This is a genomic window from Pseudoflavonifractor phocaeensis, from assembly GCF_021531815.1.
Classification (GTDB): domain Bacteria; phylum Bacillota; class Clostridia; order Oscillospirales; family Oscillospiraceae; genus Lawsonibacter; species Lawsonibacter phocaeensis_A.
Map to the genome: position 1 here is coordinate 1 of NZ_JADYUM010000020.1, position 43,724 is coordinate 43,724.

Sequence of the window (43,724 nt, forward strand, 5' to 3'; positions counted from 1 at the left end):
GTCCGGGGGCGGCGGATCGGGCCGGCGGGGGCGGCGGTACCGGCGGATGTCCTCCTCCGGCTCCTCCTCCCGGTCGGTGCCGGGGATGAGGCGCTCCAGACGCCGGACCTCCTCCGGATCGGTACGCTCATCCTCCTCAAACATCTGGTCGGCGTAGTCGTCCGCCTTCTGGCTCACATCCTTTAAAAAGGCGGTCAGGACGCTCTCCTCCTCGGGGAACCCGATAACCCGGTCCTCCCCCAGATCCTCGTTCTCCGCCTCCCCGTCCAGCGGTTCTTCCTCCAGGAGCTCCTCCTCCAGGGGGGCGTCCTCCTCCGCCGCTTCCGGGGGTATGTTCTCTTCATGGACCGGAGCAGGCGTTCTTCCAGGAAAATCCACCACCTTGTTCTTCCCACCCCGGGTGCGGGGCGGCTCCGGCCAGGGCAGGTCGGGAGTCTCCTCCTTCTCCTCCGGGACCACGGGAGCCACAGGGACCGCGCCCCGCCCCGCAGGCCTTCCGGAGCCGAACTCCGCCAGAATATCATCCAGGGAGAAGTCGTCCCCCTTGGCGTCTCCGATGAGCGACTTGACCTCGTTCAGATCGTCGTTATTCAATTGTTTCTCCTTGCGGTCGCTCATGTGCGGTATCCTCGGCGTGTCATCAGTATGGTAATCTATCAGCGTAATTTTCAGTTTATGGAGCTGTCGAAGGTAAGCGCCAAAGCCTCCTTTCGCAAAAGGAGGTGTCATTTGCGAAGGGAGCCTTGAGACGCGGCCCCGAAACACACTGATAAACGAACTAATATTTATCCCCCGGTCCTCTGGCGCACCGCCTCGTACAGCAGCACCGCCGCGGCGGCGGAGGCGTTGAGGGAGTTGATCTTCCCGAACATAGGGATGGAAACGGTGAAGTCGCAGTTCTCCGCCACCAGGCGGCTCATGCCGTCCCCCTCGCTGCCGATGACGATGGCGGCGGGGCCCTTCAGGTCAGCCTGGTACAGGGAGGTGGTCCCCCCGGCGGCGGTGCCGAAGACCCAGATTCCCTCCTCCTTCAGCTCCTTGAGCAGGGCGGTGATATTGGGCACCCGGGCCACGGGCACGTGGGCCACAGCCCCGGCGGAGGTCTTGGCCACCACGGCGGTCAGGCCGGCGGAGCGCCGCTTGGGGATGATGACCCCGTGGGCTCCGGCGGCGTCGGCGGTACGGATGACCGCCCCCAGATTGTGGGGGTCGGACAGCTCGTCACACACCACGATCAGGGGGTTCTCCCCTTTTGCCCGGGCGGCGTTGAGGATGTCGTCCACGGTGGCGTACTCCCGGACGGCGGCCTGGGCAATGACCCCCTGGTGGGAGTGGGTGCGGCTCATGCCGTCCAGCTTCCGCCGGTCGGCGTCCACCACCACGATGCCCGCCTCCCGGGCGGTGGAGGCGATGTGGCCCAGGGTGGCGTCGGTCTCCCCCTTCATAATGAAGATCTTATCAATGGTCACGCCGGCCCGCAGGGCCTCGATCACCGCGTTGCGGCCCTCGATGATCCCGTCGTTCTCCGTCTCCACAGGGGCGGAATGCCGCAGGGGCGGTCTTTTATTCATGGAATCTCCTCCGATCCAAGGGTGTTTGACAGATAAGATTTAGTATATCATATTTTGTCCGGAGAGGGAAGCGGCAAATTGCCCCGCCCCTGATTTTGTTTTCAGGAAACTTTCAGCCCTTCACAGAAAGTTTACAGCGGAATTTCTTGTTTTTGGAGTGCGGTCGTGGTATGATACACTTTGATGTATCCTGCGGGATCACAGAAAGAACGATTATGGAGGTACTCTCCTTTGAAACCAGACAAGGGCAACAACAAAAAGAACATGGTGGGCCTCATCACCATCATCCTCTGGGCGTTGGTGGGCACCATGCTGCTGAAAAGCTGCACCTCCTCCTACGCCAGCGCCAACGAGGTCCAGGTGGAGTATTCCGTCTTCCGGCAGTGGGTGGTGGCGGACCTTGTGGAGTCCGTCAACATGGACAGCAGCAAATACGTCATCACCCTCAAGGAGGGCAAGGAAGATGAGGCAAAAACTTACCTGACCCAGGACCAGGCGCCCCAGACCGACAGTGCCCTCTTCTGGCTCCAGGCCCAGAACACCGGCGAGGTGGAATATGTGACCACCCCGCCCCCGGTCTCCGACAAGGACATCCTCAACCTGATGACGGACCACGGCGTGACCTACAACACCGACCCGGTGGATAACTCCGCCTACATCCTGTCCCTGCTCATCAGCACCGTCCTGCCCATGCTCATCATGGTGGGCCTGATGCTCTTCCTGTTCCGGGGCATCGGCGGCAAGGGGGGCATGGGCGGCCTGGGCGGCGTGGGCAAGGCCAACGCCAAGGTCTACGTGGAGAAAAAGACCGGGGTCACCTTCCGGGACGTGGCCGGACAGGACGAGGCCAAGGAGTCCCTCCAGGAGATCATCGACATCCTCCACAACCCCCAGAAATATACCGAGATCGGCGCCAAGCTGCCCAAGGGTGCCCTGCTGGTAGGCCCTCCGGGCACTGGCAAGACCCTGCTGGCCAAGGCCGTGGCCGGCGAGGCCGGAGTCCCCTTCTTCTCCATCAGCGGCTCCGACTTTGTGGAGATGTTCGTGGGCGTGGGCGCATCCCGTGTCCGCGACCTGTTCAAAGAGGCCAGTAAGATGGCCCCCTGCATCATTTTCATCGATGAGATCGACACCATCGGCAAGAGCCGTGACAACCGCATGGGCGGCAATGACGAGCGGGAACAGACCCTGAACCAGCTGCTGGCTGAGCTGGACGGCTTCGACCCCGGCAAGGGCGTCATCGTCCTGGGCGCCACCAACCGGCCCGAGGTGCTGGACAAAGCCCTGCTCCGTCCCGGCCGTTTCGACCGGCGCATCACCATCGACCGTCCCAACCTGGCCGGCCGTCTTGCCACCCTCCAGGTCCACACTCGGAAGATCAAGCTGGCTGAGGACGTGGACCTGAAGAAGATCGCCCTGGCCACCGCCGGCTGCGTGGGCGCTGACCTGGCCAACCTGGTCAACGAGGCCGCCCTCCGGGCCGTCCGCAAGGGCCGCCAGTTGGTGACCCAGGAGGACCTGCTGGCCTCCTTCGAGTTCGTCATCGCCGGCAGCGAGAAGAAAAATTCCGTCCTCACCGAGTTTGAGCGCAAGCTGGTGGCCTACCACGAGGTGGGCCACGCCATGGTGGCTTACAAGCAGAAGAACGCCGAGCCGGTGCAGAAGATCACCATCGTCCCCCATACCGAGGGCTCCCTGGGCTACACCCTGCTGATGCCCGAGGAGGATAAGACCAACCTGCGCACCAAGGAAGAGCTGATGGCCAAGATCTCCGTCTCCATGGGCGGCCGGGCCGCCGAGCAGGTGGTGCTGAACACCATGACCAACGGCGCCTCCCAGGACATCCAGGAGGCCACCAACATCGCCCGGAACATGGTGGCCATGTTCGGCATGAGCGAGGAGTTCGGCATGATGGCCCTGGGCTCCGTCCGCAGCCAGTATCTGGATGGAGGCTACGGCCTGGACTGCGCCCAGGACACCGCCGCCGTCATGGATAAGGCGGTGAAGGCCATCCTGGACGTGTGCTACCAGGACGCGGTGAAGGTCATCCAGGAGAACCTGGAGGATATGCACAAGGTGGTGGCCTACCTGCTGGACAAGGAGACCATCACCGGCGGCGAGATGGTGGCCATCATCGAGGGCCGGGACCCCGCTCTGGTGGAGGACGCCTACGCCTCCACCCGACAGAAGGTCCAGGGCTCCTTCCGCCCCTCCCAGCCCGAGGGCATCGAGGCCCCCGCCAAGCACATCCACATCGTCAGCGAGGAGATCAAGCCCCCCGCTCCGGAAGGAGCCGGGGAGGATGGGACCGGCGACGCAGGCTCCCCCGAGTCCCCGGAGGCGCCTTCTGCGGAGCCGGATCAGCCCCAGCCGCCCAAAGCTCCCCAGGAGCCCGGTGAGGATACGTCCAAGCCCGAAGCATAACCAAACCGGCGGAGCGCTGCGCGCTCCGCCGGTTTTTTAATGGATCACCTTTTCCTCCAGCCAGGCCATCAGGTCCTCCATGACTTCCCGGCGGTTGAGCTCGTTAAACATCTCATGGCGGCCGTCGGGGTACAGCTTGAGGGTCACGTCCCGGCAACCCGCCGCCCGGAACATCCCGACCACCCGCTTCACACCCTCTCCCATGCCGCCCACAGGATCGTGGTCCCCGGAGAGGAAATAGACGGGCGTTTCTTTCTCCATCCGGGCCAGATTTTCCTTTCCGGCTATGAACTGAAGTCCCCCCATCATGTCCCGGAACATGCCCACCGTGGGCACAAAGGCGCACAGGGGGTCCTTCCGGTAGGCGTCTACCACCGCCTCATCCCGGCTGATCCAGTCGGCGGGGGTGCGGTTGGGCTTGAATTTCCGGTTATAGGCCCCCAGAGACATGGCGGTGACCAGGGGACTGACGTAGGTGTCCCCCCGGAGGCGGCACAGTGCCCCCGCCATGGCCTTGCCGAAGGCCACCAGTTGAGCCGGCTCCTGGCCGGTGCCCGACAGCACCGCCCCGTCCACCGTCCCAGGCCAGCGGACCAGATAGGTCCGGGCCAGGAAGGAGCCCATGGAGTGGCCCAGCATCACATAGGGTACCCCGGGGTACTTCTCCCCCTGGAGTTCCCGCAGGCGGCGGACGTCCCGGGACACATGGTCCCAGCCGTCCTTCGGGCCAAAGTAGCCGTAAATCCCGTCCGAGGCGGTCTCCCCGTGGCCCAGGTGGTCCTCCCCGCAGACCAGGACGCCCCGCTCACTGAGGAAACGGGCCACATGGCCGTACCGGCCGATATACTCCGCGATGCCGTGGACGATCTGGACCACCGCCCGGGGCCGGCCCTGAGGCAGCCACTCCAAGGCGTGGACGGTGTGGACCCCATCACTGGACGGGTAATAAAACGCTCTGGACTCCCCCATGATGTTCCCCCGTTTCCGGTCCCGGCTGTGCCGGGACCTTTTTCTTTCAGTTTACCCCATTGCGGCGGGAACCGTCAACCGTTCCGCCCCACATCCGCTCCAGCGTGGTGCGGATGGCCCGCTGGTGGCGGGAGGCGTCCCGGGCCAGCTCCCGGCACAGCTCCTCCAGCGCCGGGTCCCCCGTCTCCTCCGCCGCCTCCCGGCAGGCCTGTTCCCACCGTTTTTCCCACAGGAAGCGCTCCCGCAGCTCGGTCCCCAGGTCCCGGTTTCCCCCAGGAGCGCTACCCCGGGCATGCCTGCGCCGCCCTGTCATCAGAAAATAGGCGGCGGCCAGCCGCCCCAGGGCCCGGCGGTGGTCCTCCGCGATCCCCGCCATCTCCCGGCCCCGGTTCCCCATTCTCCGTGCCAGGGTGCCGGCCCCCTCGGCCCCCTCCCGGGCCAGGTCCATGAGCCGCTCCATCCGCTCCGGGTCCTCCGCCTTGGGCGCAGACCTCTTTTGCTCTCCGGACTGTGTTCCGGCACTCTGGCGTGCCGGGGGTAGGGGCTGCTTCTTTTCTGCTGTCCCACTCCGGACGGCCGGGGCCGGGGGCGAGAGGACCAGAGGGCTGTCCCGCTGGTCAGGCATCACCCTGGCCCACACTCTGCGAAACGTCTCGGGATCGATCTGATGTCCGTCCAAGGCGGACAGGTCCACTTGCTGTTCCATGGTTTTTCCTCCTTTCAGGTTCACGGGTCGCCTCTCTTTATCTTATGCATTTCACAGGGAAAGGGGGAAAGGGCCTTGCTTTTGGCTGAAAACTGTGTTAGAATCCCGCTTTGACAACGGTTTCCCCCAGGGACAGTAAAGGAGAGAATAAAATGGCCCCCGAAGAACACAGCGATTATATCGTTCATTCCGTCAACACCCCCCATCAGTTTTCCTATGAAAACGGCATCCTGCTTACCGAAGTGGAGCCCGGCTACGCCCGGGGCGAGCTGAACGTAGGCCCCAACAGCATCAACCCCCACGGCAACGTCCACGGCGGCGCCCTGGCCACCCTGGCGGACACGGTGGGCGGCTGCTGCGCCTGCTCCAAAGGGGGCAGCTGCGTCACCGCCAACTGCACCCTGGAATTTCTGCGCCCCGCCACCGGGCCCAAGATCATCTGCGAGGCCACGCCCAAGAAGATGGGCCGCACCCTGTCGGTGATCCAGGTGGTGCTGACCAACGATCAAAATATGGTAGTCGCCACGGGAACTTACACGTTTTTCATGGCCCAGTGAGGAAAAATCTGTTCTTCCCCACATTTTCCCCGAAATAGTATTGACTTTCCTGCAAGGCCATGATAGGATACTTGCAATTCCAAATGATTATCGGATAGAGGCGCGGTACTCATGCGTACCGGGGGGCAAGGCCAGGCAGCCGCTTCCCGGGAGAGGGTGTACCGCCGAAGGCATTCCGGCCTGCCTGGGCCGGAGTTCCTGGGCCGCGGGAAAACATTCCGCGGACTGTCACGAACCAGTGGAGCGCTATCCAGAGGTCCCCGGTCTGTGTGCGGGGACGTCCGGTCTTTGCCATGGGCGCTCAGTGCGGCCATGGCTTTTTGTTTGCGCAAACAGGGGCGTGTCCCCAAAAAACAAGTGGAGGGAATATAAAAATGAGAGCGAGAAGATCCTGGCCCGTCCGCGCCATCCTGGTCCTCATGATGGTTCTGGCTCTGGCCACCACCGCCTTTGCCGCCGATCCCACCGAGGAATCCGGCACCAAAATGATCGAGTGTCCCGACTGCGGGGCCGTGGGCGTGGTTTTGTCTGAGGATTGCGAGGCCGTCCCCTGCGGCACCTGCGAGGGCACCGGCTATATCCAGTCCCCCAGCCAGTTCTACAACACCGCCATGTCCCTGCTGCCCCCCGTCATCGCCATCGCCCTGGCCCTGATTACCAAGGAGGTCTACTCCTCCCTGTTCATCGGCATTCTGGTGGGAGGCCTGCTGTACTCCAACTTCTCCTTTGAGGGGACCATCCTGCATGTGTTCAGCGACGGCATCGTGGCCTCCCTGTCTGACAGCTACAACGTGGGCATCCTGATCTTCCTGGTCATCCTGGGCACCATGGTGTGCCTGATGAACAAGGCGGGCGGCTCCGCCGCCTTCGGCCGCTGGGCCCAGAAGAACATCAAGACCCGGGCCGGCGCCCAGCTGGCCTCCATCGTGCTGGGCTGCCTGATCTTCATCGACGACTACTTCAACTGCCTCACCGTGGGCAGCGTCATGCGTCCCATCACCGACAAGCACAACGTCTCCCGGGCCAAGCTGGCCTACCTGATCGACGCCACCGCCGCCCCCATCTGCATCATCGCCCCCATCTCCTCCTGGGCCGCCGCCGTGGCCGGCTTCGCTGAGGAGGGACAGGGCCTGAACCTGTTCATCCGCGCCATTCCCTACAATTTCTACGCCCTGCTGACCATCGTCATGATGATCGGCCTGGTGGTCATGAACGTGGACTTCGGCCCCATGGGCAAATTCGAGAAGAACGCCCAGGAGAAGGGCGACCTGTTCTCCGGCTCCAACCCCTACGCCATGCTGGATGAGGAGATCGACGAGAGCAAGGGCACCGTCATGGACCTGGTGCTGCCCATCGTGGTGCTGGTCATCTGCTGCGTCGTGGGCATGATCTACTCCGGCGGCTTCTTCTCCGGCGAGAGCTTCATCGACGCCTTCTCCAACTCCGACGCCTCCGTGGGCCTGATGCTGGGCTCCGCCTTCGGTCTGGTCTTCGCCTTCCTGTATTACTTCGTCCGCAAGTCCATGACCTTCAAGGAGATGATGGGCTGCATCCCCGAGGGCTTCAAGGCCATGGTCCCCGCCATCCTGATCCTCACCTTCGCCTGGTCCCTGAAGGGGATGACCGACTCCCTGGGCGCCAAGTACTTTGTCCGTGACTTCGTGCGCACCTCCGCCACCGGCGTCCAGATGCTGCTGCCCGTCATCGTCTTCGTCATCGGCTGCCTGCTGGCCTTCGCCACCGGCACCAGCTGGGGCACCTTCGGCATCCTCATCCCCATCGTCCAGAACGTCTTCTCCATGGACAACCCCCTGGCCATCATCTGCATCTCCGCCTGTATGGCCGGCGCCGTCTGCGGCGACCACTGCTCCCCCATCTCCGACACCACCATCATGGCCTCTGCCGGCGCCCAGTGCGACCACGTGAACCACGTGTCCACCCAGCTGCCCTACGCCATCTCCTGCGCCGTGATCTCCGGCCTGTCCTATATCGTCGCCGGCCTGCTGGCCAGCAGCGGCCTGCCCGGCATCCTCGCCCTGCCCGTGGGCGTGGTGCTGACCCTGGGCTTCCTGTTCTACATGAAAAAGCGCCAGAACGCCTGAACCCACTGCATATTTTTGCGGCAGCCCGCCCGGGCTGCCGCTTTTTATATTGACTTACCCACCCCGCCGGCGGCATAATAGATACAGAGAATCAGCATGAGGAGGAACCGCCGCCATGGACTTTTACGGCACCCTGGGAGTGGCCTGTCAGACCAGAGACATTCTGGACCGGATGTTTCGGGCCGGGATGACGGGCATCCGTCTCAACCTCTCCCATACCAGTATTGCCACCTGCGCCCCTATTCTAAACCAGGTCTTCCGTCCCGCCGCCAAACGGGCCGGAGTGGACGCCCGGCTCATCATCGACCTTCAGGGACCGGAGCTGCGGGTGGGGCGGCTGCCCCGGCCGATCCAGCTCAAGGCGGGGGGCGAGCTGCTTCTGGGGGACGGGGGCATCCCGGTGCCTGAGGCGGTCCTCCGCAGCGCGCACAAGGGAGATCAGATCTCCCTGGATGACAGCGCCCTGCTGCTGAAGGTGCTCCAAACCTCCTCCTCCGTCCTGCTGTGCCGGGTGCTCCGGGGGGGCGTGCTGCACAGCCGGAAGAGCCTGACCATTCTGGGCGTACAGCCCGACGTTCCCACCCTCACCCGGGCCGACCTGGAAAACCTGGACCTGGCCGGGAAGATGGGGGTGACCCACGTCCTCCAGCCCTTTGTCCGCAGTCGGGCCGACGTGGAGGCCCTGCGCGCCGAGCTGGACCGCCGGGGACTGGGTTCTGTCCGGATCATGGCTAAGGTGGAGAGCCGCCAGGGGGTCAGACTGCTGGACGAGATCATGGCCTCCGCCGACCAGATCTGCATCGCCCGGGGGGACCTGGGCAACTCCATGCCCCTGTGGGAGCTGCCCGCGGTCCAGAAAGACATCGCCCGCCGGTGCCGGGAGGCCGGCAAGCCCTTCTGTCTGGTGACCCAGCTGCTGTGGTCCATGGAGCAGCGCCCCATCCCCACCCGGGCCGAGGTGCTGGACATCTACAACGGCGTGCTGGACGGCGCCTCCTCCCTCATGCTCACCGGAGAGACCGCCATCGGCAAATACCCCGCGGAAGCCATGGAATACCTGGTGAAAACGGCGCGGTCCGCCATGAAAGCACTGTGATCTCCGCCGGGAGCCGTAAGGCTCCCGGTTTTTCTTGCCCTGATGCGGAAAGACTGATATACTGGAATGTACAGATCGACACCCGGCCCCAGGCCGGAGAATGGGGGTATCCCAATATGAAACGACTCATGGTCCTGGACGGCAATTCCATCGTCAACCGGGCCTTTTACGGCGTGAGCCAGAATCTCACCACCCGGGCGGGCCAGCCCACCAACGCCATTTTCGGCTTTCTCAACATTCTGAACAAGCTGCTGGAGGAGGAGAAGCCCGACGCCCTGTGCGTCACCTTCGACCGGAAGGCTCCCACCTTCCGCCACCTGGCCTACGACGGGTATAAGGCCACCCGGAAAAAGATGCCAGACGAACTGGCCAGCCAGATGCCCATTTTGAAGGACGTACTGCGCGCCATGAACATCCCCATGTACGAGCTGGACGGCTGGGAGGCTGACGACCTGCTGGGCACCATCTCGGTGAAGGACGCCGCCGCAGGATGGGACACGGTGGTGGTCACCGGGGATAAGGACTCCCTCCAGCTCATCAACGACCGCACCACCGTCAAGCTGGTGTCCACCCGCATGGGCCGGACCACCACCCGGAACATGACCCCGGACGCCTTCCGGGAGGAGTACGGCTTTGACCCCATCCACATCATCGACCTGAAGGCCCTCATGGGGGACGCCTCCGACAACATCCCCGGCGTCAAGGGGGTGGGGGAAAAGACGGCCATGGCCCTGGTCCGGCGGTACGGTTCCCTGGGCGCCCTCTACGCCGCCATGCCCCAGCCTGAGATGGCTCCCGGCGAACCTGCCAAGCCCGGCATCGTCAAAAAGCTGGCCGAGGGAGAGGGGGACGCCCGGATGTCCTACGACCTAGCCACCATCCGCACCGACGCCCCCGTGGAATTTGTTCCGGAGGACAACCTGCGCCGGGAGCCGGACAACGGCAAACTGTACCAGCTGTTTCTGGACCTGGAGTTCGCCAAGCTCATCGACAAGTACCACCTGGCCGCCCCTCAGGGGGAGGGTCAGGCCGAGGAGCAGGTGTTTGAAGGCACCTGTGAAAGCGAGTTTATCACCGACCGGGCCCGGATGGAGGAGCTGCTGGCCCAGTGGCGGAAACGGGACCATGTGTCCTTTTTGGCCCTGCCCGGCCTGAACGGCGTCTGCGTGGAATGCGGAGACAACGGGAACGGCCACGGGGTCATGGTGCTGGCCGACCGGCTGGACTGCTACAACGACTTTTTAAAGGGCTTCTTCGCCCCCGACATTAAAAAAATCACCCACGACTGCAAGCCCCTGATGCGCCAGCTGCTGGAAGAGGGCCTGTCCACCGAGGGCTTCCTGTTCGACACGGCGGTGGCCGCCTACCTGCTGGCCCCCACCGACGGCAGCTACGACCTGGAAAAGCTGGCCATGACCTACTACAACTTCCAGTTGGCCAAATCTTCCGACTTTTTGGCCGACGGCGCCTTCGGCCCCCTGGCCGACCCGGTGGCCCCCATGGCCGCCTGGCTCAGCCACACCTCCCTGATCGATGCCCTGTATGACACCCTGTCCCAGCGGCTGGAGGAGTTGGGGATGATGAAGCTGTACCGTGAGGTGGAGCTGCCCCTGTGCCAGGTACTGGCCGAGATGGAGGTAGCCGGGTTCCTCATTGACCGGGGGGCGCTGGTGTCCTTCGGTGAAATGCTCTCCGGCCGTATTGACGCCGCTCAGGCCAAAATCTACGATCTGGCCGGGGAGGAGTTCAACATCAACTCCACCCAGCAGCTGGGCCACATCCTCTTTGACCAGCTGGGCCTGCCCCCGGTGAAGAAGACCAAGACGGGCTACTCCACCAACGCGGAGGTGCTGGACAAGCTGCGGGGCCAGCACCCCATCATTGAGGAGATCCTGGACTACCGCCAGCTGACCAAGCTGAAGTCCACCTACGTGGACGGTCTGGGCAAGGTCATAGCCCCCGACGGCCGCATCCACACCTCCTTCCAGAACACCGTCACCGCCACGGGCCGGCTCAGCTCCGTGGAGCCCAACCTCCAGAACATCCCGGTACGCACCGAGCTGGGGGCGGAGCTGCGGAACATGTTCGTGGCCCCTCCGGGCAAGGTGCTGGTGGACGCGGACTATTCCCAGATCGAGCTGCGGCTGCTGGCCTGCATGGCCGGGGACCAGGCCATGATCGACGGCTTCAACTCCGGCGCGGACATCCACACCATCACCGCCTCCCAGGTCTTCGGCGTCCCGGCGGAGGAGGTCACTCCCCTCATGCGCCGCTCCGCCAAGGCGGTGAACTTCGGCATCGTCTACGGGATCTCCCCCTTCTCCCTGTCCCAGGACATCCACGTGACGGTGGCTGAGGCCAAGGAGTATATGGAGAAATATTTCACCCATTACGCCGGGGTCCGCTCCTACATGGACGCCGTGGTGGCCCGGGCCAAGGCGGACGGCTACGTGTCCACCCTCTTCGGACGCCGCCGCTGGGTGCCGGAGCTGAAGTCTTCCAACTTCAATACCCGGTCCTTTGGAGAGCGGGTGGCCCTCAACGCCCCCATCCAGGGCACCGCCGCCGACATCATCAAACTGGCCATGATCCGGGTCCGGGACCGGCTGGCCGCCGAGGGGCTGGAAGGAAAGCTGGTCCTCCAGGTACACGACGAGCTCATCGTGGAGTGCCCCGAGGCCGAGGCGGAGACGGTGTGCAAATTGGTGAAGGAGGAGATGGAGGCGGTGGCTTCCCTCCCTGTGGCCCTGTTGGCCGACACCGCCGCCGGGAAGAGCTGGGCCTCCGCCCACTGACTTTTCTTGGAAAGAAAAGTCAGCAAAAGAACTTTGCGCGAAACTTCGTTTCGCTTCTTGTCCGCAAGAAAACAAGTAATTTTTGATCAGTAAATCCCCGAAAGGCAGTTTTCCGATATTATAATTGAAAAGGAGGCCGTTTCCATGTGTCCCTTTCGGTTCCTGATGCAGCGGGCGGACCGCTATGCCGCCCAGTCTACCTGGAAGGACTTCGCCCTGGTCAAGCTCTGCCTGGGGGCTTTGGGGGTCCTGATCGGGCTGAGCGTCCCGGCCCGCCGCCGCAAAGGCGCGGGCATCCTGGCCGCTCTGGTCTTTTTACCCACCTATGTGCTGCTGATCAAGGATTTTATTCCTTTTCTGACGGACCGGGAGGTCTGAGCCCTGCCGCCTATCCTCACAAAATGACCGTCCGTCCTAGTTCCATTGCAAACGTGCTTCCCTTCTGATACACTGGAGACGAGGAAAGATTGTTCCGCCGTATCGGAAGGGAGGCTTTTTTATGACCTTTTGGAAAAACCGCGCCAACCTGATCCTTCTGGCCGTCCTGCTTTTGTCCCTGGCCCTGTGCGTGGGGTTCTGGTTCTGGGACATCTCCTGGCTGCTGTTCCTTCCCGCCCTTCCGGCCTTCTGCCTCCAGCTTCTGCTGTGCCGAATGGACCGGCGGAAGCTCCTGCGGGCGGTCCCGCTGCTTTTGGCGGCGGCTATGGCCGTTCTGGGTTTTTACTATGCCCAGCAGCCCGGTTTCGGCGAGAGTCTGTTCGGGGTCATCCTCCTGCTGGGCGCCATCTCCCCGGCGGCGGGCGCGGTATTGGCCTGGGCGGTGTGGGGATTCTGCCGGTTTTACCGGCGGGACGGCAACTCCGGATAACGTCGTTTGGCTTGATACACCATGCCCCGGCCTTCTTTTTCTCCCCCTTTGTATTTACGAAGGGGGATTTTTGGTGTATGATAGTATGAAATGTTATGGTTGCTTCTTAAAAGGAGTGTTCTTATGTATTACGAGATCGTGCCCATGGACCGCAGCCACATCCCCCAGATCGCCGCGCTGGAGCGGGAGTGCTTTTCCACCCCCTGGACGGAGAACATGCTGGAGGACGCCCTCTTTGACTCCCAGGCCAGCTTCATCGTGGCTGAAGCAGAGGACGGCAGCATCCTGGGCTACGCCGGACTCCACGTCATCGTGGACGAGGGCTATATCGACAACATCGCCGTGGAGGAGGCCGCCCGCCGCCACGGAGTGGCCTCCGCCCTGCTGGACGTGTACTGCCGCTTCGGGGCGGTCAACCTGGCCTTCCTCACCCTGGAGGTCCGCAAGTCCAACCTCCCGGCCATCGCCCTGTACGAAAAGTTCGGTTTCCAGCAGGCCGGCCTGCGGCCCGGCTACTACCAGCGTCCCCGTGAGGACGCGGTCATCATGACCCGGGAGTTCCACCATGAGGCTCCATGACCTGACCTCCGCCCAGCTGGCCTGGCTGTATGAGGCGGAGCTGAAACAGGACTTCCCCCCGGAGGAGCTCAAGCCCCTGAAGGCCATGCTGTCCCTGATGGCCCAGGGCCGCTATCAGGCCCTGGGTCTGTACGAAGGGGAGGAGCTGCTGGGCTACGCCTTGCTGTGGCTGGAACCGGGCGTCCCCTTCGCCCTGTTGGACTATCTTGGTACCCTGGAGGGCAAGCGCAGCCGCGGCCTGGGCGCCGCCATGCTGGATCTGCTGGCCGATTATTACAAGGAGTACCGGGGGATCTTCGGCGAGGCCGAGGCCCCGGAAAACGGTAGCCCCGACGGCGAGGCGCTGCGCCGGCGGCGGCTGAACTTCTACCTCCGCAACGGCTTCCGCTACGGCGGCTACGACTGTGCCCTGTTCGGCGTCCACTACCAGACCCTGATCCGGGGCCGGGAGGACGTGACCGCCGGGGAGCTGCTGGAGGTCCACCGGAAAATCTACCGGGGCCACATGCCGCCCCATATCTACCAACGCTTTATTCAGATCCCCCTGGCTCCGGGCGAGCAGCCCAACCCGCCGGGAGATTGGATCGAGGAGTGACCTTTGGCGGAGGTTCTTGCCCTCTCATCCCCTGTTGGCAAAGCCTACCCAGGGCACGCCTTGCCCGCGGCGCCTATAAAACCCTGACGATATACGGAAAGCAGGTGCTTTTTCATGAATATTCTCGCCATTGAGTCCTCCTGTGATGAGACCGCCGCCGCCGTCGTGCGAGACGGCCGGACCGTACTGTCCAACTGCGTGGCCTCCCAGATCGAGATGCACACCATTTACGGCGGCGTGGTCCCGGAGATCGCCTCCCGGAAGCATGTGGAGGCGGTGACCGGTCTGGCTGACCAGGCCCTCCTGCAGGCGGGGCTGACCAAGGCCGACCTGGACGCCGTGGCGGTGACCTACGCCCCCGGCCTCATCGGCGCGGTGCTGGTGGGGGTCAACTTCGCCAAGGGGGCGGCCATGGCCCTGGACCTGCCTCTCATTCCCGTCCACCACGTCCGGGGCCACATCGCCGCCAACTACCTGACCCACCCGGACCTGGAGCCCCCCTTCGTCTGCCTGTGCGTCTCCGGCGGCACCACCGCCATTGTGGACGTGCGGTCCTACACCGAGATGGAGGTGCTGGGGGGCACCCGGGATGACGCCGCCGGGGAGTGCTTCGACAAGGTGGCCCGGGTGCTGGGCATCGGCTACCCCGGCGGCGGACCCATGGACCGTCTGGCCGACGGGGGAGATGACGGCAAATACGAGCTGCCCCGGGCCCATGTGGCGGGCCATGAGCTGGACATGTCCTTCTCCGGCCTCAAGACCGCCAGCCTGAATCTGATCCACAACGCCCAGCAGAAAGGGGAGGCGCTGGACCTGCCCTCCTTCGCCGCCAGCTTTGGCCGGGCGGTGAGTGAATCCCTGGTCCCCCGCGCCATGACCGCCGCCCGCCGCCTGGGCTACGGCAAGGTGGCGGTGGCCGGAGGGGTGGCTGCCAACCGCCGCATCCGTGCCGACCTCCAGGCCGCCTGCGCCGCCAGCGGCGACAAGCTGTTTCTCCCGGAGCTGAAGTACTGCGGCGACAACGGCGCCATGATCGGCTGCCAGGGCTACTACGAGTATCTGGCCGGCCACGTGGCCGGCTACGACCTCAACGCCTACGCCACCCGGGACATTTCTCTGGGATAAGGCCCCGCTGCCGCCGGGGGCTTTGCCCCGGCGGGTCCGGCTTTGCCCCGCGTCCCCGCCTTTCTCCGCATCCCGCCGGGATGAGCTCTCCGGGTAATCGTGTCGGTCCCCTTTTCTGCGTTATGTAACTTGAATGTTCCTTTAATTTTACATAGATTTTATACATTCAGGTTCTGCACCCCCTATTTCCCCGGTTTCTTCCCGCTGTTTTCCACAAACAGTGTGGAAAACCATGTGGAAATTGTGAATAACTCCGTGTATACTTTTTTCCACGACATTGTTATGTAAAGTAGTCCCACTCTTTTATCTCCGGCACTCGTTCCGCAGTGGCCCTTTTTCGCCGAAAAAAAGCGTGATTTCCTGGCTTTTCCCCCCTTGACAATGTCCCTGGGGCGTGGTATGATTTTTCGGTAAAACAAAGCAGGTACGGTTCCCCGTCCTCACCCCAGGCCAGAGCCAAAGGGTCAACATGGAATAACATTCGCCGGGATTCCGGCGTTGTTTTGCTGTGATACGGGGGCCTGCCGGCCGCCGTATTTATTTTTGTTTGGAGGTGCTTTCCCATCGCTAACACAGGTCATCAAACCAACGAAGAAATCCGGGATAAGGAGGTCCGCCTGATCTCTGAGTCCGGCGAACAGCTGGGCATCATGTCCTCCCAGGAGGCTCTGCGCCTGGCCGAGGAACGGAGCCTGGATCTGGTGAAGATCTCTCCCAACGCCGTGCCCCCCGTGTGCAAGCTCATGGATTACGGCAAGTACCGGTTCGAGCAGACCAAGCGCGAGAAGGAAGCCCGCAAGAACCAGCGCGTGGTGGAGATCAAAGAGGTCCGGATGTCCCCCAGCATCGACGTCAACGACTTCAACGTGAAGCTGCGCAACGCCCAAAAGTTTTTGTCCGAAGGCAACCGCTGCAAGGTCACCGTCCGCTTCCGCGGTCGTGAGATGGCCCACACCAATATTGGCCAGGACCTGCTGCTCAAATTTGCTGAGGAGTGCGGCGAGGTCGCCGTGATGGACAAGAGCCCCAAGTTGGAGGGCCGGCACATGTCCATCTTCCTGTCCCCCAAGCCCGCAAAGGATGCGAAAAAGTAAGTAAAGGAGTTCTCTGTTATGCCGAAGATCAAGATCAAGACTCATAGCGGCGCCAAGAAGCGTTTCTCCCTCACCAAGACCGGCAAGGTCAAGCGCGCCATGACCAAGAAGCGCCACCTGCTGAACGGCCACGGCAAGACCACCAAGCTGAAGCGGGCTCTGCGCGGCACCACCTATGCCGACAAGACCAATGAGGCCGCCATCAAGCGCATGATCCTGTACAAGTAAGAAGAGGGAGGGAATCAACTATGGCACGTGTGAAAGGCGCGATGATGACGCGCAAGAGAAGAAACAAGATCCTCAAGCTGGCCAAGGGCTACTGGGGTTCCAAGTCCAAGCACTACAAGATGGCCAACCAGGCCGTCATGAAGTCCGGCGTTTACGCCTATACCGGCCGCAAGCTGAAGAAGCGCGACTTCCGTCAGCTGTGGATCACCCGGATCAATGCCGCCTGCAAGCTCAACGGCATGAACTACTCCACCTTCATGAATGGCCTGAAGAAGTCCGGCATCGTCATCAACCGCAAGATGCTGGCCGAGCTGGCTGTCAACGACAAGGCCGCTTTCACCCAGCTCACCGAGACCGCCAAGAAGGCCCTGGCCTGATTCGGTCCGAACCGACCGTTCCATTAAAGCGCCGCAGGATTACCGCCTGCGGCGCTTTTTATGTCGCCGCTTTTCTCCTCTTTACCCGGCGGCCCCTTTGGAGTACAATGGATTTACACACACAAAACAACGGGAGGTCGAACCCCATGATCCGCTTTGAATGTGACTACGCCACCGGCGCCCACCCCAAGGTGCTGGAGAAGCTGGTGGCCACCAACCGGGAGGAGTGTCCCGGCTACGGTGTGGACAGCCACTGTACCCGGGCCGCCCAGCTGCTCCGGGACCTGTGCCGGGCTCCCCAGGCCGACATCCACTTTCTGGTGGGCGGCACCCAGACCAACATGACAGTGATCGCCGCCGCCCTGCGCCCCCACCAGGGTGTGATCTGCACCCAGATGGGCCACATCAACGACCACGAGACCGGAGCGGTGGAGGCCACCGGCCACAAGATCCTCCCTGTCCCCACCCAGGACGGCAAGCTCACCGCCCGCCAGGTGGCGGAGCTGTGCAAGGCCCACTACGAGGACCCCTCGGTGGAGCACAAGGTCCAGCCCGGCATGGTCTACCTCTCCCACCCCACTGAGATGGGCACCCTCTACACCCTGGAGGAGCTGGAGACCATCCGGAGGGTCTGCGACCAGTACCACCTGATGCTCTTTGTGGACGGGGCCCGGCTGGTCTACGGTCTGGCCGCCTCCGAGGTGACCCTCCCCGACCTGGCCCGGCTGTGCGACGTGTTCTACCTAGGCGGCACCAAGGCGGGCCTCCTGTTCGGGGAGGCGGTGGTCATCACCAACGACGCCCTGAAAAGCGACTTCCGCTACCTCATTAAGCAGAGGGGCGGCATGCTGGCCAAGGGCCGACTGCTGGGGGTCCAGTTCGAGGCCCTGCTGGAGGACGGCCTGTACCGGGAGATCGGCCAAAAGGCGGTGGCCCAGGCCCAGCGGCTGCAAAAGGCCTTCCTGGACAAGGGCTGGGAGCTGCTCCTTCCCACCCCCACCAACCAGCAGTTTCCGGTGATCCCGGACCGGGCACTGGAGACTCTGAATCAGAAGTACAGCAGCTGCTTCTGGTGCAAAGTTGGCACGGACCGCACCGCCGTCCGCTTCTGCACCGCCTGGTCCACCCGGGACGAGGATATTGACGCGCTGATCCAGGATCTGGCTCTTTTGTAAGAGAAAAGAAAGCGCCGGAGGCGGACTGATAGTCCGCCTCCGGCGCTTTTATGACATTTGTTATAGCAGGACCAGTGCCACGGCGCCGGCCAGCAGGATGGACAGGATGACGCGCTCCACCCACAGGACCAGGATCTGGGGGATGGTCACGGGGATCTTGGTGGACAGGATACAGGGGATCACGGCGGAGAAGAACAGCAGCTCGGAGATGCAGACCACGGCAACCACATAGCGGGTGGCGAGGGCTGCCTCCACCACGAAGGCGGCGGGCAGGAACATCTCGGCGATGGTGGTAGCCAGGGCCTGGGCGGCCACCAGGGCCTCAGGCAGCTGGACCACAGCGGTGAAGGGGTAGAAAATGTAGCCGATGATGTCAAACACGGGGGTAAACAGGGCGATCAGCATGCCCAGCAGACCGATGGACATAATGGTGGGCAGGATATTGCTGACCATCCGCAGGCCGTCCTTGGTGTTGCGCCACACGTTGGCGGCGATGGAACCGGAGTTCTCCGCGGCGGTCAGGGCGTCGTCCACAGCCACCTTGAACCGGTCCTTGGTCACGATCTCCTCGGGCTGGGGCGTGACGCCCTCCATGTACTCGTTGGGCACCTTAGAGGTGGGATAGATACGGGCCACAATGGCGGTGACCACGAAGGTGATGACCAGGGTGGACCAGAAGTAGAAATTCCAGCGGTCCATCAGGTTCAGGGTCTTGGCCACTACCACCATGAAGGTGGTGGACACGGTGGAGAAGCCAGTGGCGATGATGAAGGCCTCCTTCTTGTTGTAGCGGCCCTCCTGGTACAGGCGGTCGGTGATGAGCAGCGCCAGGGAGTAGCTGCCCACGAAGGAAGCCACGGCGTCAATGGCGGAGCGGCCGGGAGTCTTCCAGACCTTACGCATTACGGGCTGGAGGAAGACGGCCACAAACTCCATCAGGCCGTAGTCCGTCAGGAAGGACAGGAACACCGCGCCGATGGGGATCAGGAAGCACAGGGAGCAGCACAGGGTCACAAACAGGAAGGGGAACAGGTCCGGATTCTCATGGAGCTCGGCGGGGCCCAGGCCAAACACATACATGATGGCGCAGATCAGGCCGATCACCTTAAATACGGAGAACACGATGTTCTGGGCGCTCTTGTTCCAGGTCTTTTTGACAAAGGGCATGATCGCGCCCACCGCGATGACCACCAGAACCACATACTTCTGGTAGTCCCCCAACAGTCCGCGGATGATGGTGGTCAGATGGTCCAGGGGGATCGTGCTTTTTCCATTGTAGGTCACGCTGATAAAGAACATGAAGATACCCAGAGCACTGCACAGAATAAACTTTGCCGCTGCGGCAGTTCGGTTTGATTTCTTCTCTGCCATTTACTTTCCCTCCTTACAACATTGGGCCATTGCCGGAGCAAACGCCCGCATCCAAAACCGTGAAGCTCCCGAATATTCCCTCTCTCCCTTCCTTCTTCACGATTTCTTAACGCTCTAATATTATATCACGTTCCCGCCGTTGTGCAAGCCGTTTTGTGCAATATAAGCATTTTACTATAAGGTGTAGTGGTATTTTTTCGTCAAAATAGAAAAACAGGACCGCCCGCGGGCGGTCCTGTTTCTTTCTCGTTATTCCTCGTCATCCTTCATCAGCAGGTACATGACTGCCTTCTGGGCGTGGAGGCGGTTCTCCGCCTCGTCAAAGATCTCGCCGGCGTGGGCCTCAAAGACCTCGGCGGTGATCTCCTCCCCCCGGTGGGCGGGCAGGCAGTGCTGCACCATGCACTCGGGGTTGGTCAGAGCCATCAGCTCCTCGTTGACCTGGTAGCCGGCGAAGGCCTTGGCGCGGATGGCCCGCTCCTCCTCCTGGCCCATGGAGGCCCACACGTCGGTGAACACCACGTCGGCGCCCACGGCGGCCTCCTTGGGGGTGCGGTGGAGGGAGAATTTGAACGTGGGATCGCTCTTGGTGAACTCCAGCACCCGGGGGTCGGGATCGTAGCCCTCGGGACAGGCCACCGACACCTCCATGCCGCACTTCAGGCCGCCCACGATCAGGGAGTTGGCCATGTTGTTGCCGTCGCCGATATAGCACATCTTCAGGCCCTCCAGGACAGCCTTGTGCTCCCGGATGGTCATCAGGTCTGCCAGCACCTGACAGGGATGGCAGAAATCGGTCAGCCCGTTGATAATGGGGATCTTGGTGTTTTGGGCCAGATTCTCCACTTCCTCCTGGGCGAAGGTGCGGATCATGATGCCGTCGCAGTACCGGTCCAGCACCCGGGCGGTGTCCTGCACCGGCTCGCCCCGGCCGATCTGGCTCTCCTTGCCGGACAGGAACAGAGCGTGGCCGCCCAGCTGGAACATGCCCGTCTCAAAGGACACCCGGGTACGGGTGGAGTTCTTCTCAAAGATCATGGCCAGGGTCTTGCCCCGGAGATAGTCGTGGGGGATGCGGTGCTTCTGGTCGTACTTCAGCTGGTCCGCCGTATTCAGGATCTTGATGATGTCCTCCTTGGACAGGTCCAGCAGCTTCAATAAATCCTTTGTCATTTCATAACCCCCTGCCAAACGCAGAATTCAAAATGCAGGACTCAGGCATATTCCATCCTGTTTCCTCAAAACGCCCTTGCAATGCCCGCTGCGCATTTCGCATAGGGGCTTTTCCTTCCGTTACGCCAGAGTCACCTTCATGATGGCCAGGCCCTTGTCCATCTCCTCCTTGGTGATGACCAGGGGGGGCAGCAGCCGCAGGCCGGGTCCGGCGGTGAGGATCAGCAGGCCGCTGTCCACCAGCTTGGCGGCCAGTTCCTTATTGCTCTTGTCCCCCTTGACCTCGATGCCCAGCATCAGGCCCATGCCCCGGACAGCGCCCAGGCAGGGCAGGTCCATGGCCTCGATCTGGCCGCGGAGATAGTCGCCCTTCTCCTTGACCTGGGCCAGGAAGCTGTCGTCCAGGGTGTCCAGCACATAGCAGGCCGCGGCGGCAGCCACAGGGTTTCCGCCGAAGGTGGTCCCGTGGGTGCCGGGGGTGAAGACGTTCCGGCACTTCTCATTGGCCATCACGCCGCCGAAGGGCAGGCCGCCGGCAATGCCCTTGGCGAAGGACACCACGTCGGGCTGGATGCCGTACTGCTGGAAGGCAAACAGGGTGCCGGGGCGGCCCACGCCGCTCTGGACCTCGTCGATAAGGAGCAACCAATCCCGCTTGGCGCACAGGTCGGCCACCTTCCGGACGAACTCCTGGTCCAGAGGCATCACGCCGCCCTCGCCCTGGATCAGCTCCATCATGACGCCGCAGACGTCATGGCCCGCCACCGCCTCCACGCTGTCCAGATCGTTGGCGTCGGCGTAGCGGAAGCCCTCGGTAAAGGGGAAGAAGTAGTCGTGGAACTTGTCCTGACCGGTGGCGGCCAGGGTGGTGATGGTACGGCCATGGAAGGAGTTGTGCAGGGTGATGATGGTGCCCCGGCCCTTGCCGTACTTGTCGTAGGAGTACTTGCGGGCCAGCTTGATCATGGCCTCGTTGGCCTCGGCGCCGGAGTTGGAGAACATCACGTTGGACATCCCGGTCCGGACGCACAGCTTCTGCGCCACCTTGGCGTAAGGCTCGGCGTAAAACAGGTTGGAGATGTGGCCCAGCTTGGCCGCCTGGGCCGTCACCGCCTCCACCCACCCCTGGTTCCCGTGGCCCAGGGAGGTGACGCCAATGCCGGCGGTGAAATCGATATACTCCTTGCCCTCCGTGTCCCAGAGGGTGGCGCCCTTGCCGTGGTCAATGGCCACGGGGAACCGGCCGTAGGAGTGCATTACATATTGCTCGTCCAGAGCCTTGATCTCTTCAAATGTCATGTTTGATTCTCCTTTATCTGCAAAAGCGGCATGCCATGGCACATCTGCCCTCAGTTGACCAGCATGGTGCCGATGCCCGCGTCGGACAGCAGCTCGATGAGGATGGAGTGGGCCACCCGGCCGTCCAGAATGGTGGCCGACTTGACGCCGGAGCGCACCGCCTCCACGCAGCAGTCCACCTTGGGGATCATACCGCCGGAGATCACGCCCTCCCGCACCAGGGCGGGGACATAGGAGAGCTGGAGTTCAGAAATCAGGGTGGACTCGTCCTTGGGGTCGCGGAGCAGGCCCCGGACGTCGGTGAGGAGGAGCAGCTTCTCCGCCTTCAGCGCCACAGCCAGCTTGGCGGCGGCGGTATCGGCGTTGATGTTGTAGGAGGTGTCGGCGTCCTCCCCCTGGGCCACGGTGGAGATCACGGGGATATAGCCCCGCTCCAGGGCGTCCACCACGGGCCGGGGGTCCACACGGGTGATCTCGCCCACCATGCCGTACTTCTCGTCCAGCTTCTTGGCCCGGAGCATGGCGCCGTCCACGCCGCACAGGCCCAGGGCCCGGCCGCCCAGGCGGTTCAGGGTGGCCACCAGGTCCTTGTTCACCCGGCCGCACAGCACCTGCTGGACGATGTCCATGGTCTCCTGGTCGGTGTAGCGCAGGCCGTCCACAAATTTGGACTCCTTGCCCACCTTCTTGAGCATCTCGCTGATCTCCGGGCCGCCCCCGTGGACCACCACCACATGGATGCCCACCAGGTTCAGCAGGATGATGTCGGAGATGACCGCCCGGCGCAGCTCCTCGGACACCATGGCGTTGCCGCCGTATTTCACCACAATGGTCTTGCCGTAGTATTTCTGGATGTAGGGCAGGGCCTCAGCCAGTACCTGGGTCCGGTCCACCTCGTTGAAGGACATGGGTAGCTCCCCCTTTTTATTTTGTTTCCTTGGCAACCGGACGCGGAAAAATCATCAAGTCCGGTAGTCGCCGTTGATCTTCACATAATCGTAGGTCAAATCGCAGCCCCAGCACTCGGCGGACTCCTCGCCCTCGTTCAGGCTGACGGCGATGACCACTTCCTTCTGGGACAGGATCTCTTTGGCCTTGTCCTCGTCAAAGTTCACCTGCTCGCCCTGCTCGCACACCAGGATCTCCCCAGCGCAGGACTGGAAGGACACGTCCACATGCTCGGGACGGAAGGGGGCCTTGGAGTAGCCCATGGCGCACAGCACCCGGCCCCAGTTGGCGTCGGCCCCAAACATGGCCGCCTTCACCAGGGAGGAGCCCACCACGGCCTTTGCCAGCCGCTCGGCGCTCTCCTCGCTGCGGGCCCCCACCATCTTGCAGGTGATCAGCCGGCTGGCGCCCTCGCCGTCCCCGGCGATGGCCCGGGAGAGGGTGCGGCACACATGGTCCAGGGCGGCCTTGAAGGTCTCGTAGTCCTCATCCTTCCACTCGATGAGGGGGTTGCCCGCCATGCCGTTGGCCAGCACCACGCAGGTGTCGTTGGTGGAGGTGTCCCCGTCCACGGTGACCCGGTTGAAGGTCTTGGACACCACCTCCCGGAGGGCGTCCTCCAGCATCTCATGGGTGATGGCGCAGTCGGTGGTGATAAAGGCCAGCATGGTGCCCATGTTGGGGTGGATCATGCCGGAGCCCTTGGCGATGGCCCCCAGCTTGACCTCCTTGCCCCCGATGGTCAGGGAGACGGCGAGTTCCTTCTTCACCGTGTCGGTGGTCATGATGGCGTGGGCCGCGGCATCGGAGCCGTTCCCGTTCAGGGCGGCGGCGGCAGCGGGCATCCCCGCCTGGATGGCGGCGATGTTGATGGTCTGGCCGATGACGCCGGTGGAGGCCACCACAAAGTCCTCCGGCTCCCGGCCGGTGGCGGCGGCCGCCGCGGCGCACATGGCCTCGGCGTTCTCATGGCTCATGGGGCAGCAGGCGTTGGCGTTGCCGCTGTTGGCCACCACGCCCCAGGCCACCCCGTTCTCCAGGTGGTCCATGGTGACGTACAGGGGGGCCGCCTTCACCCGGTTCAGGGTGTAGGTGGCGGCGGCGGTGCACTCCTTCTCCGACAGGATCAGGGCCAGGTCGTTCTTATCCGGGCTGCTGCCCGCCTTGACGCCGCAGTGGACGCCGGAGGCGGCAAAGCCCTGGGCGGCACACACGCCGCCGGAAATTTCCTTTAACATATCGGTCGTCTCCTTGCAAGTTGAATGAGCGGCCCGGGGCCGCCGTCTATTCCAATGGGAGGCTGCGGGCCGCCCCTGCGCTTACAGATTCAGGCCAGCCGTCTCCTGGAAGCCCAGCATGATGTTCATGTTCTGGACGGCCGCGCCCGAAGCGCCCTTACCCAGATTGTCAAACTGGGCAGTGAGCATGGTCTGCCCCTCATGGCCGGTGACGGTGATCTCCAGATAGTCCTTGCCCGCCAGGGCGTTGGTGGCCAGACGGGGGGCGCTGCCTCCGAAGGGCGCCACCCGGACCAGCTGCTGTCCGTCGTAGTAGGAGGCCAGCATCTCACAGATGTCCTGGGCGGTGGGGGTCCCCTTCAGCAGCCGGTTCTGGAGCAGAATGGTGGTGGCCATGCCCTTGTACACATCCCCCAGGATAGGGGCAAACACCGGGGGCTGGTCCAGGCCCGCCACCTTCTGCATCTCGGGCAGGTGCTTGTGCTTCAGGCCGGTGGCGTAGATATTGGGGGAATCCAGCAGGACGCTGCGTTCGGGCGCCTCATACTCAGCGATGAGTTTCTTGCCGCCGCCGGAGTAGCCCGTCATGGAGAAGCAGGCCACGGGGTAGTCCTTGGGCAGCACCCCCAATTCCACCAGGGGGGCCGCCGTGGAGAGGAAGCCGGTGGCGTGGCAGCCGGGGTTGGCCACCCGGCTGGCAAAGCGGATGCGCTGGCGCTGGCCGGGCAACAGTTCGGCAAAGCCGTACACCCAGCCGTCGGCGGTGCGATGGGCGGTAGAGGCGTCGATGACCCGGGTCTTGGGATCGTCGATGAGGGACACCGCCTCTATGGCCGCCCCATCGGGGAGGCACAGAAACACCAGGTCGGCGGCGTTGAGGAACTTCTTTCGCTCCTGTGTGTCCTTCCGCTTGTTCTCGTCGATGAGGAGCAGCTCGATGTCATCGCGGTTCCCCAACCGCTCGTAAATTTGAAGGCCGGTGGTGCCCTCCTTGCCGTCAATATATACCTTGGGTTTGTTCATATTGCACACCTGGTTTCTGTTCTTCTCTGGCCGGCCCTCCACGATTTGGAAAGGCTTCGGGCAATCTCGTTATTTTTATTATGATATGGGGAAGGACTTTTTGCAACGGTTTATTTCCGGGCCGCCACAAATTCCTCGATCAGCGCGATCTGCTTCTGGACGCTCTCTTTCGCCGGGCCGCCGTAGACCTTCCGTCCGTTGACGCAGGTCTTCAGGGCCAGGGCGTCGTACACATCCTCGTCAAACAGGTTGGAGATGGCCCGGAAATCCTTCAGGGTCAAGGTATCCAGGGTATCTCCGGTCTTGATGCACATATTGACCAGACGGCCCACGATCATGTAGGCCTCCCGGAAGGGCAGGCCCTTCTTGGTCAGGTAGTCGGCGCAGTCGGTGGCGTTGATAAAGCCGCCGGCGGCCGCCTTGGCCATGTTCTTGGGCCGGACCGTCAGGGTGTCCACCATGGCGGCGAACACAGGCAGGCACAGCTCCACGGTGTCAATGGCGTCGAACAAGGCCTCCTTGTCCTCCTGCATATCCTTGTTATAGGCCAGGGGGAGGGACTTCATAACGGTGAGCAGGGTGACCAGGGAGCCGTACACCCGGCCCGTCTTGCCCCGAACCAGCTCGGCCACGTCGGGGTTCTTCTTCTGGGGCATGATGGAGGAGCCGGTGGAGTAGGCGTCGTCCAGGTCCACATACTTGAACTCCCAGGAGCACCACAGCACGATCTCCTCGGAGAACCGGGACAGGTGCATCATCAGGATGGACAGGGCGGACAGCAGCTCGATGGCATAGTCCCGGTCGGAGACGGAGTCCATGGAGTTGTCGGTGGGCTTTTTGAAGCCCAGGGCCTCGGCGGTGGCGAACCGGTCCACGGGGTAGGTGGAGGTGGCCAAGGCGCCGGCCCCCAGGGGGCACTCGTCCAGCCGCTCCAGGCAGTCCTCCAGGCGGGTCACGTCCCGCTTGAACATGTTGGCGTAGGCCATCATGTAATGGGCGAAGGTGGTGGGCTGGGCGCGCTGGAGGTGGGTATAGCCGGGCATGACGGTGTCCAGGTTGGCCTTGGCCTTCTTGATGAGCACTTCCTCCAGGTCCAGCACCTGCTTGATGATGACGGGGATCTCCTCTTTGGTGTACAGCCGGGTGTCCACCGCCACCTGGTCGTTCCGGGACCGGGCGGTGTGGAGGCGCTTGCCCGCGTCGCCGATGCGCTGGGTGAGCATGGCCTCGATGTTCATGTGGATGTCCTCGTTGTCCAGAGAGAACTCCACTTTGCCGTCCTCAATGTCGGCCAGGATGGCCTTCAGCCCCTCGATGATCTTTTCGGCTTCATGCTCCTCAATGATGCCCTGCTTACCCAGCATGGCGGCGTGGGCCATGGAGCCGGTGATGTCCTGCTTGTATAGCCGGGCGTCAAAGCCGATGGAGGAGTTAAAATCGTTGACTAAGGTATCCGTTTCCTTTTGGAAGCGACCTGCCCAGAGTTTCATACTATCCGCTCCTAAACTGGTATGGTAGGGCGGGGGCTCGCCCCCGCCCCTTGTTCGTAATACAGGGACGGCGGGGGCAAGCCCCCGCCCGACCCAAATGTTTTTATTTCAGCTTCCCCTGGTCCCGCAGCGCCTGGACGGTATCGGGCAGGCCCCACAGGTTGATGAAGCCCTTGGAGTCCTTCTGGTCGTAGTCGCTCTCCTCGAAGGTCACCAGGTCCTCAGAGTACAGGGTCTCGGGGGAGGTGACGGAGGAGGTGATGATGTTGCCCTTATACAGCTTCAGCTTCACGGTGCCGGTGACGTGCTTCTGAGTGTCCACGGCGAAGGCGGTGAGGGCCTCCCGCAGGGGGGTGAACCACTTGCCGTTGTACACCAGGTCGGCGAAGTCTACCGCCAGCTTGCTCTTCATATGCTTGGTATCCTTGTCCAGGGTGATCATCTCCAGCACCTCATGGGCCCGGTACAGGATGGTGCCGCCCGGAGTCTCGTAAACGCCCCGGTCCTTCATGCCCACCAGACGGTTCTCCACGATGTCCAGCAGACCGATGCCGTTGGCGCCGCCCAGGTCGTTGAGCTTGCGGATGATGTCGCTGGCCTTCATCTTCTCGCCGTCGATGGCCACGGGCCAGCCCTTCTCAAAGTCCAGGGTGACGTAGGTAGGGGCGTCGGGGGCCATGGCGGGGGACACGCCCATCTCCAGGAAGCCAGGCTTGTCATACTGGGGCTCGTTGGCGGGGTCCTCCAGGTCCAGGCCCTCATGGGACAGGTGCCACAGGTTCTTGTCCTTGGAGTAGTTGGTCTCCCGGCTGATCTTCAGGGGGACGTTGTGGGCCTCGGCGTAGTCGATCTCCTCGTCACGGCCCTTAATGGACCACTCCCGCCAGGGGGCGATGATCTTCATCTCAGGGGCGAACCGCTTGATGGCCAGCTCGAACCGGACCTGGTCGTTGCCCTTGCCGGTGCAGCCGTGGCAGATGGCGTCGGCGCCCTCCTTCTTGGCGATCTCCACCAGCCGCTTGGCGATGATGGGCCGGGCAAAGGCGGTGCCCAGCAGGTAGTCCTCATACTTGGCCCCCATCATCATGGAGGGGATGATGACCTCGTCCACCATCTCGTCGGTCAGGTCCTCGATGTACAGCTTGGAAGCGCCGGTCTTGATGGCCTTCTCCTCCAGGCCGTCCAGCTCGGTGCCCTGGCCCACGTCGCCGGAGACGGCGATGATCTCAGGGTTGTTGTAGTTCTCCTTCAGCCAGGGGATGATGATGGATGTATCCAGGCCGCCGGAATAGGCGAGCACGACTTTTTTGATCTCAGACATGATGCATTCCTCCATAAAATCACGGGCCGGACAGGCCGGATCGGCCCATCCGGCCCATCCCGACATGTTCTCCCTTGCTATCGTGGCATCAGTCTACCACGCTTTGGAAGGAAATGCAAGCGCCGATTCGCATAATTATGCAATTTCTTCCCCTTCTGTTCCCTTATAATTTTCACAAAAATGAATATTATTTGAATATTCATTTAATTTATACGCGCTTTATTCATTTCCGCTGTATGATAGTCCTTTGCGCGGAAAAAGGCGGAGGCGTCCCAGCCGGACGCCTCCGCCTTTTTCCTATTTTTCTGTTTCACCGCATGCCGGGTATCAGCCCTCAATGGCTCCCTTGATGGCCTCATAGACCGCGTCGGAGTTTTCACACATGACCATGAGGACAGTGCCGTCCGCCAGCGTCTCCAGCTTGGCGCTCTTGGCGATCTCATACTGGTCAGCCAGATACTGCTCAAAGCTCTGCCGCTGGTTGTCGATAAAGCCCTGCAGGGCATCCCTCACCGCGCCCTCTTTGCCCTCGGCGGGCATAACGGCGGCAATGCCGTAGGCCTTGACGTTCATCATGGACATGCTGATGCCAAAGGCCTCCAAGTCCTCCGCGTTCAGTCCCAGGCTCTCCAGGATCATGGCGGACATGTCGTCCTCTTTCACCTCAGAGATCACAGGGTTGTACTCCACCATCTCCCCGCCGTTCTGGGTAATGGCGTCGGCGTAGAGCTGGGTCAGTTCCTCAGGAGTTCTGGCGGGAGCGGCAGCGGGCTTTCCGGCGCAGCCGGACAGGGCGGTCAGGGTCAGCGCCAGCGCCAGGGCGGCGGTCAAAATTTTCTTCATGGACAATATCCTCCTTTTTCGCGTTACGCGTTCTTCCCAATAGACGGCGTTGCTCCGCAAATGTTCCCTGTATTTCGATTTTATATTTTCCAAAACAGCCAAAAAAATCCCTCCCGCGGCCTATTGGCCACGGGAGGCTCAGATACGGTGCGAAGGCCGGGGAAAATCCGTTTTTGACAGGGGGCTTGCAGCGGCCCATGGCCCGGACCCATCCCAAAGGATGTATCACCGGGAAAAGATCAGCTTCACCGAGGTACCCTGCCCCAGGGTGCTGGTCAGCTCCACCTGGGCGTCGTGGAGGGCCGCTCCGTGCTTGACGATAGACAGCCCCAGTCCGGTGCCGCCAATTTCCTTAGAGTGGCTCTTGTCCACCCGGTAGAAGCGCTCAAACACCCGCTCCTGGTCCTGGGCTGGGATGCCGATGCCGGTATCGGACACCGTCACTTCTCCTCCCTTTCCTCCGGGCGCCGGGGAGACGGACACGGCCACAGTGCCGCCGGGCCGGTTGTATTTGACCGCGTTGTCGCACAGGTTGTAGATCATTTCATCCAGAACCGCCCGCACACCGTGGACAGTGAAGGGCGCTCCCGCCACCATGATGGTAACGCCCGCCTTTTTGGCCAGAGGCTCCAGCCGCTGCTCCGCGCTCTTGGCCAGCGCCATCAGGTCCACATCCTCCCGCTGGAGGTTGGGGGCGCCCTCGTCCAGCCGGGACAGGTGGATGATGTCCTCCACCAGGGCGATCAGCCGCTGGCTCTCCTTATAGATGTCGCCGGCAAAGCCCGTGATGTCCTCCGGCTCCACCATGCCGTTTTTGATGATCTCCGCCATACCGGAGATGGCGGTCAGGGGAGTTTTCAGCTCGTGGGAGACATTGGCGGTAAACTCCCGCCGCATCTGCTCTCCCTGCTCCCGCTCGGTCACGTCCACCAACACCAGCACCGCGCCCACCACCTGGCCGTCGTGGGACACCGGGTCGGCCATGACCTGGATGCACCGCCCGCCCCGCTCCAGTCGGCCCTGGTTCCTGTTTCCGGCCAGCGCCTGTTCCACCACCCGGCGGAAGGCGTCGCTGCGGTCCAGGGTCAGGACATTGGCCTCCTCTGCCGGCGCGATGGTCCCCAAAAGCCGCAGCGCGCCGCTGTTGTGGGACAGGATATGGCCCTTCTGGTCCAGCAGCACAAAGCCCTCGGACATGTTCTCCGTCAGGGCGGCAAACTCCTGTTGGCGCTGGCGCAGCAGGTCCATCTGCCGCCGGATGGTGTCATTTTGCCGGCGGATCCGGGTCAGGAGGGGGGCCAGCTCATCATAGGTGTCGCAGTCCTCCGGGTGCTCCAGGTCCAGGTCCAGAATGGGCCGGATGATCCCCTTGGACAGCCGGTGGGCCAACACCGCCGCCAGGATCAGCGCCGCCACCAAAATGATCATCAGGGGCTGGATCATGGACAGCAGCAGCACCACAATGGTGTACTGGGCGCTGGCCAGACGGATGACCGTCCCGTCCTCCAGACGGCGGGCCACATAGAAGGTCTTTTCCGCCAGGGTGCTGGAGTCACGCACCGACGTCCCCTGGCTGCCCCGCATGGCGTCCTGGATCTCCGCCCGGTCAGAGTGGTTCTCCATGGTGGACGGATCCGCCATGTTGTCGTAGAGGACAGTGCCGTCCCGGTCCACCCAGGTGATGCGGCTGGAGGAGTTCAGCCCCTCCAGATACTCCATGCCCTGGAGCTCCACGCCCCGTGCCACCAGCCAAGCCTCGTTCTCCAGTTCGTCGGTAAGCTGGCCGCCGAAATACTGGTACAGCACCCCCATGAACAGGGCCACCGACAGCAGGAACACCGAGATCCCCACCGCCATGGAGTTTCGAAATATTTTCGCTGTCATAACAGGCTCCTTTTTTGAGATATTGTAGGGTAAATCTTCGTTTATCACCCCATGGAATCCGAACCCCCGCCGCAAGGGTTTTCCCGGAGCGTCCGATTTCATAGCGGCACGACTTGCCGTGACGCTGCGGTCCCGGGCTGTCCTTTGCACCTGGTCATTCGTCAAAGGCAAGGGCAGAGCCCTTGCCCTACATCATATCGGGTTCCCCTTCCATGGGCAGCGAAACGAAACTTGATCCGCCGTATTCACTCCCCGGCGATTTTATAACCGATGCCCCGCACCGTCTCGATGCAGTTGCCCGAGGCCCCCAGCTTCTGGCGCAGGGTGCGGATATGGACGTCCACGGTGCGGCTGGCCCCGTCGAACTCGTAGCCCCAGATGGTGTTGAGCAGCTGGTCCCGGGTAAAGACTGTCCCCCGCCGCTCCAGCAGCAGGCACAGCAGCTGAAACTCCTTCAGCGTCAGGGTGACCGCCCGGTCCCCGTCCCGGACAATGTGCCGTTCCGGGTCCACATACAGCTCTCCCACCTGGTAGGTGGCGCCCTTCTCCTCCTGATCGTGTCCCGCGTGGCGCAGGGCGGTGCGGATACGGGCCATCAGCTCCATCATGCCGAAGGGCTTGGTGATATAGTCGTCCGCCCCCTGGTCCAGGCCCAGCACCTTGTCGTACTCCGTGCTTTTGGCGGTGAGCATCAAAACGGGCAGCTTCCGGGTATTGGGATCGGCCCGGAGCCGCTTGAGCACTTGGAGGCCGTCCTCCTCGGGCAGCATGATGTCCAGCAGGACCAGCTCGGGCTTTTTCTGCTCCAGCGCGCTCCAAAACTGGGACGGCCGCTCAAAGCCCTCCGCCTCCATTCCCTGGCTGTTCAAGGTGTAGACCACCAGCTTGCGAATGCTGGCATCGTCCTCCAGAATATAGATCATTTTGTCCTCACAAACTCCATTCCGCTCCGTCCGCTTTGCGCCGGACAGCCGCTTTCTTTGCCGCCGTCCTGACGTCCGCGCAGGAGCCCTATGGGCGGCGTTCAATCTTCTTCATACTGCCCGGTCAGGGCGTATTCCACCCACTGGGCGATGTTGCAGGCGTGGTCGCCGATGCGCTCGAAATACTTGGCCACCATCAGCATATCCAGGCACACCGAGCCGTCTTCCCCCGCGGCGATCAGGCTGGTGAGTTCCTCCCGCACCTGGAGGAACAGCCGGTCCACCTTGTCGTCCCGGGCGATGACCCCGTGGGCCAGATTCAGGTCCCCCCGGACAAAGGAGTCCACGCTGTCGGTGACCATGCCGATGGCCTCCCGGGCCATCTCCTCCATGGGGGTCCGGCTGCCCAGCCGGTTGGGGGCCATGTCCCGGGCGATCTCCGCGATGTCCAGGGCCTGGTCCCCGATGCGCTCCATGTCGGAGATCATGCGCATGGCGGCGGACACGGCCCGCAGGTCCCGGGCCACCGGCTGCTGCCGGAGAAGGAGCTTCATACACTGGCTCTCGATGTCCCGCTCCTTGTTGTCGATCTCCTGCTCCAGGCGGCAGGCCTGCCGGCCCAGTTCCCGGTCTCCCTCCAGATAGGCCTTGGTGGCGTCGGAGATGGCCTCCTCGCACAGCGCGCCCATCCGGATCAGTTCCACGTTCAGCTGCTCCAGCTGCTCCTGAAAGGTGTTTCTCATATCAGCCAAACCTCCCCGTGATATAGTCCTCGGTCCGCTTGTCCCGGGGCATGGAGAAGATCTGCTCGGTCTCGCCGAACTCCACCAGTTCACCCAGGAGGAAGAAGGCCGTATGGTCCGAGATACGGGCGGCTTGCTGCATGTTATGGGTCACCATGATAATAGTGTAATCCTTTTTCAGCTCCGCCGCAAGGTCTTCGATTTTAGAAGTGGAAATGGGGTCCAGAGCGGAGGTAGCCTCGTCCATCAGGAGCACGTCGGGCTTCACCGCCAGGGCCCGGGCGATGCACAGCCGCTGCTGCTGGCCGCCGGACAGGCCCAGGGCCGATTTTTTCAGCCGGTCCTTTACCTCGTCCCAAATGGCCGCCCCCCGCAGGGACTCCTCCACCAGTTCATCCAGCTTCACCTTGTTCCGGATGCCGTGGGTCCGGGGTCCGTAGGCCACATTGTCGTAGATGGACATGGGGAAGGGATTGGGCTTCTGGAACACCATGCCGATGTGGCGGCGCAGGCTGGTCACGTCCCGGCCGGGGGCGTAGATCTCCTCCCCCCGGTAGGTAAAGGAACCGCTGATCTTCACCCCGGGGATCAGGTCGTTCATCCGGTTGATGGTGCGTAAAAAGGTGGACTTGCCGCAGCCCGAAGGGCCGATGAGGGCGGTGATCCGCCGCTCCGGAATGTCGATCATAATGTCTTTCAGCGCGTGGTTCTCCCCGTAATAGAGGTTCAACCCCCGGGCCGAGAGAATGGCTTCTTCCATATCGTCAAACTCCTTTTTCGGTTTGTGGGATCAATTTTCGTTTACATGCCCATAGACCCTGAACCCCATGTCATGTAGGGCAAGGGTCAGTCCGGGGCCGCAGAGTCACGGCAAGCCGCGGCCCCCTGAAACCGGACGTTCCAGGAAAACCCTTGCGGCGGGGGCAAGCCCCCGCCCTGCCTGGATCGGCAAACGGGCATTCACTTCTGTTTCAGTTTGTTGCCCGCCAGTTTGGCGGCCATATTGATGACCAGGGTGAGGGCCATGAGGATGGCGGCGATGGCGAAGGCCACATCGGTCTCCCCCCGCTCGTTGGCGTAGAGGTACAGGGCCAGGGTCAGGGTGGCGGAGGAGTTGGTCAGCGCCTCTTTAAAGCTGTACAGCACCGTGCCGAAGCCGGCGGTGAACAGCAGGGCGGCGGACTCCCCCACGATGCGGCCAATGGCCAGGATACAGCCGGTGACGATGCCGTCCACGGCGTTGGGCAGCACCACGGTGCGGATCATGTGCCACTTGCCCGCGCCCAGGCCCAGGGCCCCCTCCCGGTAACTCTGGGGCACAGTCTTCAATGACTCCTGGGTGGTGCGGATGATGGTGGGCAGGATCATGACCACCAGGGTCAGGCTGCCCGCCAGCACGCCGGCCTTCAGGCCGCAGGTCTGGATGAAGATCATCATGCCCACCAGGCCGAAAATGATGGAGGGGATGCCGGTAAGGGTCTCGGCGGCGAACTCGATGATGGCGGCCAGCTTCCGGTTGGAGGCGTACTCCGTCAGGTAGATGGCGGCCCCCACCCCCAGTGGCAGGACGATGACCATGGTCACCAGGATGATGTACAGGGTGCTGGCGATATGGGGCAGGATGCCGATGGTCCCCCGGATCATGCTGCTCTGGGTGGACACCAGCTCCCAGGTGACCCGGGGCAGGCCCCGGACAAAGATGTAGCCGATGAGGAAGACCAGGAGGGCACACACCAGGGCTCCGCACAGGTACAGAAGGACCCGCAGCCCCCGGTCATAGAGGCGGCGGCGCAGGGAAAGCTGTTCCATCTCTTACCCCTCCTTTTTATTTTTGATGAAGACATTGAGGATCACGTTGATGAGCATGATAAACAGGAACAGGACCAGGCCCACCGAGTACAGGGCCTGCTGCCACAGGGAGCCCACCGCAGCGTAGGACATCTCGGAGGCGATGGCGGTTGTGAGGAAGCGCACCGAGGTGAACAGGCCGCCGGGCATATTGGGCACGTTGCCGGACACCATGATGATGGCCATGGCCTCCCCGATGGCCCGGCCCACCCCCAGGACGATGGCGGTGGCCACGCCGGAGCGGGCGGCGGGGAGGGACACACGGAAGATGGTCTCGATATGGGTGGCCCCCAGGGCCAGGCTGGCCTCCTCATACTCCCGGGGTACCGCCCGAAGGGAGGTCTCGGCCACGTTGATGATGGAGGGCAGGATCATAATGGCCAACACCACGATGGCCGCCAGCAGGCAGGCGCCGGAGGACAGCTTGAAGGCCCGCTGGATGGCGGGGACCAGCACGATCATGCCCACCAGGCCGTAGACGATGGAAGGGATGCCGGCCAGAAGCTCCACGGCGGTGCGGATGACCCGGGCCACCTTGGGGGGTGCCACCTTGGCCAGAAACAGGGCGGTGAGGACGCCCACCGGCACCCCTACCAGTACCGCTCCGGCAGTGCCTGCCACGGAGGTGAGAATAAAGGGCAGGATACCGAACTTATCCTGCTTGCCGGCCCACTCGGTGCCGAACAGGAAATCGGTGACGCCGATCTCCAGGATGGCGGGCAGGCCGGAGATGATGAGATAGAGGCAGATAAAAAGCACGCAGGCCACCGACACGAAGCCGCACAGCAAAAACAGGGTCTGGAAGCCAAACTCCATGGCCTCCCGGCTCTTACGCAGGCGGTTTCCCAGGCCGCTGTCCGCGGGGGTGGCGGGAGCCGGGGCAGGTCTTTCCATGATCTTCTCGCTTTCCACGGGGAGCTCTCCTTTCTATGGTCCCTTAATCCTAGGGGAATAGCCCCCGTCCCGGTGTGGGGCGGGGGCTTGGTATCGGGTCATCGGGTCAGGCCACGGGGACGGCGCCGGCGGAGCGGATCAGCTCGGAGGCGGCGGAGGAGGTCGCCCAGTCGAAGTAGGCCTGGGCCACATCGCTCAGGGGTTCATTTTCTTTGGTGACCAGGACGAAGGGACGCTGGATGGCGTAGGTCCCGTCCAGGACTGTGTCCTCGGTGCAGGCGGTGCCATTCACGGTGAGGGCCTTGATGCCGTCCTTGCCCTCAACGGAGGAGAGGGAGGCGTAGCCGATAGCCTGGGGGTTGTTCTTCACCGCCTCGATGACAGCGCCGGTGGAGGTCAGTTCCTGGGCCAGCACGCACTTGTCGGTGGTGCCGGTGATGGACTCGAAGCCGTCCCGGGTGCCGGAGCCGCCTTCGCGGCCGATACAGGCGATCTCGCCGTCGGCGCCGCCCAACTCAGACCAGTTGGTGATCTCGCCAGTGAAGATCTGGGCGATCTGCTCCACGGTCAGGTCCTCCAGGTTGGACTGGGCGTTGACAATGACGGCGATGCCGTCCAGAGCCAGGACAGTCTCCTTCAGGCCGGCGGCCTTCTCCTCGTCCTTCAGGCCGCGGGAGGCCAGGCCGATGTCGGCGGTGCCGTTCTTGGCTGCCTCAATACCGGTGCCGGAGCCAGTGGGATCATAGGAGACCTTCACGTCGGGATTGTCGATGCCAAATTGCTCGTTCAAGGTCAGGATGACCTTCTCCATGGAGGTGGAACCGTTGGTGGAGATGGTGCCGCTGAGCTTGGTGTTGTCAGGGGTGGAAGCGGGCTGGCTGGCGCTGGTGTTGGTATTGGTAGTGGTGTTGGAAGCGGTGTTGTTTCCGCTGCCGCCGCAGCCGGCCAGCAGGGACAGGGCCATGACCACGGACAGGCCCAGACAAGTCAGTTTTTTCATTTTAAGTACTCCTTTTTTCGTCATTGGATTCTGTTTTGGTCTACGGTGCCCAGTATAAAAACCCTATGTAAAATGCGAAACAGCCGCTGTGTTAACTCTTTGTAAAATCCCGTTTTCATGTAAAAAGAGGACGCCCCGGAATGTAAAATCCCGCGGCGTCCTTTGTTCTCCGGTCTCCCGGTCCTGTTTTCCAGTCAGTTCCGCTCCTCCACCGGGTCCTTGTCCCGAAAGAGCAGGGAGACACACCACACGGCGGACAGGCCCACCAGGGTGTAGACCACCCGGCTGATCATGCTGCCCGAGCCTCCGCAGGCGAAGGCCACCAGGTCAAACTGGAACAGGCCCACGCAGCCCCAGTTCAGGCCGCCGATGATCAGCAGGGTCAGGGCGATTCTGTCCATCACCATATCAGATTACCTCCTTGGATTGGCTTACGGGGATAGCTTTTCCAAAAGCGCAGTCATTATGCCAATAAAACATTTTATTTTTCAACCTGCCGCCATTTTGCCTCCGCGCTTCTTTCTCCAGGCCGCCGCACAAAACTGATTGTAATTTGCTTTGTTTTCCTGTATGATGGTGTCACAGAAAGGATGTGACGCCCATGAAGATCATGGCCATCGACTACGGAGACGCCCATACCGGGGTCGCTCTCTCCGACCCCACCGGGTTTCTGGCGGGCAGCGCCACCACCATCCACAGCCGGAAGGAGGAGGTCGTCCTCTCAGAGCTGGCCCGGATGGTCCGGGAGAACCAGGTGGACGAGCTGGTCATGGGCTTCCCCCGGAACATGGACGGCACCGAGGGGCCCCGGGCGGAGCTGTACCGGGCCTTCGCCGGAAAGGTGGAGGAGGCCACCGGCCTGAAGGTGGTGCTGTGGGACGAGCGGCGGACCACGGTAGACGCCCACCGCATCCTCTTTGAGGCGGGGAAAAATGCCAAAAAGCGGAAAAAGACGGTGGACGCCGTGGCCGCCTCCCTGATCCTGGAGGGATACCTGGACTTCAAGCGGATGAGAGGCTGAGGCACATTTGATGAAACAGAGGAGGAACTAATGATGTTGGGAATCAATGTCACCTATACCATGAAGCCCGAAGGGCGGGCCGGTTTCCTGGCCGGGATCGCCGCCTGCGGCGTTCAGGCGGAGGTCCGCCGGGAGGCGGGCTGCCTCCAGTACGACTACTTTCTGCCTGTGGGGGATGAGGACAGCCTGCTCCTCATGGAGAAGTGGACCAGCCGCGAGGCCCAGAAGGTCCATCTGACCCAGCCCCATATGGCCAAGATCGCCGCCCTCAAGGAGCAATTCGTCGCGGACACCCAGGTGGTGCTCTACGACCTGTGACCCAAAACGTCAAATACCAAATGGAATATTAGGGAGGAAAACTACTTATGGAGATCAAAACTGTGTGGTCTGTCTGGTTCAGCGCCACCGGGACCACCCAAAAGGTGGTCACCGCCCTGTCCAAGTCTCTGGCGGAGCAGCTGGGGGCCGGCTGGCAGGAGTACAGCTTCAATCTGCCCAAGGCCCGTGAGGAGGACCTGACCTTCGACCCCGGGGATCTGGTGGTACTGGGCGTCCCCGTCTATGCCGGACGAGTGCCCAACCTGATCCTGCCCTACGTCCGTGACCGCATCCACGGCGGTGGGGCCCTGGCCGTCCCCGTGGTGCTGTACGGCAACCGGAACTTTGACGACGGCCTGATGGAGCTGCGAAACGTGGCCCGGGACAACGGCTTCTGCCCCGTGTCTGCCGGCGCCTTCGTGGGCGAGCACTCCTTCTCCAAGGTTCTGGGGGCTGGACGGCCCGACGGGGACGACATGGCCCTGGTCCAGCAGCTGGCGGACCGGACCGCCGCCAAGGTAAAAGCCCTGACAGAGGCGCCCGCCCAGGCGGTGGAGGTGGAGGGCTGCGACCCCATCCGCCCCTACTACACCCCCCGGGACCGCCACGGGGAGCCCATCCGCGACTTCCTCAAGGCCAAGCCCGTCACCGACCCGGCCAAGTGCGTCAAGTGCGGCCTCTGCGCCCGCATCTGCCCCATGGGGTCCATCGATCCCCAGGACGTGTCCAGTGTGGTGGGCAAGTGCATCAAGTGCTGCGCCTGCGTGAAGAAGTGCCCACGTGGCGCCAAGTATTTTGACCATGAGGGCTACCTGTACCACCAGCATGAGCTGGAGGACCAGTACGCCGGACGGCGGGCGGAGAGCAAGATCTTCCTGTAATATTGTTCAAAAGGAGCGGTGGGCGTGAAGGATCATCGTCGGGAGCTGTGTCAGGTGTGCCGCCTGCTGTATGACCGGGGCTATGTGGTGGGACACGACGGCAACGTGTCCCTGCGCCTGGAGGGGGACCGGATACTCATCACCCCCTCCGGGGCGTCCAAGGGGCGGATGGAGCCGGACATGCTGGTGGTCTGCGGTCTGGACGGCCAGGTGCTGGAGGGGGACCGCTGGCCCTCCTCGGAGATGGCCATGCACCTGCTGGTCTACCGGGAACGGCCCGATGTGGGGGCCGTGGTCCATGCCCACCCGCCTGTGTCCACCGCCTTCGCCATCTGCCGCCGTCCCCTGTCCCAGAAGTACCTCACCGAGACCATCAGCGGCCTGGGGGAGGTACCGGTGGCTCCCTTCGCCCTCCCCTCCACCCATGAGGTGCCCGACAGCATTCTGCCCTATGTGGACGGCCACAACGCGGTGCTGCTGGCCAACCACGGGGCCCTGACCTGGGGCAAGGACCTGTGGACCGCCTTCGACCGGATGGAGACCGTGGAGCAGACCGCCAGAATTTACGCCCAGGTCAGCCAGCTGGGCGGGGGCGTGGAGCTGTCTCCCGGGCAGGTGGAACAGCTCTTGGCCCTCAGCGGACACTACGAGGCTTTGGCGGGGCGGCGGGCATCAAACAAATAAAAAGCGGAAGGCAGATGCCTTCCGCTTTTTATTGAATCATGCGCGCATACCACAGCAATAAAATATCCCAATTTCAGATAAAACCAAAATACGCTTCCCCGGGCCGTATATGATAGATCCCGGATGATACTGATGAAACATCACAACATGAAATTAGAACGCGTCCGCATGCTGCGGCTTGAACATCGCTATACGCAAAAAGAAATCGCGAAGTACCTAAACATAACGCAAAACACCTATTCTCGCTACGAAACTGGAATTTCAGATTTCCCAATCGACGCGCTGGTTTTACTGGCGCGTCTCTACCAAGTCAGCATGGACTATCTCCTGGGGCAAACTGCCATTAAAACACCCTATCCACTTCCGAAAAACGCACAGAATAAATTTTTGCATAGTTTTACTCACCGCTCCATTTTCCAGAAAAACGCGCTGTAGGGCGGCAGCTCGCTGCCTCCGCCGAAGTCATGGGGCGCGCCGGAGATCAAGTCCACAGCGGCGCCGCAGCCCGCGTCAAAGTGGGCCCAATAGGGCTGGCTGTCGATGTTGACGGCCACCAGCACCCGCTCCTCCTCCGTCCTCCGCTCAAAGATGGCCTGCTTGTTGGTGAGCATCACGTTCCGGTAGGACCCCCGGCACAGGGCGGGGCTGTTTTTGCGTGCGGCGGCCAGTCTGGCGATCCAGTCCGTCAGTTGGTTCCACTCCGGACGTTCCAGGGCGGGGCGCAGGGCGTTGTCCCCCTCCCGCTTGTCTCCCCGGACGCCCCACTCGCTGCCGTAATAGAGGGCGGGCACCCCAGGCATTCCGAAGAGCAGGGCGTAGGCCAGGGGCAGATGGTTGGGGTCGCTGAGCTGGGTGGCGATGCGGGTCACGTCGTGGTTATCCAGAAAGGACAACAGGTGCGCCCCCTTGTACAGGGTCCACTGCTCCGGCCCGAACTGCCGGGCCAGGGAGTGGCAGATCTCAAAGAGGTTCAGGGAGTTGAAGCTGGACCACAGGCCCTTGTAGCACTCGTAGTTGGTGACGCTGTGGCACAGCTCCGGGCCCATCCAGCGGTTATAGTCCCCGTGGAGGGTCTCCCCCATCAGGACGAAGCCGGGCTTCAGGCTGCTGGTGAAGGCCCGCAGCTGCTTCAGGTACTCCGGCGGCAAGCAGTAGGCCACGTCCAGCCGCAGGCCGTCGATGCCGAACTGGTCCACCCAGGACCGGATGGCCCGGAACTGGTGGTCCACCACCGCCGGATTCCAGAGGTTCAGCTTCACCAGCTCGTTATGGCCCTCCCAGGATTCGTACCAGAAGCCGTCGTTCCGGTCGGCGTTTCCGTCGAAGCTGATGTGGAACCAATCTTGATAGGGACTGTCCCACTTCTTCTCCCGCACGTCCCGGAAGGCCCAGAAGCCCCGGCCCACATGGTTGAACACCCCGTCCAGCATCACCCGCAGCCCCGCGTCGTGGAAGGCCCGGCACACCTGGGCCAGGTCTTCGTTGGTGCCCAGCCGAGGGTCCACCTGAAAATAGTCCCGGGTGTCGTAGCCGTGGCGGTCGCTGTCAAACACCGGGTTGAGGAGCACCGTGTCCGCTCCCGTCCTTTTGATATGGTCCACCCAGTCCAGCAGGCACAGGATGCGGGGCTGGGGATTGCCGTCGTTGTCCGCGGGGGCCCCGCACAGGCCCAGGGGATAGATCTGGTAAACCACCGCTTGGTCAAACCACATATGCCTTCTCCTTTCGTCCCGCGCAGGCTTTGGCGCGGGACCTTTTTCCCATCATATCGGATATAGCCGGCCAGAACAAATGAAAAATTATTTCAAATAGGATTCCAGCTGGGGGCGGCGGGCCAACTCCCGGTCCAGGCAGGCCAGAAAGGCCCGGGTCAGCTCCGGCTTCCGCCGCCGGCCCAGGAGATAATAGATAATCTCGTCGGGCGGGCCTTCCTCCAGGGGCCTGACTTCCGCCCCGGTGCGCGCGCGCAGGGCCTGGGCCACCATGGCGGGCGCGATGGCCCAACTGTCCGCCCAGCCCTCCCGCCAGCGGAAAAAGTCCTCCAGAAGGGACATCTGGTCCAGCACCGCCCGGGGCTGGGCCCCGCCGGAAAACCAGAAGGAGTGCCAGAGGTCGTATTCCGGATTCCAGGGCAGGCGCAGCTCCCGGGCCGGGTCCAGCTGGGCGGGGTGGACCTTGGGGGGCAGGGGACTGCCCGGTCCGGTGACCAGCACCATAGGCTCCCGGAAGGCGGGGATAGTCTCCACCTGGGGGTGGTACATGTCGTCGGAGATCAGGGCCAGGTCCACCAGGCCCTCGGCCACATAGCCATAGGCTTCCTGGGAATGGTAGTTGTGGAAGGTCAGGGCCCGGCCCGGGGTCTCCTCCAGAAAGGCCCGGAACACCGGGGGCAGCAGATAGGTGCTGACGCTGCCCACCGAGGCCACGTTCAGGGTCCGCGCCCGGTCCCGGCCCGCCACCTCCCTGGCCTCCTGCCACACCTGCCGCCATTTCTCCGCCACCTGGATGAAATCCCGCCCCTGGTCGGTAAGCTCCACCCGGCGCACGCCCCGTCCCCGGACCAGGAGGGGACAGCCCAACTCCCGCTCCAGGGTCCGGATGTGCCGGCTCACCGCCGGCTGGGTGATGTACAGCGCCTGGGCCGCCCCGGACACGCTGCCCGTCCGGACCACGGCCAGGAACACCTCGATCTCCTGCTGCGTCATATCCATCCTCCAAAATATGATTGATATGTTATATTTTAACGGCAAAATCGGCATTTTGCAAGGGTCGCTTTTCTCCGGTATACTGGGCCTACCAACCCTGAGGAGGTCCCAACATGACCGCAGCCGCCGACCTGACCCGCGGCCCCATCCGCCGCCAGCTCATTGCCCTGGCCCTCCCCCTTCTGGCCGGAAACATCCTTCAGCAGCTCTACAACACCATTGACGCCGTCATCGTGGGACGCTTCGTGGGGGACGGAGCCTTTGCCGCCGTGGGAGTGGCTGGGTCGGTAATGAACCTGTTTCTCTTTCTCATCAGCGGGGGGTGCTCCGGCGCGGGCGTCCTCTTGGCCCAGCTCCACGGAGCGGGAGACGGCCCCGCCTTTCGCCGGGACTTTTTTCTCACCTCCCTGTTCGGCGGACTGCTCACCCTGGGGCTGACGGCGGCCGCCCTTCTCCTTCTCTCCCCCCTGCTGGTCCTGCTCCGGACCCCCGCCGCCATCCGGGGCTTCGCCTCCGACTATCTGCATGTCATCTTTCTGGGGTTCCTGGCCGCCTTCGCCTTTCACCTGGGCTCCGCCGTCCTCCGGGCAGTGGGCAGCACCGGAGCGGCCCTGGTCTTTCTGATGATCTCCATGGGGACCAACCTGGCTCTGGACCTGGCCTTTATCGTGGGGTTGGGGATGGGGGTGGCAGGAGCTGCCTGGGCCACCGTGCTGGCCCAGGCCCTGGCCGCTTTGCTGTGCCTGACCTATCTGGCCCGGCGCTTCCCCCAGCTCATGTTCCACCGGGGGGACATGGCCTACGACGGCCCCCTCCTCCGCCGCACCGCCCATTTCAGCCTGGTGTCCTCCCTCCACATGTGTAACCTGTATATCGGCAAGCTGCTGGTCCAGGGGACGGTGAACAGCCTGGGCACCGGGGCCATCTCCGCCTACACCGCCGCCACCCGCATCGAGGGCTTCGCCAACTCCTTCGGGGACAGCGGCCACACCGCCGTCTCCGTCTTCACCGGCCAGAACACCGGAGCGGGAGACCCAAAACGGGTCCGGACGGGCTTCTTCACCGGGCAGCGGCTGCTGGCCACCCTTGGACTCTTTATGTCCGCACTGATGCTGGCGGGGGCGGTACCCGCGCTGAGGCTGGTGTTGCCGGAAAACAGCGCGGACAGTCTGGGGCCGGCAGTGGGCTACCTGCGCCTGGTGGCCTGCTTCTATCTGTTCAACTTCCTGGGCAGCGGCCTGGCGGGCTATTTTCAGGGCCGCGGCCGCGTGAACATCCCTGTCATCGGCGCCACAGGGCACATCACCCTCCGGGTCATTTTATCCTGGCTGCTGGCGCCCAAGCTGGGCCTGTCCGCCGTGGCCCTGGCCACCGGCCTGGGCTGGATCGGAGTGGTGGCCTTCTGGTCCCTGCTGTTCCGCCGGGAACGTACATCCTCAAAACCCGCGTGACCGTTTATGGCGGCCGGGGCAAACCCCGGCTCTGCAAAGAAAGGAGGTAAGGGCGCACGTTGTACGCCCTTACCTCCTTTTTCCAAACAGTTCTGTGATCCCCACCAGAACCAGGAATCCGCCGAAGCATTTCCGCAGCAGTTCCACCTCCACGGCGGTGGCCGCCCAGGCGGCCAGAGCGGCGCACAGCAGCCCCGCTCCGATGGCGGGCGCCAGCACTTTTTTCTCGATGCAGCCATTTTTGATGTGGGCGGGGAGGGCCATGAGCCCGGCAGGGAGGAAATAGAGCAGGTTGATCCCCTGGGCCAGCCGCTGGTCCAGCCCGGCGAAGGCGGTCATATAGACCAGCAGCAGGGTGCCGCCCCCCACCCCGAAGCCGGACAACACCCCTGTGGCCGCCTGGGC

The 43,724-nt window shown here is 62.8% G+C and carries 43 protein-coding genes, 1 pseudogene and 1 riboswitch; of the genes and pseudogenes, 20 read left to right on the top strand and 24 right to left on the bottom strand.

Annotated features, from left to right (window positions below; genetic code table 11):
* Together I6E42_RS10975 and rlmB are read right to left on the bottom strand one after the other, a co-directional pair.
* Positions 1 to 618, bottom strand: a pseudogene (locus tag I6E42_RS10975) (hypothetical protein); the annotation flags it as partial.
* Between the two features lie 167 nt (positions 619 to 785).
* Positions 786 to 1,571 (bottom strand): 23S rRNA (guanosine(2251)-2'-O)-methyltransferase RlmB, encoded by a 786-nt coding sequence (gene rlmB, locus I6E42_RS10980; protein ID WP_235371986.1) that lies wholly within the window; start codon positions 1,569 to 1,571, stop codon positions 786 to 788.
* A gap of 264 nt (positions 1,572 to 1,835) precedes the next feature.
* Here rlmB and ftsH point away from each other — a divergent pair, with 264 nt between their 5' ends.
* On the top strand, positions 1,836 to 3,995 hold the full coding sequence (gene ftsH, locus I6E42_RS10985; protein WP_235372025.1) for an ATP-dependent zinc metalloprotease FtsH: 2,160 nt from the start codon (positions 1,836 to 1,838) through the stop codon (positions 3,993 to 3,995).
* Between the two features lie 36 nt (positions 3,996 to 4,031).
* On the opposite strand, the gene I6E42_RS10990 is transcribed toward ftsH, so the two are convergent.
* Both I6E42_RS10990 and I6E42_RS10995 read right to left on the bottom strand, forming a co-directional pair.
* Positions 4,032 to 4,964, bottom strand: coding sequence for an alpha/beta hydrolase (locus I6E42_RS10990; protein ID WP_235371987.1), 933 nt, complete (start codon positions 4,962 to 4,964; stop codon positions 4,032 to 4,034).
* A 46-nt stretch (positions 4,965 to 5,010) separates the two neighbouring features.
* Positions 5,011 to 5,670 (bottom strand): hypothetical protein, encoded by a 660-nt coding sequence (locus I6E42_RS10995; RefSeq protein WP_235371988.1) that lies wholly within the window; start codon positions 5,668 to 5,670, stop codon positions 5,011 to 5,013.
* A 152-nt stretch (positions 5,671 to 5,822) separates the two neighbouring features.
* On the opposite strand from I6E42_RS10995, the gene I6E42_RS11000 reads away from it, so the two are divergent.
* The 13 genes from I6E42_RS11000 (at position 5,823) to I6E42_RS11060 (ending at position 18,261) form a co-directional block, all read left to right on the top strand.
* A complete protein-coding gene (locus I6E42_RS11000) occupies positions 5,823 to 6,227 on the top strand; it encodes a PaaI family thioesterase (RefSeq protein ID WP_235371989.1) in 405 nt (134 codons plus the stop codon).
* 87 nt (positions 6,228 to 6,314) lie between these two features.
* Positions 6,315 to 6,484, top strand: a riboswitch (Lysine riboswitch).
* Between the two features lie 117 nt (positions 6,485 to 6,601).
* Positions 6,602 to 8,329, top strand: a complete 1,728-nt coding sequence (locus I6E42_RS11005) for a Na+/H+ antiporter NhaC family protein (protein ID WP_235371990.1) — start codon at positions 6,602 to 6,604, stop codon at positions 8,327 to 8,329.
* Between the two features lie 115 nt (positions 8,330 to 8,444).
* Positions 8,445 to 9,425, top strand: a complete 981-nt coding sequence (locus I6E42_RS11010; RefSeq protein ID WP_235371991.1) for a pyruvate kinase — start codon at positions 8,445 to 8,447, stop codon at positions 9,423 to 9,425.
* Positions 9,426 to 9,541: 116 nt separating this feature from the next.
* Positions 9,542 to 12,220: a DNA polymerase I gene (gene polA, locus I6E42_RS11015; protein ID WP_235371992.1), complete on the top strand. Its 2,679-nt coding sequence runs from the start codon at positions 9,542 to 9,544 to the stop codon at positions 12,218 to 12,220.
* Between the two features lie 144 nt (positions 12,221 to 12,364).
* A complete protein-coding gene (locus I6E42_RS11020) occupies positions 12,365 to 12,598 on the top strand; it encodes a permease of phosphate ABC transporter (RefSeq protein ID WP_235371993.1) in 234 nt (77 codons plus the stop codon).
* A gap of 121 nt (positions 12,599 to 12,719) precedes the next feature.
* Positions 12,720 to 13,088 (top strand): hypothetical protein, encoded by a 369-nt coding sequence (locus I6E42_RS11025; protein WP_235371994.1) that lies wholly within the window; start codon positions 12,720 to 12,722, stop codon positions 13,086 to 13,088.
* Positions 13,089 to 13,211: 123 nt separating this feature from the next.
* On the top strand, positions 13,212 to 13,667 hold the full coding sequence (rimI, locus tag I6E42_RS11030; protein ID WP_235371995.1) for a ribosomal protein S18-alanine N-acetyltransferase: 456 nt from the start codon (positions 13,212 to 13,214) through the stop codon (positions 13,665 to 13,667).
* A complete protein-coding gene (locus I6E42_RS11035; RefSeq protein WP_235371996.1) occupies positions 13,654 to 14,262 on the top strand; it encodes a GNAT family N-acetyltransferase in 609 nt (202 codons plus the stop codon). The genes rimI and I6E42_RS11035 overlap by 14 nt, the downstream gene beginning before the upstream one ends.
* Positions 14,263 to 14,376: 114 nt before the next feature.
* Complete coding sequence (gene tsaD, locus I6E42_RS11040) at positions 14,377 to 15,387, top strand: tRNA (adenosine(37)-N6)-threonylcarbamoyltransferase complex transferase subunit TsaD (protein ID WP_235371997.1); 1,011 nt, start codon at positions 14,377 to 14,379, stop codon at positions 15,385 to 15,387.
* A 539-nt stretch (positions 15,388 to 15,926) separates the two neighbouring features.
* Positions 15,927 to 16,481 (top strand): translation initiation factor IF-3, encoded by a 555-nt coding sequence (infC, locus tag I6E42_RS11045; RefSeq protein WP_235372026.1) that lies wholly within the window; start codon positions 15,927 to 15,929, stop codon positions 16,479 to 16,481.
* A gap of 18 nt (positions 16,482 to 16,499) precedes the next feature.
* Positions 16,500 to 16,709: a 50S ribosomal protein L35 gene (gene rpmI / locus I6E42_RS11050; RefSeq protein ID WP_050625289.1), complete on the top strand. Its 210-nt coding sequence runs from the start codon at positions 16,500 to 16,502 to the stop codon at positions 16,707 to 16,709.
* Between the two features lie 20 nt (positions 16,710 to 16,729).
* Positions 16,730 to 17,086 carry a 50S ribosomal protein L20 gene (rplT, locus tag I6E42_RS11055; RefSeq protein ID WP_235371998.1) on the top strand — a complete coding sequence of 119 codons (357 nt, stop codon included), beginning with the start codon at positions 16,730 to 16,732 and terminating at the stop codon, positions 17,084 to 17,086.
* A gap of 146 nt (positions 17,087 to 17,232) precedes the next feature.
* Positions 17,233 to 18,261 (top strand): threonine aldolase family protein, encoded by a 1,029-nt coding sequence (locus tag I6E42_RS11060; protein ID WP_235371999.1) that lies wholly within the window; start codon positions 17,233 to 17,235, stop codon positions 18,259 to 18,261.
* Positions 18,262 to 18,321: 60 nt separating this feature from the next.
* Here I6E42_RS11060 and I6E42_RS11065 read toward each other — a convergent pair whose 3' ends face one another.
* The 17 genes from I6E42_RS11065 to I6E42_RS11145 form a co-directional block, all read right to left on the bottom strand.
* Positions 18,322 to 19,632: a YjiH family protein gene (locus I6E42_RS11065; protein ID WP_235372000.1), complete on the bottom strand. Its 1,311-nt coding sequence runs from the start codon at positions 19,630 to 19,632 to the stop codon at positions 18,322 to 18,324.
* Positions 19,633 to 19,881: 249 nt separating this feature from the next.
* Positions 19,882 to 20,805 carry an ornithine carbamoyltransferase gene (argF, locus tag I6E42_RS11070; protein WP_235372001.1) on the bottom strand — a complete coding sequence of 308 codons (924 nt, stop codon included), beginning with the start codon at positions 20,803 to 20,805 and terminating at the stop codon, positions 19,882 to 19,884.
* A 120-nt stretch (positions 20,806 to 20,925) separates the two neighbouring features.
* Positions 20,926 to 22,104, bottom strand: a complete 1,179-nt coding sequence (locus I6E42_RS11075) for an aspartate aminotransferase family protein (RefSeq protein ID WP_235372002.1) — start codon at positions 22,102 to 22,104, stop codon at positions 20,926 to 20,928.
* A 50-nt stretch (positions 22,105 to 22,154) separates the two neighbouring features.
* Positions 22,155 to 23,012: an acetylglutamate kinase gene (argB, locus tag I6E42_RS11080; RefSeq protein ID WP_235372003.1), complete on the bottom strand. Its 858-nt coding sequence runs from the start codon at positions 23,010 to 23,012 to the stop codon at positions 22,155 to 22,157.
* A gap of 54 nt (positions 23,013 to 23,066) precedes the next feature.
* The gene (gene argJ / locus I6E42_RS11085; RefSeq protein ID WP_235372004.1) at positions 23,067 to 24,290 is read right to left on the bottom strand and encodes a bifunctional glutamate N-acetyltransferase/amino-acid acetyltransferase ArgJ; all 1,224 of its coding nucleotides are present in this window, start codon (positions 24,288 to 24,290) and stop codon (positions 23,067 to 23,069) included.
* A gap of 81 nt (positions 24,291 to 24,371) precedes the next feature.
* Complete coding sequence (argC, locus tag I6E42_RS11090) at positions 24,372 to 25,313, bottom strand: N-acetyl-gamma-glutamyl-phosphate reductase (RefSeq protein ID WP_235372005.1); 942 nt, start codon at positions 25,311 to 25,313, stop codon at positions 24,372 to 24,374.
* 110 nt (positions 25,314 to 25,423) lie between these two features.
* Positions 25,424 to 26,803, bottom strand: a complete 1,380-nt coding sequence (gene argH / locus I6E42_RS11095; RefSeq protein WP_235372006.1) for an argininosuccinate lyase — start codon at positions 26,801 to 26,803, stop codon at positions 25,424 to 25,426.
* 103 nt (positions 26,804 to 26,906) lie between these two features.
* Entirely contained in the window at positions 26,907 to 28,124 is a 1,218-nt protein-coding gene (locus tag I6E42_RS11100; protein ID WP_235372007.1) for an argininosuccinate synthase, read from the bottom strand.
* A 327-nt stretch (positions 28,125 to 28,451) separates the two neighbouring features.
* The gene (locus I6E42_RS11105) at positions 28,452 to 28,967 is read right to left on the bottom strand and encodes a DUF4358 domain-containing protein (protein WP_235372008.1); all 516 of its coding nucleotides are present in this window, start codon (positions 28,965 to 28,967) and stop codon (positions 28,452 to 28,454) included.
* Positions 28,968 to 29,192: 225 nt separating this feature from the next.
* On the bottom strand, positions 29,193 to 30,851 hold the full coding sequence (locus I6E42_RS11110) for a sensor histidine kinase (protein ID WP_235372009.1): 1,659 nt from the start codon (positions 30,849 to 30,851) through the stop codon (positions 29,193 to 29,195).
* Positions 30,852 to 31,096: 245 nt separating this feature from the next.
* Positions 31,097 to 31,774, bottom strand: a complete 678-nt coding sequence (locus I6E42_RS11115) for a response regulator transcription factor (protein WP_235372010.1) — start codon at positions 31,772 to 31,774, stop codon at positions 31,097 to 31,099.
* 101 nt (positions 31,775 to 31,875) lie between these two features.
* Complete coding sequence (gene phoU, locus I6E42_RS11120) at positions 31,876 to 32,517, bottom strand: phosphate signaling complex protein PhoU (RefSeq protein ID WP_235372011.1); 642 nt, start codon at positions 32,515 to 32,517, stop codon at positions 31,876 to 31,878.
* Between the two features lies 1 nt (position 32,518).
* A complete protein-coding gene (pstB, locus tag I6E42_RS11125; protein ID WP_235372012.1) occupies positions 32,519 to 33,277 on the bottom strand; it encodes a phosphate ABC transporter ATP-binding protein PstB in 759 nt (252 codons plus the stop codon).
* Positions 33,278 to 33,477: 200 nt separating this feature from the next.
* Positions 33,478 to 34,326 (bottom strand): phosphate ABC transporter permease PstA, encoded by an 849-nt coding sequence (gene pstA / locus I6E42_RS11130; protein WP_235372013.1) that lies wholly within the window; start codon positions 34,324 to 34,326, stop codon positions 33,478 to 33,480.
* 3 nt (positions 34,327 to 34,329) lie between these two features.
* Complete coding sequence (gene pstC, locus I6E42_RS11135) at positions 34,330 to 35,181, bottom strand: phosphate ABC transporter permease subunit PstC (protein WP_235372027.1); 852 nt, start codon at positions 35,179 to 35,181, stop codon at positions 34,330 to 34,332.
* Between the two features lie 184 nt (positions 35,182 to 35,365).
* On the bottom strand, positions 35,366 to 36,259 hold the full coding sequence (locus I6E42_RS11140) for a phosphate ABC transporter substrate-binding protein (protein WP_235372014.1): 894 nt from the start codon (positions 36,257 to 36,259) through the stop codon (positions 35,366 to 35,368).
* A gap of 194 nt (positions 36,260 to 36,453) precedes the next feature.
* Positions 36,454 to 36,666, bottom strand: a complete 213-nt coding sequence (locus I6E42_RS11145; RefSeq protein WP_235372015.1) for a DUF378 domain-containing protein — start codon at positions 36,664 to 36,666, stop codon at positions 36,454 to 36,456.
* 194 nt (positions 36,667 to 36,860) lie between these two features.
* On the opposite strand from I6E42_RS11145, the gene ruvX reads away from it, so the two are divergent.
* From ruvX to I6E42_RS11170, 5 genes are all read left to right on the top strand, one after another.
* Positions 36,861 to 37,280 (top strand): Holliday junction resolvase RuvX, encoded by a 420-nt coding sequence (gene ruvX, locus I6E42_RS11150; protein ID WP_235372016.1) that lies wholly within the window; start codon positions 36,861 to 36,863, stop codon positions 37,278 to 37,280.
* A 30-nt stretch (positions 37,281 to 37,310) separates the two neighbouring features.
* On the top strand, positions 37,311 to 37,598 hold the full coding sequence (locus I6E42_RS11155) for a putative quinol monooxygenase (protein WP_235372017.1): 288 nt from the start codon (positions 37,311 to 37,313) through the stop codon (positions 37,596 to 37,598).
* A 47-nt stretch (positions 37,599 to 37,645) separates the two neighbouring features.
* Positions 37,646 to 38,479, top strand: coding sequence for a 4Fe-4S binding protein (locus tag I6E42_RS11160; RefSeq protein ID WP_235372018.1), 834 nt, complete (start codon positions 37,646 to 37,648; stop codon positions 38,477 to 38,479).
* 24 nt (positions 38,480 to 38,503) lie between these two features.
* Entirely contained in the window at positions 38,504 to 39,163 is a 660-nt protein-coding gene (locus tag I6E42_RS11165; RefSeq protein WP_235372019.1) for a class II aldolase/adducin family protein, read from the top strand.
* Between the two features lie 132 nt (positions 39,164 to 39,295).
* Entirely contained in the window at positions 39,296 to 39,598 is a 303-nt protein-coding gene (locus I6E42_RS11170) for a helix-turn-helix domain-containing protein (RefSeq protein ID WP_235372020.1), read from the top strand.
* Here I6E42_RS11170 and I6E42_RS11175 read toward each other — a convergent pair.
* Together I6E42_RS11175 and I6E42_RS11180 are read right to left on the bottom strand one after the other, a co-directional pair.
* Positions 39,565 to 40,875 (bottom strand): alpha-amylase family glycosyl hydrolase, encoded by a 1,311-nt coding sequence (locus I6E42_RS11175; RefSeq protein ID WP_235372021.1) that lies wholly within the window; start codon positions 40,873 to 40,875, stop codon positions 39,565 to 39,567. The genes I6E42_RS11170 and I6E42_RS11175 overlap by 34 nt on opposite strands.
* An 87-nt stretch (positions 40,876 to 40,962) precedes the next feature.
* Positions 40,963 to 41,868: a LysR family transcriptional regulator gene (locus I6E42_RS11180; protein WP_235372022.1), complete on the bottom strand. Its 906-nt coding sequence runs from the start codon at positions 41,866 to 41,868 to the stop codon at positions 40,963 to 40,965.
* Between the two features lie 113 nt (positions 41,869 to 41,981).
* Between I6E42_RS11180 and I6E42_RS11185 the strand changes: the two genes are divergently transcribed.
* Entirely contained in the window at positions 41,982 to 43,319 is a 1,338-nt protein-coding gene (locus I6E42_RS11185; protein WP_235372023.1) for an MATE family efflux transporter, read from the top strand.
* A gap of 69 nt (positions 43,320 to 43,388) precedes the next feature.
* On the opposite strand, the gene I6E42_RS11190 is transcribed toward I6E42_RS11185, so the two are convergent.
* On the bottom strand, positions 43,389 to 43,724 hold a 336-nt coding region (locus I6E42_RS11190), incomplete at its 5' end, for a TSUP family transporter (protein ID WP_235372024.1).

Coding starts and splice junctions, on each gene's coding strand:
- rlmB (WP_235371986.1), bottom strand. CDS start 1,571: ATGAATAAAAGACCGCCCCTGCGGCATTCCGCCCCTGTGGAGACGGAG.
- ftsH (WP_235372025.1), top strand. CDS start 1,836: ATGGTGGGCCTCATCACCATCATCCTCTGGGCGTTGGTGGGCACCATG.
- I6E42_RS10990 (WP_235371987.1), bottom strand. CDS start 4,964: ATGGGGGAGTCCAGAGCGTTTTATTACCCGTCCAGTGATGGGGTCCAC.
- I6E42_RS10995 (WP_235371988.1), bottom strand. CDS start 5,670: ATGGAACAGCAAGTGGACCTGTCCGCCTTGGACGGACATCAGATCGAT.
- I6E42_RS11000 (WP_235371989.1), top strand. CDS start 5,823: ATGGCCCCCGAAGAACACAGCGATTATATCGTTCATTCCGTCAACACC.
- I6E42_RS11005 (WP_235371990.1), top strand. CDS start 6,602: ATGAGAGCGAGAAGATCCTGGCCCGTCCGCGCCATCCTGGTCCTCATG.
- I6E42_RS11010 (WP_235371991.1), top strand. CDS start 8,445: ATGGACTTTTACGGCACCCTGGGAGTGGCCTGTCAGACCAGAGACATT.
- polA (WP_235371992.1), top strand. CDS start 9,542: ATGAAACGACTCATGGTCCTGGACGGCAATTCCATCGTCAACCGGGCC.
- I6E42_RS11020 (WP_235371993.1), top strand. CDS start 12,365: ATGTGTCCCTTTCGGTTCCTGATGCAGCGGGCGGACCGCTATGCCGCC.
- I6E42_RS11025 (WP_235371994.1), top strand. CDS start 12,720: ATGACCTTTTGGAAAAACCGCGCCAACCTGATCCTTCTGGCCGTCCTG.
- rimI (WP_235371995.1), top strand. CDS start 13,212: ATGTATTACGAGATCGTGCCCATGGACCGCAGCCACATCCCCCAGATC.
- I6E42_RS11035 (WP_235371996.1), top strand. CDS start 13,654: ATGAGGCTCCATGACCTGACCTCCGCCCAGCTGGCCTGGCTGTATGAG.
- tsaD (WP_235371997.1), top strand. CDS start 14,377: ATGAATATTCTCGCCATTGAGTCCTCCTGTGATGAGACCGCCGCCGCC.
- rpmI (WP_050625289.1), top strand. CDS start 16,500: ATGCCGAAGATCAAGATCAAGACTCATAGCGGCGCCAAGAAGCGTTTC.
- rplT (WP_235371998.1), top strand. CDS start 16,730: ATGGCACGTGTGAAAGGCGCGATGATGACGCGCAAGAGAAGAAACAAG.
- I6E42_RS11060 (WP_235371999.1), top strand. CDS start 17,233: ATGATCCGCTTTGAATGTGACTACGCCACCGGCGCCCACCCCAAGGTG.
- I6E42_RS11065 (WP_235372000.1), bottom strand. CDS start 19,632: ATGGCAGAGAAGAAATCAAACCGAACTGCCGCAGCGGCAAAGTTTATT.
- argF (WP_235372001.1), bottom strand. CDS start 20,805: ATGACAAAGGATTTATTGAAGCTGCTGGACCTGTCCAAGGAGGACATC.
- I6E42_RS11075 (WP_235372002.1), bottom strand. CDS start 22,104: ATGACATTTGAAGAGATCAAGGCTCTGGACGAGCAATATGTAATGCAC.
- argB (WP_235372003.1), bottom strand. CDS start 23,012: ATGTCCTTCAACGAGGTGGACCGGACCCAGGTACTGGCTGAGGCCCTG.
- argJ (WP_235372004.1), bottom strand. CDS start 24,290: ATGTTAAAGGAAATTTCCGGCGGCGTGTGTGCCGCCCAGGGCTTTGCC.
- argC (WP_235372005.1), bottom strand. CDS start 25,313: ATGAACAAACCCAAGGTATATATTGACGGCAAGGAGGGCACCACCGGC.
- argH (WP_235372006.1), bottom strand. CDS start 26,803: ATGAAACTCTGGGCAGGTCGCTTCCAAAAGGAAACGGATACCTTAGTC.
- I6E42_RS11100 (WP_235372007.1), bottom strand. CDS start 28,124: ATGTCTGAGATCAAAAAAGTCGTGCTCGCCTATTCCGGCGGCCTGGAT.
- I6E42_RS11105 (WP_235372008.1), bottom strand. CDS start 28,967: ATGAAGAAAATTTTGACCGCCGCCCTGGCGCTGGCGCTGACCCTGACC.
- I6E42_RS11110 (WP_235372009.1), bottom strand. CDS start 30,851: ATGACAGCGAAAATATTTCGAAACTCCATGGCGGTGGGGATCTCGGTG.
- I6E42_RS11115 (WP_235372010.1), bottom strand. CDS start 31,774: ATGATCTATATTCTGGAGGACGATGCCAGCATTCGCAAGCTGGTGGTC.
- phoU (WP_235372011.1), bottom strand. CDS start 32,517: ATGAGAAACACCTTTCAGGAGCAGCTGGAGCAGCTGAACGTGGAACTG.
- pstB (WP_235372012.1), bottom strand. CDS start 33,277: ATGGAAGAAGCCATTCTCTCGGCCCGGGGGTTGAACCTCTATTACGGG.
- pstA (WP_235372013.1), bottom strand. CDS start 34,326: ATGGAACAGCTTTCCCTGCGCCGCCGCCTCTATGACCGGGGGCTGCGG.
- pstC (WP_235372027.1), bottom strand. CDS start 35,181: ATGGAGTTTGGCTTCCAGACCCTGTTTTTGCTGTGCGGCTTCGTGTCG.
- I6E42_RS11140 (WP_235372014.1), bottom strand. CDS start 36,259: ATGAAAAAACTGACTTGTCTGGGCCTGTCCGTGGTCATGGCCCTGTCC.
- I6E42_RS11145 (WP_235372015.1), bottom strand. CDS start 36,666: ATGGTGATGGACAGAATCGCCCTGACCCTGCTGATCATCGGCGGCCTG.
- ruvX (WP_235372016.1), top strand. CDS start 36,861: ATGAAGATCATGGCCATCGACTACGGAGACGCCCATACCGGGGTCGCT.
- I6E42_RS11155 (WP_235372017.1), top strand. CDS start 37,311: ATGATGTTGGGAATCAATGTCACCTATACCATGAAGCCCGAAGGGCGG.
- I6E42_RS11160 (WP_235372018.1), top strand. CDS start 37,646: ATGGAGATCAAAACTGTGTGGTCTGTCTGGTTCAGCGCCACCGGGACC.
- I6E42_RS11170 (WP_235372020.1), top strand. CDS start 39,296: ATGAAACATCACAACATGAAATTAGAACGCGTCCGCATGCTGCGGCTT.
- I6E42_RS11175 (WP_235372021.1), bottom strand. CDS start 40,875: ATGTGGTTTGACCAAGCGGTGGTTTACCAGATCTATCCCCTGGGCCTG.
- I6E42_RS11180 (WP_235372022.1), bottom strand. CDS start 41,868: ATGACGCAGCAGGAGATCGAGGTGTTCCTGGCCGTGGTCCGGACGGGC.
- I6E42_RS11185 (WP_235372023.1), top strand. CDS start 41,982: ATGACCGCAGCCGCCGACCTGACCCGCGGCCCCATCCGCCGCCAGCTC.